We start from the raw sequence: 54,128 nt of genomic DNA on the forward strand, positions 1-54,128 counted from the left end.
TGGGAGCAGCGGCTCGGCCGCCTGTTCGGCACGCTGCAGACCGGTGACGTGCTCGTGGTGGCGAACGAGCGAGCTCTCGGGCGCAACGCCGACGAGGTCACGCGCACGATCCGAACTCTGCAGCGGCGCAACCTCGTCGTCAAGGTGCTGAACCACGGCGCGCGACACCTGGAGGATGCGCGCGGCTGACGCATGGCGCCGGCGGCCACGACCGGGTGAGGTGCCGTCTGAGTTCAGGCCCCACTCGGGTGTGCCCGGTGACATCCGGCCGGGAACGGAGGAAGCTGGGCCGCATGGGCGAGGTGACGATCTCATTCGAAATGACGCTCGACGGGGTGTTCGATCAGATGGAGCACTGGTTCGACCTCGACGATCCGGAGCTGGTGCGCCACTCCGACGAGCTCGTGTTCGGTGCCGACGCAGTGCTGGTCGGGCGCAGAGCCTACGAGTTCTTCCGCGAGTACTGGCCCGCGCAGACCGATGACCGCGGCTTCGCTGCGCACTACAACTCGCTGCCGAAGTACGTCGCCTCGAGGACGCTGAAGGGTCCGCTCGACTGGAACGCGACGCTCATCGAGGGCGATGTGGTCGAGACGGTGCGGCGCCTGCGCGATCAGTACGCGTCGATCATCTCGCACGGCTACGGTCGGCTGGCCGCCACGCTCGTCGATGCGGGGCTGGTCGACGAGGTGCACGCCGGCATCCACCCGTTCCTGGTGGGCAATGCGGAGGACCGGCTGCGCACGCCGCACCCGGTCGGCCTGCGACTGCTCGAGGCGCAGACGTACGACTCGGGCATCATCGCCGCCAGATACGCGCCGGTGTAGTGGGCTTGCTCGGTCCCTGGACAGATATGCCGCACGACCTTTCTCCCGGTGTACGACTCTTCGGAAGGGTCGTCCTGCGGACAAAGGGTCGTACGGCCAACCCGCCGAGCGCAATCACGCGCTCACCGACGGCAACAAGCGCCTGGTGTGGTTGGTGACGGCCGCGTTCCTCGAGCTCAACGGCGTCGATCTGGTGGTCGACGATGTCGATGGGGCTGATCGGTTCCTTCGCTTGGTGGCGTCGGGCGAGGTCGAACCGGCAGACATATCCGATTGGATCCGAGGACGGATGCATCCACTCGCGTAGCACGCACAGCGGACGCGACCCTCATTCGTCCCATGAAGTCTCGGCCGGAATCCGATACTTGAAACCGACGTGCGAGCCGTGAAACCCGAGGCGTTCGTAGAAGCGGTGGGCGTCGGTGCGGTCGACATCGGAGGTGAGCTGCACGAGCGGCGAGCCGAGTGTCGGCGCTGCGACATCCGTGACCCAGTTCATCATGGCGCCGCCGATACCCGACGAGCGTGATTCGCTGCGCACCCGCACCGCCTCCACCTGGAGGCGTGTGGCACCGCGGCGCGCCATGCCGGGGATGTGCGTGAGCTGAAACGTGCCGACGAGCCGGCCCGCCGGGTCGGCCGCCACCAGCAGGTCGTTGCTCGCATCCCCGATGATCTGCTCGAGCGCGTCGAGGTAGGCGAGCCGGTCGTTCGGCGCCGCGACGTCGCCACGGGCGGCGCTGACCGGGTCGTCGGCCAGCAGCGCCATGAGTTGGTCGAGGTCATCGGATGTCGCGCGCCGGAGAACGATCTGGGATGACCGGGTGGCGAGGGTGGCGGGCAGGTCGAGATCGCGGAGCATCCCACAAGTGTCGCAGTGAGCGAACAGGAGTTCGCCGACGTCGGCTGATCAGGCGGTCCAGGGGTCGAGCAGCGGCACGCCGAACGATGTGAAGTCGCGCAGGTTGTGTGTGACGACCGTGAGGGGCTGCGGGCTTGCGCAACTCGCTGACCCGCGTTCGTGTCGAGCAGCCAGCGGCAGCGGCGCCACCGTGACGTCACAACCCCGCGACATCCGGTGTCTGCATGTCGACGGGTCATCCGGAACCGAACCCCGGACCGTCGACGATCGCAGGAGGACACGATGACCACCCAGACCCGAATCCCGCCGACCGAGCTCACCGGACTCTTCGGCGCGGTCGTGAAGGTCGCCGCCCGCAAGATGATCGGCCGCGTGCCCGACTCGATCGGCGTGCTCGCGCACCACCCCGCCCTGATGCGGGCGTCGATGGGCATCGGCCGCAAGATCGAGGCGCTGCACGAACTCGACCGCGATCTCGCCTCGTACGCCGTAATGGCCACGGCGGCACACGTCGGGTGCAGCTGGTGCCTCGACTTCAACTACTACAAGGCGCACAACGAGGGCCTCGACGAGGAGAAGGCGCGGCACGTGCCGAACTGGCGCGAGGCATCCGTGTTCACGCCCCTCGAACGCCACGTCATGGAGTACGCCGAGGCGATGAGCCAGACCCCGCCCGCCGTCACCGACGAGCTGTCGGCCGCGCTGCTCGACGAACTCGGCCCGGCCGCGCTCATCGAGCTCACCGCCAAGGTCGCGTTCATGAACATGAGCTCGCGCATGAACGTGGCACTCGGCATCCATTCCGAGGGCTACGCCGACGCATGCGAACTGCCACCGCTCCTGACGCGGTCGGCCGAGAGGACGGATGCCGCAGGCGCGACGGGCGGGGCGGGCGCGGTGGTCTCGACGGTCTCGACGGTCTCGGCGGATGCCGCGGCCGACGTCGTAGGCTCGGCGTCATGACCGACGATCCGTTCGTCACCCATCGCGGCCTGCTCTTCACGGTCGCGTACGAGATGCTCGGCTCCGCGGCCGACGCGGAGGACGTGCTGCAGGAGTCCTGGCTGCGGTGGGATCAGGTCGACCGCGGTGGGGTGCGCGATCCGCGCGCGTACCTCGTGCGGATCGTGACCCGGCAGGCGCTCAACCACCTGCGCGCGTCGGCGCGGCGGCGCGAGTCGTACGTGGGGGAGTGGCTGCCCGAGCCGCTGCTCACGAGTCCGGATGTCGCCGACGACGTCGAGCTCGCCGAAAGCGTCTCGATCGCGATGCTGACCGTGCTCGAGACGCTCGGCCCGACCGAGCGTGCGGTGTTCGTGCTGCGGGAGGTGTTCGACGTGCCGTACGACGAGATCGCCGAGGCGGTCGACAAGTCGCCGGCGGCGGTGCGGCAGATCGCCCACCGCGCGAAGGACCACGTCGCGGCCCGGCGCCCGCGCGTCACGGTCGACCGCGCCGAGCAGGAGGCGGTCGTCGCGAGATTTCTCGCCGCGGTCAACACGGGCGACCTGCAGGGGCTGATGGACGTGCTCGCACCCGATGTGGTCTCCGTCGCCGACGGCGGCGGACTCGTGCGCGGTGCTGCTAGGCGGCCGATCGTCGGTGCCGACAAGATCGCCCGCGCCCTGCTCGGCGGCCTCGCGAAGCTCGGGCTGCCGTTCGAGGCGGTGCCGGTGTGGGTGAACGGGCATCCTGCGATCCGCGGCGAGATCGACGGAGAGCTGGCCGGTGCGATCTCGTTCGAGATCGAGGGCGGGCGAATCACGCGGATCTTCTCTATCGCCAACCCGCAGAAGCTCGGCCGGCTCGACGAGGCGGCTCAATTGATGCGATAGCGACTCCTGAATGGGTAGCTCGAGAGGTACTCGCGGGTATGTCGGACTCCACCACGATCGAGGTGCCGCGGGCCCTGCGTGATCGGCTCGTGCTGCATGCTGAACGCGATCATCTCGCGCTCGCGCAGTTGATCGAGCAGGCACTCGATGAGAATGAGGACCGCGAGTTCTGGGCGCGGGTGCAGCGTGAGCACGCCGGACTCTCCAGCGCTGACCGCGATGCATTTGTCGGCGGCCGAACGTGCCGCGACGATCTCCCGATGCGGGCGGCGACCTGCTCAGTGCTCGTGACGAATGGTGAACCGCGGCGAGATCTGCCTCGCCGACCTCGGTGATCCGATCGGAAACGAGCACGCGCTCAGCCGCCCGGTGATGACCATCAGCGCGCCGCACCCGTCACCCCACCTGCTCGGCCAAGGCGACGATGATGCCCGCCGGCCCGCGGAGGTAGCAGAGCCGGTACACGTTCTCGTAGTTCGCGACCTCGCGGAGCAGCTCGCCGCCGTGCGGGCGCAGGCGCGCAATGGTGTCGTCGATGTCGTCGACGGCGAACATCACGCGGTGCAGGCCCAGTGTGTTCGGCGGCGGGATCGCCGGCGTCGGGGCGGATGCCTCGGGCGCGAGGTACTTCGTCAGTTCGAGCCGGCCGTGGCCGTCGGGCGTGCGCATCATCGCGATCTCGCTGCGCACGCCGTCGAGGCCGACGGTCTGGTCGGCGACGTCGCCCTCGATCTGCGCGCGGCCCTCGAGGTCCATGCCGAGCTCGGCGAAGAACGCGACGGCCGCGTCGAGGTCGTCGACGACGATGGCGACGTTGTCCATGCGTTGAATGGTCATGTGGTCGAGCGTAGGCACGACCACCGACACTCTCGCGAGCGAGCACAATTGGGGCATGGTCGAGATCTCCGACGACGACTTCGAGGCAATGGTCACCGACGTGTTCGATGCGCTCCCCGACGACATGGTCCGCGGGCTCGAGAACGTCGGGATCGTCGTCGAGAATCAGCCGGTGGGGGAGCGACCGCGGCTGTTCGGGTTGTACCGCGGGCATCCGCTCACCGCGCGAGGGGTCTACGGCTTCGGCGAGCTTCCCGATCGCATCACGCTGTACAAGAACAACCTGCAGGAGCACAGCGCCGACCTCGACGCGTTGCGCTCCCGCGTGCACCTCACGCTCGTGCACGAGATCGGCCACTATTTCGGGCTCGACGACGCGCGGCTCCGCGAGCTCGGCTGGGCGTGAGTCGGCCGTCGCCGTCGAGCGGCACCGAGCGGTGACGACGGATGCCGCGGCCGCGTGCTGTGGCGGCGTTCCGGATCGATCGCGCGCATCCGTCGTATGAATGCCGCCTCACTTGAGGCGGATCTCACACGAGCCGCGCGGAGCATGACTGCGGCAACTTCGATCCACCGATCGGGCGCCGAGCCCATCGCAGAGGGGAATCGCTGAAGCCCGGCCTCGTAGCTCGCGTCGCTACATCATCGCCTGCAGCAGCTGCGTGGCCCGCTGGTTGTCGCTCGTCGCAAGAACGACGCGGTTCCTGGTGGCCACGTAGGCGAGGGAGATGTTGATCCCGGCCTCGGCGAGCGCGCGCGCCATCGCCCCGAACGTGCCCGGCGTGTCGATCTCGGGGTCTGGCAACGCAGGACTGACGAGCACGTCGGTCTCGGCCTCGACCGTGATGCCCGCGCCCTCGAGCGCCGCCTTGGCGCCCGCGACGTCTTCCACGAGCACATGCACGGCACCCCTTCCGCCCTCCATGATCGCGCAGAAACCCTCGATGTTGACGCCCGCGTTGCCGAGCGCCTCGCCGAGCCGTGCCCCTTCGCCGGGCTGGTCCTGGAGTGTGACCAAGAGATCCTTCGCCATGACGGCACCTCCTTCTCGGATGCCTCAGGTCTACGCCCGCGCTCGCGGCGAGTCAACGAGAGTTTGCTGGATCAGGCCGGGTCGATCCGGAGCACCGGCGCCGACTCGCCGACAGTGAGGTCGTCGATGACGCGGATGCCGCGCGCGAGGTCATCCACGGCGCCGATCACGGTGCCGAACCGCTCGCGATCGCTGCACACCGCCGTCACGCTCACGAAGTGCGAGCCGAGATCCCACGTGTACGTGGCGAACGGCGGGCGACCACCGGGCGGTAGCGGCATGGCGAGCTTCTCGCCGACGCCGAGGTAGGTGCCGCGGAACTCCTCGGTGTCGTCGTACTCGATCGGCATCGATGCCCGGGCGACGCGCAACTGCGGTGTCGCGGCCTGCACCTGCGCCATCGCTACGACCAACTCGGGGTCGTCCTTCCAGACCCACACGAGCACCCGGCCGCCCGCCTTGCGCATCAGGAACGGAACCGCCTGACTCATCGCCCAGGCGGTGAAGCCGCCCGCCCCGGACGGCGCCGCATCGGGCCCCTTGGCCTGGGCCAGCAGCATCCCGATCGCCGCCTTGCGGTGGCGTCGACCGCGGAATCCGAGGGAGTCCGTGACGGGTACCCACTTGGATCGATCGGGTTCTGCGTGGAGTCGGGGCACGCCCCAAGCCTACGAGTCGGGCCATCGCTCGAGGAGTCGAGCTCACCGTGCCTCGACAGCCAGCGGGGTAGTCGCTGTAGGGCTGTTGTTCGCCGATCGGCTCGCCGGTCTCGACGCGGACCTGGTCGTAGCCGTTGCCGTTACACGGCTCACCGAGCTCGGCGGCGAGGGCTCGAGGAGACATTCATCGTGGGGCACGATCGCGGGCCCGCGACACCCGACGAAGGTCAGGTGCTCGCCTGTCTTTCGGCCGTGATGGCGCGCCACGGCGGATCGGTACCTTCCTGGGATCCGAACTCTCTGGAGGATGCATCGGCGTCATCAATTCCGTCTCCGACGCGAGCGATCAGCCGCAACGCGCGGCCGCACACGGCCGGAACTCAGCTCGAGGTGAGCCGATGAGCTCGGTTCCGAGGGTCGCCCTAGCGACGGTGTCGGCGCACCTCGCAAATGTCGAACCGGGTTTTCGCCTCGCCGCAGACCTCGGGTACGACGGCGTCGAGGTGATGGTGGGCTACGAGCGAGCGAGCCGTGACGCTGCGCGCCTCAACACACTCGCGCATCGCCACGGCACGGAAAATACTCGCGATCCACGCCTCGTTCGCGCTGATAGACAAGGGTGCCTACGACAACCACATCTGGCAGGCCGTCCCGACCGTGCCCGGCCGCTCCTACGTCGTGTCGGCCGACGTGATGGTGGGCGTCACCGACGGGTTCGTCCCGAGCGCGGTCTTCCTCACCGCGAAGGGCATGAACCCCGACGGCTCCGGCCCGTTCCACGTCGACGCGAAGACCGTGGTGTCGGTCCGCGCGACCGATGAGGCAGGCAACGTGAGCGAGGTCCGATCGTTCACGCGCAAGGATCTCGGCTGATCACGCACGGGCCGGTCGGGTTTCCGACCGGCCCGTGCCGCACGAAGGATCCGGTGGGGGCGATGAGGACCCTGCCGCGTCGGTCGCGCGACGACGTGCCTCGTCGAGCACGTCGACCGCCTGCTTGACCTGTTCGGGCGTGCCCGTGCGCTCCGCTACGGTCCTGTCAACCCTCTGTGATCGGCTCTGTGGTCGATCTACCGTCGAGGGAAACACCCATCACGATCAGGGCCTTCACGGGCCTTGCGAAGGGAGGAACGATGAGTTCGACATGGGACGCATGGAGCTACCGCACGACAGCCGCGCGTGACGCGCAGAACAAGGACATCGCCGGATACGAGGTGCACGCTACCGACGGCCACATCGGCAAGGTCGATAAGGCGACCTACGACGTCGGCGCGAGCCAGATCGTCGTCGACACCGGCCCGTGGATCTTCGGCCGCAAGGTCCTGCTGCCGGCGGGGACGATCGACCGAGTCGATGACGCCGAGGAGAAGGTGTACGTAGACCTGACCAAGGATCAGATCAAGGACTCACCCGAGCTCGACGAGGGAACCACCTGGGATGACGCCGACTATCGAGAGCGCGTCGGCGGCTACTACAGCGGGTTCTACGGCTACTGAGATCCAACCCACTCACCCGTCGTCCCGGAGCACGCCTCCTGGGCGGCGGGTTCGCAATGTCCGGCGCTTCGTGCAGGTAGTCGATCTCTTCGAGGCTCGTGGCGGCGAAGTCCTCGACGAGCGAGGGCGCGTCGACGTGCTTCGCGACGAACCGCACGCGGCTGAGCCATCCGGCGACGCAGCGCCGCGCCGCCAGGTCGACATCGACGATCGCCTCGATGCCCGGTCGCTGCACCTTGACGACGGCCTCGTCGAGTCCGGTGTCGGCAGCGTCGATCGGTGCGAGCCGGGTGCGGTGGGCTTGGCCGAAGGATGCCGCCGTCAGCGGCGCTGCGTCGAACCTCGCGTATGCGCGCTCGAGCGGCAGCCCGAGCTCCGCCTCGGCGAGGCGCCGGATCGCGTCGAACGGCACCGGCGGCACCTCGTCTTGGAGGCCGGCGGGCTCGCGGGTGATCTCGGGCGGCAGCACGTCGAGGCGCGACGAGAGGTACGGGCCGACCTTGATCATGAGGCCGCCGAGGTCGATCGCGAGCGCGTGGAAACGGTGGGCGATGCGGGTCAGCCGCGCCGCTCGCCCGCGTGCCGCGACCTTCGCGAGGCCGATGCGCGGCAGCACGAGTTCGAACCACCAGATCTGCACGATGTGTCGCGCGGCGAACCGCAGGATCCGCCGGTGGCGGGCGCGCGTGCTGCTCGGCGTTTCGCCGTCGTCCATGCGTGTCATCGTATGCGCAGTGGCAACGGTCGAGGCACCGCCAGGCGCTTGCGGGTGCACCGTCGGCGTCACGCAGTCCACGGTTCGAGGAGGAGCGGCACGTCGAGCGGCGCGAAGTCTCGCACATAGCGCGTGACGACGCTGAATTCGTGCACCATCGCGGTCGCTGCAAGGTCAAAGGCGCGGCCGTCGCGGTTACGATTCCGCGTACAAGTTCGCGTGCTTCAGAGTCCGAATCCGGCGGTGGCAGGCCGGCAGCTGGGATGGCCCGCCGGTGGTCGCGAACTGCTGCGCAGAGGCCAGAGGCCCCCGCATTCGACGGCGAAGTATGAACCGGCGGGTCAGGCGGCGCGCATCGCCTCGATGAGTGCATGCATTGCGCGAACGGCCCGCACGGTCGCTGCGGCTGATGGAGTCGTACCCGTAGCCGGCCTTCGTCTTCATGCGGAGCAGCGCTTCGAGCTGTTTCGCGGCCGAACTGTCGGCGCGGTGCAGGTGGGCGATGGCGCTCGTGTGGTTCTCGCCCTGTACGTACGAGCCGATGCGCTTCATGCAGATCACGTCGGATACCGCGATACCGGCATGAACGCAGAGGGTGACGATGGCATCGACGAGTTCCGCGTCGTCGTCATCGAAGGCTCGGACGATTCCGACGGCGTGGGCGAACTGTTCTGCTTTCGAGCGCCGCCCACGTTCGGTCGCGGGCGTTCGCTCAACCTGCCGCACGTCGCCGCCGTTCGAGGAGGCCGATGCGGGCTCTGAACTCGGAGAGCGAACCTTGCAGCATCACGCCGTCTCGTGCGACCTCTGCGAGCACGGGATGTGCGTCTGAACCTTGTTCGAGTTCCGTCAGATCGTAGGTGAGAATGCGCGTGTCGTTACCGGTGAGTCTCGAGGTTCGAGCGGCGATGACGGCAGCCTCGTCGTCGAAGAGATCTGGGTCAGCCGATCCGGATCGCACGAAGAAGAGGTCGATGTCGCTGTCGGGGGTCATCTCGTCTCGTGCGGCGGAGCCGAACACCACGGCGAACTCAGGCCGAGAGGTGAAGCCCTGTTCGACAGCATCGCGCAACGCGTCGAGCACTCGAGATTTCGCTGAAGCCATCTCCGTGATCGCGTTCGCGAGCACGTGCTCGGCGTTGAAGCGAAACACGGTGCGAGAACCGATTGTTGTCTCGAGAACAGTGCCCTGTTGTACCAGGCGTCGGATCGCGTGGCGCACCCCGGTGTAGGACTTGCTCGTCATCCGGGCCAGCATCGCGACGTCCATCTGACCTGCGGGGTCGCGCGCAAGCACCGCCAGTACCTCGCCCTCGACGCCGCCGCTGACCGCGGCGATTGGATGCTGAAGCTGCATGGAACCCTCCCGATGCGGACTTTGCTAAATATCGCAACGCTATGCTGTCGATAGCAATCTATCGCTAAATAGAGCAACGAGCGACCTGACGAGTCACGTTCTCAAGAACGCGGGGATCTCACGAGCAGTTGTGTACGCACGCGAGGCCTGACGGAATACGAAAAGCCGTGAGCTCACCTGCCGCTGGGTGAGCCCGTTCCGTCGCCGAGGGTCCGTACGCGGCGCGTCGTGCGCTGCCAGACCACCTCAGGCGCGGCGATGTGCGGTCGCCGGCGAAACGGATCGTGGTCGCGATCGAGGGTTCCGGCTCTTTCGGCGCAAAGTTGGGCCAGGAAGCTGCAGGAGACGGGCCCAGCCGTGTTCGAGGTGCGGCCGCCCGGCCGCGGCTCGCGTGCTCGGGACGGCAAAACCGACCAGTTCGACGCGATCGCCGCCCCCCGGTCGATCCTGCACGCCGACCCGAGCCACCTCGCCACGCCCAGAGCGGCGGGGATGCGTGCGGCGCTTCACGTGGCTTACGACCGCGCGGCGGGCAATGAAGAAGAACTAGCGAACGCCAGCATCATCCAACTTGCGCAATAGGATCGAGGCGACGGATAGATGGTCGAGACAGAGATCGGGTGAATCCGTGAGCTCGGTCTCATGACCGCGCGGATTCCGAATCCCCGACTGTGCACCCGCGAAGATATAACGGTAGCCGAACTGCTCGTCCTTGTCGGAGTCGGTCGCCATTCCGTTCAGGTGGACAACCGGGGCTTGCTCATTGAAGGCTGCCATCATCAGTTTGTTGCCGGTGAGGCCTCGTAGTTGACTGATTCGCTTCACCTCCTTCTCGACGAACTTGAACGCCTCGAATGTCGCCTCGGGATAGTAGCCGTCGTCGTAAAGGCCTCGAACCTTCGAGGGCAGATCGGGGTGTATGTTGCGTGTCTCGAAGGGATGGAGTTCACCCGGAGTTTCCGGTGTCGCCTCGCTATACGTGTGGGCCCTACGAACGACCTGCTCGAACCAGCCCAGGTCACGCACGATCGATGAGGTTCTTCCGGATGCTGGCGAAGATCGCGTCATAAACGTCGGCGGTGGCAGCGGCGGGAAGATTCACCTCGACACGAACAGTGAGGCCTACGGCGTTGTCAGCGGTCGATGCATCCTGAGGTATGGGCGGCGCTACAAGTGCTTCAGTGGACTTCGCGCTCTGATCCCCCTCGCTTGCCGCTGCACTCGGCTTCGGCTTCGGCTTCGGCTTCGGCTTCGGCTTCGGAGAACCGACGGGCTTGCTGGCCGCGGGCTTCACCGGCTCCCCATGGCCAGCCAGCGCAGCCAGAGTCAGGAAAGTGGAGGCCTGCCGACCGCCGATCAGTTCCGAGGTCTTATCCTTGACGCGGAACCAGGTCGTGAGTACTTCTTTACTTTCGTCCCAAGCACTCGCGCCGTGCTCGGCAAAGAGGTCAGCGTAGGCCGCACTGATGAGGGTCTCGAGACCAGTCTTGAACTCGTCCTCACCGTGGAAGAACAGGTCTGTTGCGCCATCGACTTTCTTGCCTTCGTCATCGATCAATCCAAGGAACCGGAAGATGTTAATGATGTAGGACTCGTTTGCGGGCGCAATGCTAAAGCGCTTTAGCGTCGAGGCGTCTACTACGGGCGGAAACGCCTTCCGGAACTGCTCGAATGCTTTCACGAGTGCACCCTGGCCCGAGGTGTACGGGTACGTTGCCATCCCTCAACTCCCAAACAAGAAAGGGGCGCCCAGCCGGGCGCCGTGCTCGAATGATGGCTGATACCGCTTGCCGGATCGTGGCGACACGCTGAGCGAGGAATGTACAGCGGGTATGGCGACACGATTGTCGCGGACGAATCGGACAGTCCCGGGGAATACCCACGCCCCCACCGCGTTGAACTTGAGCGTACCCAACTCAAGTTCCCCAGGAGGACTAGGTGCCCGAAGACTTCAACCCCGAAGCCGGTGCGAACTCGTTCGACGAGTTCCTGTCCCGGTACCTTGCGGGAGAGCAGGCGCGTCAGGCTCGGTCGATCGACCTCAGCCGGTTCCTGACCGCCCGCACGCAAGGCATTCTGCAGCAGGCAGGACGCTTCGCGCTTGAGCGCGGCCAGACCGAGCTCGACGCGCTGCACATCCTGCGCGTCATCGTCGAAGACGAAGCGGTCACGCAGGCCATTCAGCGCATCGGGGTCGACCCCGAGCGCATCATCACGGCGACCGAGGCGCGGCTGCCTGCGGCATCCGAGACCCGCTTCGACGAGCTTAGCGAGCGAGCGAATGCCGCCGTAATCACGCCGAGTGCGTCGCGCGCACTGTTCCACAGCTACCAGGTCGCGCGCTCGAGCGGGGCGACCTACATCGACCCCGAGCACCTCTTCTTCGCGCTCGTGCTGGGGCAGGATGCGCCTGCCGGGCAGGTGCTGGCACGCGCCGGCGTCACCGCCGAGGCGCTGACGCAGGGGTTGAGCGACGGTTCCCTTCGACAGGCTCAGGGAACGGGTGACGAGGGCTCCCTTCGACAGACTCAGGGAGCGGATGCGGCATCCGCAACCCCCATGCTCGACAAGTTCGGCACCGATCTCACGCAACTCGCGCGAGATGGCGAGCTCGACCCGGTGATCGGACGCGTCGACGAGATCGAGCAGACCATCGAGATCCTGAGCCGCCGCACCAAGAACAACCCGGTGCTGGTCGGCGAGGCCGGCGTCGGCAAGACCGCGATCGTCGAGGGGCTCGCCCGAGCGATCGTCGAGGAGAACGTTCCCGAGCAGCTGCGAAACAAGCGGGTCATCTCGCTCGACCTGCCCGGCATGCTCGCCGGCACCCGCTACCGCGGCGACTTCGAGGAGCGCCTCACCAAGACCATGGACGAGATCGCCGCACACAAGGGCGAGCTCATCATCTTCGTCGACGAGGTGCACACCGTCGTCGGCGCGGGCGGCGGCGGCGACGGCGGCATGGACGCGGGCAACATCCTGAAGCCGCGCCTCGCACGCGGCGAGCTGCACCTCGTGGGCGCGACCACGCTCAACGAGTACCGCAAGATCGAGAAGGACCCCGCGCTCGAGCGCCGGTTCCAGCCGGTGAAGGTCGGCGAGCCGTCGATCGAGGATGCCGTGCAGATTCTGCACGGTCTGAAGCCGGCGTATGAGGAGCACCACGATGTCAAGTACACGGATGCCGCGTTGCGGGCGTCGGTGGAGCTCAGCGCGCGCTACCTCACCGACCGGGTGCTGCCCGACAAGGCCATCGACCTCATCGACCAGGCCGGAGCGCGGCTGCGCCTGCGCCTCGGTGTGAAGGTCGACGTGTCGGCGCTCATCGAGCGGCTCGCGTCGCTGGAGGCCGATAAGAACGCGGCCGTGCAGGCCGAGCACTATGAGGAGGCGTCGCGGATTCGGGACGAGATCGCGAAGATGCAGGCGAGGCTCGACGACGCTTCGGTCGCTGAGCCTGCCGAAGCGACTGGTGCCGAGCAGGCGAGTTCCCTTCGACAGGCTCAGGGAACGACTGTCGATGAAGCGCAGATCGCCGCGGTGATCTCGCGGGCCACCGGCATTCCGGTGAACCGCCTCACCGAGAGTGAGCGCGAGCGCCTCGGCGACCTCGAGGGCGAGTTGCACGCGCGCGTCATCGGACAGGACGACGCGGTCACCGCGGTCGCGAAGGCCGTGCGCCGCAGCCGCACCGGCATGGGCGACGCGCGCCGGCCGATCGGCAGCTTCCTGCTCCTCGGGCCGACGGGTGTCGGCAAGACCGAGCTGGCGCGGGCGCTCGCTGCGAGCCTGTTCCCTTCGACACTTCGACAAGCTCAGGGCACCGCAGGCTCAGGGAACGAAGGGGTGATTCGTTTCGACATGTCGGAGTTCGGCGAGCGTCACACGGTCAGCCGGCTCGTCGGCGCCCCTCCCGGCTATGTCGGTTACGACGAGGCCGGGCAGCTCACCGAGCGCGTGCGGCGCAACCCGTATTCGATAGTGCTGTTCGACGAGATCGAGAAGGCGCACCCCGACGTGTTCAACCTGCTGCTGCAGGTGCTCGACGACGGACGCCTCACCGACGGCCAGGGTCGCACGGTCGACTTCCGCAACACGGTGGTCGTGATGACCTCGAACCTCGGTTCGGAGTTCCTCGCGTCGCGGTCGGGTGCGCTCGGCTTCGTCGCGGGGTCGGATGCCTCGGGGTTTGCGTCATCCGACGACGTTCGCGCGCGCGTGATGGGCAAGGTGCGCGAGGCCATGCGGCCCGAGTTCCTGAACCGCATCGACGAGATCGTGCTGTTCCAGAAGCTCGACCAGCCGCAGCTCGAGCTGATCGTGCGGCTGATGCTCGGGGCATCCGCCGCTCGCCTTGCGGCGCGTGAGGTCACGTTCGAGGTGACGGATGGCGCGGTGACGTTGCTCGCGGAGCGCGGTTACGAGCCCGGGTACGGTGCCCGCCCGCTGCGTCGCGTGATCCAGCGCGAGATCGACGATCGCATCAGCGACCTGTTCGTCAGCGGTTCGCTCGGCGACGGCGAAGGTGTGCGAGTGGATGCCGCGGACGGCGAGTTCATCGTGGCATCCGTGCCGCGCGCGGCCGTGCAGGCGCCCGCCGCCGCGTAGTCGTCGGTTGAGTAGGCGCCAGCGCCGTATCGAGGCCACGAATGCCCGGTCCCATCAACGGGGCCGGGCATTCGTATTTCCCCGTCAATGCGTTTGCGTGCGGATGCCGCCCAGCTGAGGCATCCATCGCCTGGTTCGCATCACGCTGCCGCGGTCAGCTTGCGAACGTGGGGGACTCCGGCAGCCCGTTCGGCGGCGAGATCGTGCGCAAGCTGCATCGCGAGCCAAGCACGTGCCGTTCCGGCGCCGGCCTCCTCGAGTCGTACGGCGAGGTTGGGGGTGACGCGTGCATGCTCGTGAAGGACGCGACTGAGCGTCACACGCGAGATGCCGAGTCGCGAGGCGGCCTCACCGACACTCAGACCGAGCTCGGCGAGAACGTCCTCGCGGATGATCATGCCCGGGTGCACCGGGTTCGCCATTGCCATGGTGTTCTCCTTCAGTGGTAGTCCCTATAGTCGACCAGGTCGACGTCGCCGTCGACGAACCGGAAGATCACGCGCCAATTACCGTTCACCCAGATCGACCAGTGCCCGTCGAGATCGCCCTTCAATGGGTGCGTGCGAAACGATGGGATCGCCAGATCTTCGGGTGATTGTGCGACATCGAGGATCGACAAGATGCGTCGGAGTTTGTCAGCGTGAGCAGGCTGCACACCCTTCTTCGATCCAGTTGAATACAGTGCCTCCAGTCCTTTGTGCCGGAAACTGATGATCACGAACTCCAATGTAGCGTGTAACGTTACGCTTTACAAGGTGCTAGTCGGTTGCGTGGCATCCGTGCCGCGCGCGACCGTGGAGCTGCCCGATGCCGCGTAGGCCGCCACCCCACCCCTCACGCGAATCCCGGGTTCCTGCGGCTCAACCCGCATGAACCCGGGATTCGGCAACGGGGCCGGGCGTTCGTGCGCGCGAGTGGACGGCGCGGCCGGACCAACCCCCCAAGTCGAGCCGCTCGCCGCGGAACCGCCGGCGCATCAACCGGTCGTGTGAGACCAGCACCACCGCACCGCTGAACCCCTCGAGCGCCCGTTCAAGATCCTCGACGAGGTCGGGCGAGAAGTGGTTCGTCGGCTCGTCGAGCAGCAGCAACTCGTGGGACTCGCTCACCAGGAGGGCGAGTTCCAGCCGCCGCCGCTGACCGTACGAGAGCCCCGCGACCGGCACGCCGAGATCGCGCAGGTGGAACAGGCCGAGCCCCATGAGCCGTTCTTCGGCCGCCTCGGCGTCCTCCCGGATGCCGGCCGCATACGCCTCGAGCAGGCTGCGTCGGCTCGGGGCGACCTCGCTGTGCTGGCGCAGGTGGCCGATGCTCCGGGTCGCGGTGACCGTGCCGGCATCCGCGCGCTGTTCGCCGGCGATCACGCGCAACAGGCTCGACTTGCCGACCCCGTTCGGGCCGGTGACGAGCAGGCGATCACCTGCGGTCAGCTGCAGGTCGTCGACGGATGCTGCGGCGACGCGTACTCCGCGAAGTGTGAGAAGCGGAGCATCCGTCGCTCTCGAGGCATCCGTCGTGCGACCCGCGGGCGCCTCCCGCTGACTGACCGACGTCGTTCGCCCGAGCGCCGGTGCGAACGAGAGTGGCTTCGGCGGCGGTACGACGGGCGCGGCGAGCAAGCGTGCCACCCGTTCCTTGGCGTTGCGGATGCGCGCCATCGCCCCATGGTCGCGGCCGCGCGCACGAAAAGCGCCCGCGCCCATACCTGCCTTGTCGAGCTTGCGGGGAATGGCGTCGAGTCGCCCGGCGTTCACCGCGGCGAGTTCGCGACTGCGAGCGAGCGCGGCCTTCCACGTCTCGTAGGCGAGCCGATGCCGTTCACGCTCGTTCGCCTTCGCGACAAGATAGCCCGCATAGCCGTCGCCATAGCGCGAAACGGATGCTCCATCGACCTCCCAGATCACGTCGGTGAGTGCTTGGAGGAACGCGCGATCGTGCGTCACCGCGACAACCGTACCGTGATGCGAGCGCAGCCGATCGACGAGCCACTGCCACGCGACGTCGTCGAGGTCGTTGCTCGGCTCGTCGAGCAACAGCAGCTCGGGGTTCGACGCCAGCGTGGCGGCGAGCGCGATGCGCGAACGCTCGCCACCCGACAGGCACGACCAGGCGCGGGAGCGCTCGATACCGGCCACCCCGAGCACATCGAGCGCCGCGTCGAGACGAGCGGGCGCGCCGTAGCCGTCGCACGCGTCGAAGCGATCGGTCAGCGCCGCATAGTCGGCGAGCGCTGCATCGAGGGCAGCACCGTCGAGGCGCTCGAGACCGCGCTCGGCCTCGTGCATCGCGCGCTCGAGGGTGCGCAACTCGGCCGAACAGGCGTCGATGGCCTGACTGACGGTCGCGCCGTCGGGAAGCTCGAGCACCTGGCCGAGCGCGCCGATGCCGCCCGCGGCGGCCACGGTCACGTCGCCGGCGTCGGGCGACAGCTCGCCGCTCAGCAGTCGCAGCAGCGTGGACTTTCCCGATCCGTTGTCGCCGATGACGCCGATGCGTTCGCCGGGGCGAGCCGCGAGGTCGATGCGGTCGAGCACGATGCGATCGCCGAATCGCTTCGTCGCGGAATGTATGGAGAGTTGGTTTGGATACATGTGAAGCTCCGTTCCCGACGCCTCGCTACGTCCACCGGGTCGCAGAGCGCAATCGCCGTGCGGGGAATGCGGAGGATACGACGGTGCGTCGACAGCTCAGGCGCCGTGATAGTCAGTGGTCGGACCGCTGAAACCAGCGCAGAGTGGCCGTGGAGCATTGCTCGACACGGCTCGCCACTAGGAGTAGATCAGAGTGCCCATCGCCGTCACAGTAGCAGGCCTCGAGAACGATGTGCAATCAACGCGACGCGTGCGTCTTCGACCACGACGGCCACTGATCGAGTTGCACGCCGGGTACCGGAGTAGCGGAGTACGGCGCCTTCCCGGGTGCGAAACTGCCGCCGACCGCTGCCGCGTGACCGTCCTCCCCAACGCCTCATCGCGAGGACCACGTGGTGGGCGACGACCGTCCCCATTTCAGTATGCCCTCGACGCCGGCGTACCCCGTGCCGTGCACGAACAATGCCACGAACGCGCTGACGAGCAGACCGACGCCGGCGACCCAGCTGACATTCCAGAATGTGGTCACGATCCCGGCGAACGCGGCGCCCATCGCGAGCGACCGCGCGATGGTCACCGTGCGCGACCTCGCGGCGCGGTGGCGAAAGAGCTCCTGCCAGTTCAGCGCGATGAGGGCAGCGAGCATCGGGATGGCGACGGCGAAGAGGATGACGCTCGCAAGGCCGAGCGGCGACGGCGCGGCATCCGTGACGAACGGCTGCACGAGCACGATGCAGATACCGACGAGCGCGCCGTTCATCAGGTTGTTCTGTCGCAGCCATTCGTCCGCCAAACCGGGCTCGCGACGAAGCTCCTGCTCGACGTACTCGTCTTCCCGCATCAACCGCCTCCGTTCGGACACTACCGGGAGATTCTCCCAGCGAAGGAGTCCGCCGGCCGCCGCGCGGCGCGCCATTCGCACCACGCGAATCCCGGGTTTCTGCGATTTCGCCCGCACGAACCCGGGACTCGGCAACGAGGGCAGGGCGTTCGCGTGGAGGCATTCAGGCTGTGGCGCCCGGAGCTGTGAAGCTCCCGCTCGTCGTTGCCGCGTGCCCGTCCTCACCATCGGGATGGTGGAAGCGGACTTCCCCAGATCGATCGCAGGGGCAGGATCCTCACGCCCGAGGTGACGTCGAAGCGGCAGTCGATCGTCGCCAGATCGGACTCTGCGAGCATCGCCGCGGATGGATCGGCTTCCGGCGCGTCCTCGATCCGGAAGAGGTCGCGGATATCGCTGACGACCTCGAGGCTGTGCCGTCGAGTTGCTTCGCTGATCCGACCCGAATGGGGCCCGGCCCCGAGGCCATGCGCCCCGAGTTCCTGAACCGCATCCACGAGATGGTGCTGTTCCAGCAGCTCGACCAGCCGCAGCTCGAGCAGATTGTGCGGCTCATGCTCGGGGCATCCGCAGCGCCTCGCGGCCGCCGCGTAGACCGCCGCCACCCACAGCCCCCGCACCTCCCACGCGAGTCCCGGCTCTCTGCGGGTCAATCCGCAGAAATCCGGGGCTCGGAGGCGCCCGGCCACACGGCGACCCGGCCTCGACGCGCCGAGTCCCGGGTTTCCGCGGTCCCACGCGCACGAATCCGGGACTCGAGAACACGGGCCGGGCGTTCGCACGGCGTCCGTCGACGTGTGGCAGCCGGAACAGCTCGGTGCGGGACCAGCGGAGCGCAGAGTGTCGCAGCTAGCGTGGCGGGGTGACCAGCAGCGGACTCAGCCATGTGACCTTCATCGTGCGCGACCTCGATCGCATGGAGCGGATCCTCACGAACGTGCTCGGCGCCGTTCGCGTCTACGACAGCGGCAGCTGCACATTCTCGCTCTCCGAGGAACGATTCTTTCTGATCGGCGACAGTGAGGCGGCGACCTGGGTGGCGATCATGCTCGGCGACGGCGGACTGCCGCGCAGCTACAACCACGTCGCATTCCAGGTGGAACGGGCCGACCTGCCCGGCCTGCGCACGACCATCGCGGAGCTCGGCCTCGACATCCGCCCGCCGCGCTCGCGGGTCGACGGCGAAGGCGACTCCATCTACTTCGACGACGACGACGGCCACCTGTTCGAGTTGCACGCCGGTTCCCTGCGCGAGCGTCTCGCGGCATACACCCCGACGGCCGCTGCGTAGGAAGCACTGGAGCAGCGCTTCCACCATGCGGCCCGGCCCTCACACGGTCGCCGATCAGGACACACGCCGATCAGGACACTCGCCGATCAGGACACTCGCCGATCAGGACACACGCCGATCACGGCACGTGCCGGTCGAGCCACTCCTCGAGGGCGGGTAGGGAGAGGTACGCGATCGTCGCATGCGTCGCGAACGGAACGGTCACCTTCGACACGTCATCGCCGTGCGCCCTTGCAGCGCTGACGAATGCGTCGGTGGCGTCGGGGGTGATCAGCGCGTCGTCGGCGCCCTGCGCGACGAAGACGGGCGCTCCGATCGGCGAACCGCCGGCGGAGTTCTTGGCGAGCAGTGTCGCCCAGGGCTCGGTCGTGGTGGGGTCGTGGGCGAAGAAGTCCCCGATGAGCGGATCGGCCATCTGGTGCAGGCGATCGAGGTTGTCGAGCAGGCACAGACGGTTCATGTCGGGCACCGTCGCGACGGCCGTGGGTGTCAGGATGTCGCCGAGTTCGGCGCCTGCCACGGTGGGGCCGTAGACCGACGCGAACGCCGGGAAGGCGTACGACCCGATCGTGACGCCCGACACGTCGTCGGCGTGCGCCGTCATGAGCGCGGTGAGGTCTGCCGCCGGCGCCGCCGCGGCCACCGCCAGCACGTCGAACTCGGGCGCGTACTCGGGCGTCTCCTGAGCCGCGAAGAGCACCGCCTGTCCGCCCTGCGAATGGCCCCAGAGCACCAACCGATCCGAGGCCTGCGCTTCGGGGATCGCCTGTGCCGCCCGCACCGCGTCGAGCACCGTGTGCGCGGCCGTCGTGCCGACGAGGTACGAGTCGGGGCCGTCGGTGCCCATGCCCGCGTAGTCGGTCGCGACGACGGTGTACCCGCGATCGAGCATCATCCGCAGCCCCTCGATGCCGATGAAGGGGTCGAACCCCCTCGACGGCGCGCAACTCGGGTCGGTGCCGGTCGTGGGATGTCCCCACGCGAGCACGGTGCGTCCCCCCGCCGGCGCCGAACCGAGCGGCGTCACGACGATGCCGGTGACGACGATGGGCGTGCCGTCGAGGTCGGTCGAGCGGTACATGATGCGCCACGCCTTCGACAACGCGGGTACCCCCACGAGTTCGGCGCTTCGCACGATCGTTCCGGGCGCCCCGTCTTCGGCGCCGTGGGGCTGTTCGTAGAATTCGGCGAGGGTCGGCTGCTCCGAGGCGTCGCCGGCGATGCGCGCGATCTCGAGGCCGACGATGGGCACGGCGATGAGCGCGAGCACGAGCGCGGCGATGCCGACGACCCGGCGTCCGCGCCGTTGCGTGCGGCCGGTCGATCGTCGACCTCGGGCAATCCTCACCGTGCGTCCCCTCTCGTGCGCCACCGGTGTGTCGGCGCGACCTGACCAGTCTGGCGTGCCGTGCACGGTCGCGGCATCCGTGTCATCCGGATCGAGCAGGAATCGAGAAGCACACGCCGAATCGCCTGAATAACGTCGGAGACATGAACACCACCGACGCCATCACCATCACGTCCATCGACTCCATCACGCTCGACGCGGCCGACCCCGAGGCCGCCGCGCAGTTCTACGCCGACGCCTTCGGTCTCATCTCGCAGGTGCGAGTGCGGGCATCGGATGCCCCGACCAGCGGCTTCCGCGGATTCACCATGTCGCTCGTCGTCCCCCAGCCCGCAAACGTGCGGGCCCTGTTCGACTCGGCCGTCGCCGCCGGCGCGACCGTGCTGAAGCCCGTCGAGAAGTCCCTGTGGGGGTTGGGCGGCGTCGTCCAGGCACCTGATGGGGCGATCTGGAACCTCGCGACCTCGGCGAAGAAGGACACCGGTCCGGCCACTCGGGAGTTCGACCACATCGTGGTCCTGCTCGGCGCGGAGGACGTGTCGGCGAGCAAGCGGTTCTACACCGGCCGCGGCCTCGCGGTCGCGAAGAGCTTCGGCAGCTACGTCGACTTCGCCACGCCGTCGAGCCCGATCGGACTGGGGCTCTACAAGCGGCGGGCGCTCGCCAAGTCCGCGGGCGTGGCGCCCGAGGGAACGGGTTCGCACCGCATCCGGATCAACAGCGACGGCGGGTCGTTCACCGACCCCGACGGGTTCGCGTGGGGCACGAGCTCCGAGTGAAGCGGGGTGCTACGCCGCGGTGTCGGCGTGCCGGTGCACGACCCGCCACTCGCCGTCCTCACGGCGGTACACCTGCGTGGCGCGCAGCGTGAAGGTGCGCGGCTCGCCGTCGATCGAGGTCGAGATGCGCTCGTAGCCCACGGTGTAGGCCATGTCGCCCACGACGTCGAACGAGATCAGCTCGAGCGCGTAGTCGGCGCATTCCGAGAAGCTCGCCGCCACCACCTCGAACGCCTCCACCAGGGCTTCTCGGCCGACCGCATTCCGCCAGGCGCCGAGCACGCTCACGGGCTCGAGGCGGGACCAGATCGCCCGGCGCGGGCCATCATCGCCGTCGAGCATGGCTCGCTCGGCCTCGACGAGGGTGCTGCCGACCCAGGCCAGGAAATCATCTCGGTCACTCATGGGTTCAGGATGCCCCGGCTGGGCGCCGCGCACAATCGCCACGGCCGTTGGATTCGGCGCGGCATCCGTCGGTATCGAAGTTCCGGATGCTCCGCCAGGCGAAGGAGGTGGGACCATCGATGATGGACGGAGGCATCGATGAGACACCGTTTGTCAAGCGAGGCCAGGGGAGTGGGCGACGACCGGCGCCGACGGTTCCGGGTCGATCGCGTCAGCGAACACCTGCACTTCGTGCACACGGAGCACGTGAACTGGGTCGTGTACGCCGGCACCGACGGTGTCACGCTCATCGATTCGGGCTATGCGGGTCAACGCGACCTCCTCGCGTCGTCGCTCGACGCGGTCGGATGCCGGCCCGAGAACGTCGACGCGGTGCTCATCACCCACGGCCACGCCGACCACCTCGGCGGTGCGGCGTGGCTCGCCGACCGGTACGGCACGGCGGTGCACGCGCACCCCGAGGAGGTGGCGAACGTGCGCCGAACGGTGATGCAGCAGGTCGGGAGGGGCGCCGTGCTGCGCAACGCCTGGCGTCCTGGGGTGGTTCGATGGGCCGCCGCCATCGCGCCCATGCTCGAGCGTCACCCCGATCTCGGCGTTCCGAGCGCGAGCCCGCTCCCCGAGCGCGGCGGTCACGTCGCGGTACCCGGAAACCCCCGAGCGCTGCTCATCGAGGGCCACACCTCGGGGCACACGGCGTACGACTTCGAGGACGAGGGCGTGCTGGTCGTCGGCGATGCCATCGTCACCCGGCATCGCACCTCATCGGCTGCGGGTCCGCACCTGCTGCCGTCGATCTTCCACCACGACCCCGAGCATGCACGGGCGTCGCTCGCGCGACTGGAGGCCGTGCGGGCGCGGGCGGTGCTGCCGGGTCACGGCGAAGCGTGGATCGGCCCGGTCGACGCGATGGTGCGGGCGGCGCTCGAGGCGGGGTCGCCCTGGTGAATCCGTCGTGACGCCCGTCGCCCGTTCACCTCGTCGGCGGGGTGTGCGAAGCTGGCGGCATGCCCGAGTCGCCCGAGGTCGAAGCGCTCATCGAGGAACTCGACGCGCGGTTGGCGGGCCGGGCCATCACCGACGTCGACGTCGTCGAGTTCCGGGTGACGAAGACGCGCGCCCGGCCGCTGCCGGCGCTCGTCGGCGAACGGGTGACCGGGGCGACGCGCCACGGCAAGCTCGTCGACCTCGCGCTCGGGGGCTCGCACCTCGTGGTGTCGCTCGGGCGGCACGGCTGGGCGCGCTGGCGTGACGTGGAGTCGACCGCCAGCGATGCGGTCGGCGATGCCGGTTCCGCGGTCGAGACGGATGCCGCAGCCGATGCAGCGCTCCCGCCCACGCTCGTCGCCCTCGAGTTCGACGACGGGAGCACGCTCGAGTTCACGGATGCCGGTGACTGGGTGTCGCTCGGTGGCTGGGTGGTCGACGATCCGGCAGACGTGCCGGCCGTCGCCAAGCTCGGACCCGACCCGGCCGATCCGGGATTCTCGCGTGCCGATTTCGACCGCGCCGTCGTCGGCCGCCGCAAGCAGGTCAAGGCCGTGCTGCAGGAGCAGGAGTCGCTCGCCGGCATCGGCAACGCGTACTCCGACGAGATCCTCCACGCGGCCGAGGTCTCACCCGTCGCCCACGCCGCGGCCCTGACCGAGGCGGAACTCGATCGTCTCTTCGCTGCGACGATCGACGTCATCAGGTCGGCGATCGAGGCCCGGAGCGGAGTGCCCGTCGATCAGCTCAAGGCGGCGAAGGTGGCGGACATGCGGGTGCACGGCAGAGCGGGGGAGTCGTGCCCGGTGTGCGGTGACACGATCCGCGACTTCTCGTTCGCGAGCACGACGGCCCAGTACTGCCCGACGTGCCAGACGGGCGGCGCCGAGCTTCCCCTGCGGTCGGCGTAGGGCGCTGACGCGACATGCCGGCCACGGCCCGGGCCGAGCGCCGGCGAAGCCCCGTCACGCCCGGCCGAACCCAAGGCATCAGGCCGCGTGGAAGGCCGGGGCGACGCGCACCCGGCTGAGCGCGTCGGGCGCGGCGGTGAAGCGGCCCTTCACGCCCTCGGCGGTGACGTACTGCACGCGGATGCCACGACCGATCGACGAGACGTTCGTCACCTCGTAGGTGCGGCCGTAGGCGTTCACCAGCGTGTCACCCACCTCCAAGCGGCGGGTCTGTCGCAGTTCGATGACCTCCATGGTGAGAGTCTCTCAGCACCCTGCGACATCGAACCTGCGCCCGCGTCCCGGCGGGGGATGGCGCACGAGGGCGCGACATCCGTAGGCTGAATGAACCGACGGGCGGGCGGGGAGCGGCCATGCTGGAATGGTTCTACAGGACGAGCGTCTGGATCACGCTGCCCGTGTTCGTCGGCGGGTTCGTGGCGGTCTCCTGCCTGATCGTGCTCGCACTCCGTCCGGTCGTGCACCGGCTCGCCAGCGGCGGCAAGGAGTGGGACCGCGCGCTCGCCCACGTGACCGGCTCGTTCGGCGTGTTCTTCGGCATCCTGCTCGCGCTCGTCGCGGTGTCGGTGTACGAGAACTTCTCCGACACGCGCGAGGCCGCGATCGAGGAGGCCGGACGGGTCGGCGCACTCTTCCGCGCCACCGCCGGCCTGCCCGACGAGGTGGCCGACCCGATGCGGGAGTTGATCGACGCGTACATGCACGAGGTGATCCAAGCCGACTTCCCTCAGCAGCAGTTGGGGATCCTGCCCGATGCCAGCGATGCGCAGGTGGACGAGTTCGAGCGACTCATGCACACCGTCGAGGCCGAGCCCGGTGACGATCAGGCGCAGTTCCAGCAGGTGCTCGCCACGTTCGACGACTTCGTCGAGTCGCGGCGGGCGCGGATCGATGCCACCTCCCTCGCCCTGCCGCCGCTGTTCTGGCTCGTCATCTGGGTCGGCGCCGCCGTGAATGCGGTGCTGATCGCGTTCATCGACGTGAAGAATCCGCGACTGCACCTGCTCATGGCGGGCCTGCTCGCGCTGTTCATCGGCCTCGTGATGTTCGTGACCGCCGACATGGACCATCCGTACGCCGGGACCATCTCGGTCGGCCCCGGGGCGTTCGAGCGGGTACTCGTGCAGATCATCGACGCGCGCGGGTAGTCGTCCGCGGGCGATCGGTGAATCTCGCCGTCGGGGTTATCGTCGACTATGGCCGGTGCGAACCCGAGCGTCGGGGCGAATGCCAGATGGCGCGTGCGCGGCCGGTCGAACCGGTCGCAGGCCGAGCTGCCCGCGTGGACCCGAGCGCTCGCCGAGGGCGACGACGCGGGGTACTTCGGGCCCGGCAGCGCCGTGTGGGCGGTGAACGGCGCGCTGCCGTCGCTCGTCGCCGGCATCCGTGCGCTGCTGCTGCAGACACTGCACCCGGGTGCGATGGCGGGCGTCCACGATTGGTCGCGGTACCACGAGGACCCGCTGGCCCGGCTCGACGGCACGGTGCGATGGGTCGCCACGACGACCTTCGGCGACCGCAGGAGTGCCGCTGCGGCATCCGCTCTCGTGTCGCGTCTGCATGAGCGCATCACCGGCACGTACACGGATGCCGCGGGCGTCGAACGCCCCTACTCGGCGAACGACGAGGAGCTGCTGCGGTGGGTGCACGACGCGTTCACCGAGGCGTTCCTCGGCGCGCACGAGATCTGGGGCGGGCCTATTCCGGGCGGCGGCGATGCGTACGTGCGCGAATGGGCGCAGGCCGGTCGCCTGATGGGCGTGACGAACCCGCCGACGTCGGTGGCCGGCCTGCGCGCCGAGATGATCGACTTCCTCGACGAGGCGAAGGTGGACGACCGCGTCGTGCAGGCGGTCCGCTTCCTGCGCAGGCCGGGGCTGCCCGGACTGACCGGGCGGGTGTACCCGATCCTGTTCGGCGGTGCGGTGGCCTCACTCCGGCCGCGCTACCGCGAGCTGCTGGGACTGAAGCGTCCGTGGTGGCCCGCCATCACGCTCACCCGGATCGCACTCGCGGTCGGCACGCGAACCCTCGGCCCCGTCTCGCCGAGCGAACGGAATGCGCGGTCCCGCATCGCCCGGCTGGACGGCAACTCGCGCTGATGCGGTGATGCGGTGATGCGCGGATGCGTTAGAATCGAAGCGTGAGAACAACGCTCGACCTCGACCCGGCGGTGCTGCGCGCCGCCCGCGCCCTCGCCGACCAACGCGGTCTCACGCTCGGCTCGGCGGTATCGGAACTCGCGCTGCGAGGGCTTCGTGCCGAAGCGACGCAGATCGACGAGGGGTTCCCGCTGCTTCCGCGGTTCGTGGCCGACCATGTTGTCACCGACGACCTCGTCGCCCTGCACCGCGACGGCGAGTGAACGACATGGCACAGCCGGTCCGCCTGCTCGACGCCAACGTCCTGATCGCCCTCGTGAGCGAACAGCACGTTCACCATGCGGCGGCGCATCGATGGCTGCGCACGATCGTGTCCTGGGCGACGACGCCGATGACCGAGGCGGCGTTCGTTCGATTGGTCTCGAATCCCGCAGTCGTCGGTGGTGAGATCGCGCCGGTCGACGCGCTGGCGTTGCTCGAGCGGGTCCGGCGCCAGCCGGGGCACGTCTTCCTGGCCGACGGCAGCTCACTGGCCACCGCCGGTATCGACCTCACCGCGCTGGTCGGCCATCGTCAGGTCACGGACTTCCACCTGGTGAACCTCGCCGCGGGCGCCGGAGCGATCCTCGCGACATTCGATGGGCGCCTGCTCGCCGCGCTGGCCGAGGATGACCGCCGGCACGTCGAGGTCATCCCGCTCTGACCCGCCGTAACGACGTGATGCGCTCGCCGTCGATGGTGCAGGCGTGGCGGCGGCGCTACCCGGTCGGCTGCAGCATCCGTCGCAGCAGTGCGCCCTGCGCCTCGGCGAGCTCGCCCATCGCCGCGGGGGCGAGTTCGCCGACGTGCGAGACGGCCCACTCGTCGAGGGTGCGCAGCAGTGCGAAGACCAGGCGGGTCTGCAGCGCGGGCGGGATGTCGCCGCGAATCGCGCCGTCGCGTCGGCCGACGACGAGCACGGCTTCGAGCCACTCCTCGGCGACGACGAAGATCGCCCGGATCGGCCCCTGCGCGTCGGTCGGCACGCCGGTCGCGTAGACCATCCGCCCGAGCGCCGTGAACGACTCGTCGGTCTGCGCGCGCTCGGTGAGCTGCCGCAGGAACGCCTCGGCGGTGCTCCAGAATCGCTCGCCGGCGAACTCCTCGGGCCGCGGGATGCTGAGCTGTGTCGCGACGTCGGTGCGCAGCTCATCGAGGACGAGGTCGAACAGCGCCGCCTTGGATGCGACGAAGTGGTAGAACGAGCTCTTGCTCATGCCGCAGGCACGGATGATGCGGTTCAGCGAGGCGTGCTCGTAGCCGGAATCGGCGAACTCGCGCGAGGCCTCGCCGATCAGCCGCCGGCGTCGTTCTTCGGGCATGCGGGTGAGGTCGCCTGCGGTCATGGGGTTCACCCTACTCGCTCTGGACCAGCCGGTCCAAACGGTGTAGCCTGATTGGACCACCCAGTCCAGCCAGTAAGGAGCGCACGATGGGTCTTCGCAACACGAGCGTCGAGTCGCAGGTCGAACGAGCCGCGGATGACCCGCTGCGGGTGCTGGTGGTCGGGGCCGGAATCGCCGGAGTCTCTCTTGCGCAGTCGCTGCGCCACGCCGGGTGGCATCCCGTCGTGATCGAGCGGGCGCGCGACGAGCGGCCGCCGGGCTACATGCTCGCGCTCATGCCGATGGTCGACCCGCTCATCGACGACCTCGGGATCCGCCCGCGCTACCTCGCCGAGAGCGTCGAGCTCGGAAGGTACGCCTTCCGGTCGCACGCCGGCCGGGCGCTGCGCACCGATTCGATGGCCGGCATCCTCGATCGATTCGGCGACTACCGCGGCATCACCCGCGGCCGGCTGCTCGAGACGCTCGCCGACGGCGGGTGCGATGTCGCCTTCGAGACCACCGTCGCTGCGATGACCGAGCATCGCGAGAGTGTCACCGTGTCGCTCGTCACCGACGGCGTCGCGCGAGAACGCGAGTTCGACCTCGTCGTCGTCGCCGACGGGATCCGCTCGAGCACTCGCGAGCTGATCCCTGGTGCGACGCCGATCGAGGTCGTCGACACCGGCTGGGCCGGCTGGGTGGTCTGGGCCGAGGCGGACGCCGACACCGACCTGGCCGAGGAGATCTGGGGCGCGGGCTTCATCCTCGGCACCTACCCGGTGAAGGGCAGGGTGGGCGTCTTCCTCGGCGGGCCGGCCGACGATCTGCAGAGCGGGCCGGCGGCATTCGTCGACACCGTGCGAGCGAAGCTGACGACCATCGCGCCGCGCGTCGATCGCGCGCTGCGCGCGGTCGCCGACGATCCCGATCCCTACTACTGGGCCCTCGACGACGGCCGCGCCGCACGCTGGACCACCGCACGCACCGTGCTGCTCGGCGATGCGGCCGCGGGCTTCCTGCCCACCGCGGGCATCGGCGCCGGCATGGCCATGGAGTCGGCATGGGTGCTCGGCCGCCTGCTGCGGCACACCCCGGCGATCGGCCTCGGCGAGGTGCTCACCCGCTACGAGGCGGCGCAACGCCCACGGGTCGAGGCCGCGCAGGACAACTCACGACAGCTGGCGCGGTACATGTTCAGCCGAAGCCGGGCCATCGCGGTCGTCAGGGAGACGACGATGCGACTCCTCAGCGTCGAGGTGGTGCTCCGGCCGATCCGACGCCTGCTGGAGGCTCAGCCCGATCCCGGCCGCATCGCATCGGGGCACGGATCGCCCGAGCGCGCGGCCGCCGCGCGTCACGCAGCGGGCTCAGCGGGCTGATGCTCGGGGCAGTTGACCCGGAGTTCGGACCTCGGCAGCGGCATCCCGAGCAGGTCGCACCGGCTGCCGCCGTCGCCGTCTCGGCGGTGGAACCGGCAGGTCAGGCAGGTGCGCGCGACGGTGATCGTGCCGTCGTGCACGAGGGCGGCGATCATCGAGAGCGCGCCCTCGAGCGTCGCGTCGCGCAGGTCGGGGTCGACCGTGTGCGCCGCCGCGACGAACGGGTCGTCGAGCGAGGCGAGTTCCCGGCCCGGCGGCGTGAGGCGCACGTGCGTGCGTCGCCGCCGGTCGACGACGCGATCGCGCCGAACGAGCCCCTTGCGCTCGAGTGCGGTGATCGCGTCGGTGGCGGTCGGCTGGGTGATGCCCAGCTCGCGGGCGAGCAACCCGACGGATGGTTCGGGTGGCTCACCCGCGGCGATCGTCGCGAGGAGCTCGAGCTGCAGGGGGCTCAGCCCGTGCCGGGTCGCGACGTCTTGGCGGTGGATCCGGCGCGCCCGGGCCAGCTGTCCGAGCGCGGCGGCCAGCTTGGCCGCCGGATCGGCCGGCCGGTCGGCGCCGAACTTCACCACGTGTCGGGAGCGTATGGGTGGGCCCACAGCGCCACCGTGAGGGTCACCGCCTTGAACCAGGCCTGGTACATGGCGTCGACGGCGGCCGCGTCGGGCTCGCCGTTCGCGAGGAACGGTCGGATCGTGACCGTGATCGGAACGATGAGCGCGATCAGGTGCGCGAGGGGCACGTAGCCCGCGGGTGAGTCGACCTCATCGGTGGCGTTCTTCTTCGAGGTGTGGTGCCGCAGGGCGACCTCGTTCTGGTAGTCGAGCCACTGCTGGTCATGGTCGCGTTCGCACACGTCGCGGATCCACAGGCCGAACCGCTCGCGCACCGCGCCCAGGTACTCGCCCGACGGTTGGCCGTCGGCCCCGGCGAACGCGGCGACGAGGTGGGCGTTGCCGCCGACGAAGCCGTACCACACGTCGAGGATCTGTTCGGTCTGCGGTACCAGGATCTCGCCGGCGCGGCGCAGTGCTTCGCGGTCGTCGTCGCTCCAGAGCACGGATGCCTCGAGCTCGGCGAGCTGGTCCATCGTGACGGGTGAGCGGTCGAGGGTGGCGTCGAAGGTGTAGCCGGGTGCGGTGGTCGTCATGATCGGCTCCGTTCAGGGGGTGTGTTCGGTCGTGCGATTCAATATAGGAGTCCTATGCTTTTCCGGCAAGAGCGCGGACCTGCCGACGCGCGGACACGCCCGCGAGCACCAACGCCACCGCCACGATGCCGGTGAGCACGAGTCCGGTGAGGCTCGGCAACACGATGCCGGCATCGCCGGTGAGCGCGGCGAGCAGCAGTCCGAGCGCGGACGTCGTCGGGAGCGCCGCGGCGACGGCCTCGATCGCCGCCGGGACCGTCGACGACAGCCCGGCGGTGAGGGCGACGAGCGCGATGACGACGGCGACCAGCCTGCCGGCGGCGCCGAACGCCGCCGCCAACCCCTGGTTCGTCACGGCGAACACCGTGCCGATCAGCACGCTCGCACTCGTGAACGCGAGCCACTGCCACGGATCGACGCGCACGGCGAACAGCACCGTGACCGCGACCACCGCCCCCTGTGCGGCGCCGAGCGCGACCGTCGGCAGCACGGCGCGCAGTGCGATCGACGCCGATGAGGTCGCGGTGAGGAGCTCGCGGGTCGGCACCGCCTGTCGCGCGAGCGCGATGACGAGCCCGCCGAGCCACAGTGCGATCACGCAGAACAGCGGCAACGACTGGAAGCCCTTCTCGATCGGGGTGGCGTCGGCGCGCACCGGCTGCGACACCACCGAGGTGAGGGTCGCGATGTCGCTGTCGGAGTAGGTGGGGATCTGCTCCACCGCCTGCGCGAGTCCGGCCGCGAGCTGGGCCGCCCCGTCGTCGACCTGCCCGGCACCGCTCGCGAGGCCCTGCGCTCCCGAGCTCAGTTGCCGGGCCCCGCTGTTCACCTGGGCGGCGCCCGCGGCGACCTGGGCCGCACCGCTCGCCGACTGGTCGATGCCCTCGACGAGCTGCGGCATCGCGTCGGCGAGCTCTTCGCTGCCGGATGCCACCTGGTCGGCGCCGCTCGCGAGTTGCCCCACCTGCTGGTCGGCGTTCTCGAGCCGCTGGAGGGCCGCCGTCGCGCGGTCGCAGAGCGGCCCCGGGAGCAGGCAGATCTCGGCGACGACGGCCGCGAACTCATCGGTCGCGCCGCCCACCGCCGACGCGAGGGCGTCGACGGCCGTGGCCACCTCGCCCGCGCCCTGCGCCAGCTGCGCCGTCTGATCGGGGAGCGGCTGCGAGGCGGCGTCGAGTTCGGCGAGGCCGCCCGCGAGCGCCTCGGCGCCGGCATCGAGGGATCCGGTGCCCGAGGCGAGCTCGCCGGCGCCGCTCGCGAGCGACTGTGCGCCGCTGTCGAGCGAGGATGCCCCGGCCGACAGGTCCGCCGCCCCCGACGCTGCCTGCCCGATCTGCTCGTTGATGGTGTTGAAGCCCGCGTACACGTTGCCGAGGTACTGGGCGATCAGCTGCTGGTTGAGCGCGGCGGTGGCCGCCGCGGTCACCGCCCCGGTGAGCGCCGGGTCGAGGAACGCCGACGCGGGCGTCGTCTCGACCTCGATCACCGCCTGCTCGGCGTCGGCGGCCGGGCCGCCGATCGACGTCGCCGTCGCGGAGAACTCCTGCGGAATGGTGACCACGGCGACGTAGCGTCCGGAAGTGAGGCCGGTCGCGGCCTCGTCGTCGTTGGTGAGCACCCAGGTGAAGTTCGGCGCGGAGGCATCCGTCGCGCTTGCGCCGGCCGAGGCATCCGACCCGCTCGCGCCGGCGGAGGCATCCGTCGCACTCGACCCGTCGATCAGCCCGGCCGCGAACTCGCGGCCGAGCGGCACCGTCTGGCCGTTCACCGTCACCGGCTCGTCGTCGTTCACGATCGCCGCGGTCACGCGGTCGAGGTGCTCGGTCGGCGCGGCCAGGGCCCACACCAGGATGCCGCCGATGAACAGCGGAACGACGAGAAGGCCGAGCACGGCGAGCCGTGAGAGCCGCTCCGCTCCGGAGGTCGCGGCGAGTACCCGCGCCCGCATGTCAGCGCACCGCCATCATCGGCGCGTCGGCGCGGGACGACCCCAGGTCGACCGCGTGCACGACGGTGCCCGTCGGCAGAACAGCGTCGGCCACCGCCGCGTCATGGCAGGCGACGGCGAACGTCAGCGGGCGTCCGCCGTCGCGGAGGGCTCGGCGCGAGGCATCCGTCAGCTCAGCTCGCAGTCGGCCGCGCACCCCGCCCTCGGCCAGGCCGTCGACCACGTCGAGCATCACGATGCCGGCCCCGCTGCGGATCGCCTCCTGCGTCGCGGGCAGCGCCTCCCGTGAGCCCGAGACCCGCGCGTACGCGGTCTGCGAGCGCGCGGCGGCGGCCCGCGGCGGCACCGCGAAGCCCGCGACCTTGAGACGCCCGGCGGCCACGGGCATCCGCCCACCGAGGGCGAGCAGCACCGCACTGCGGTCGGCGGCCGTGCCGCCCCGCACGACGAGCGCCTCGCCCGCGCCGACCATCGCGTCGACGGCACCCACCGCGTCGCGCGCTCCGGCGACGCGCACGCCCTCGGCCGCGAGCGCGAACCGCGCGCCCGGCTCGGGCCAGTCGGCGAGCGCGAACTCCTCGGCGAGCCCCTCGCCCTCCACGTCGAAGCGGGGCAGCGCCCGGTCGAGCCAGCGCGGCATCCACCACGCCCGCTCCCCGAACAGCACCAGCACCGCGGGGATGAGGGTCATCCGCACCACGAACGCGTCGATCGCGACGCCCACCGCGAGGCCGAACGCGATCGGCTGGATCGACGCATCGCCCTCGGGCACGAACGCGGCGAAGACGGCGAACATGATGATCGCCGCAGCCGTGACCACGCGTGCCGACCCCACGAACCCCTCGTCGACGGCTCGCTCGGCGTCGCCGTGGTGCACGTAGTCCTCGCGCATGCGGCTGACGAGGAACACCTCGTAGTCCATCGCCAGGCCGAACAGCACGCCCATGAGGATGATCGGCATGAAGCTGATGACCGAGCCGACGTCGGCGACGTTGAGGGCCTCGGCGAAGACGCCGTCGACGAACACGAGGCTCGTCAGCCCGAACGCCGCCGCCACCGAGAGCGCATAGCCGAGCGCCGCGGTGGTCGGCACGACGACCGAGCGGAACACCATCGCGAGCAGCACGAGCGAGAGTCCCACGACGAGCAGGCCGAACGGCACGAGCGCGCCCGCGAGCCGGTCGGAGATGTCGATGCCGGCAGCTGTGTACCCGGTCACCGACAGGTCGACGCCGTACTCCTCCTCGAACGCGTCGTGCAGCGACCGCAGCTCCGCGACGAGCTCCTTCGTCTGCTCGGAGTCGGGTGCGCCCTCGGGGATCACCTGCACGATGCCGGTGTCGCCCGTCTCGTTCGGTGTCGCGAGAGGGACGGATGCCACGCCGGCAACGGTCGCGATCTCGTCGCCGAGGTCGTTCATGAGGCCGACCGGGTCGGTGCTCTGGATGATGGAGCCGGTGACGATGAGCGGGCCGTTGAAGCCCGGGCCGAAGTGCTCTGCGATGAGGTCGTACGTGATGCGTGCGGGTGCGTCCTCCTCGAGCGAGCCCGCGTCGGGGAGCGCGAGCCGGAGGCCTGCCGCAGGGACGGCCGCGAGTCCCAGCAGCGCCACCACGGCGACGACCGTCACGACCGGCCAGCGGGTGACGGTGCGCACCCAGCCGAGGAAGAACCCGCGACGGGGCGGCGCGGGAGCCTCGTCGTCGTCGATGAGGAGCTCCTCGAGCGCGGCATCGTCGGCTGCGGCCGGGTCGTCGGCTGGGGCATCCGCACGCTCGACGACACCCGGGTCAGGCTCGTGGGCTGCGGCATCCGCTCGATGCTGGGCGACCGGTCGCGAGGCCGGCCGGAAGCGCTTCGCGACGATCCGCCATCCGGCGAAGCCGAGCAGGGCGGGCGTCAGCGTCAGGGAGATGAGCACCGCGATCGCGACCGCGAGCGCCGCGGCGACGCCCATGGTCGTCAGGAACGGGATGCCGGCCACGCCGAGTCCGACGAGGGCGATGATCACCGTGGTCGCCGCGAAGACGACCGCCGACCCGGATGTCGCTACCGCGCGCGCCGCGGACTCCTCGGGTTCGACGCCCTCCTTCAGCTGGTCCTGGTGCCGGGAGATGATGAACAGCGCATAGTCGATGCCGACCGCGAGGCCCAGCATCAGCGCGAGCAGCGGCGTGGTCGACGTGATGGTGACGAACCAGGTGCCGGCGAACACGATGGCGAGCGAGGCGCCGACGCCGAGCAGCGCCGTGACGAGCGGCAGGCCGGCGGCGATGAACGACGCGAAGGTGATGAGCAGCACCACGTAGGCGACGGCGATGCCGAGCAGCTCCGTGATGCTGATGCCCGCCGCAGTCTGCGCGAACAACTGCCCGCCTACGGCGACCTGCGCGCCCGGGGGCAGCTCGGCCTCGAGGGCGTCGCCCGCGGATTGGAGGGCGTCCGCGGTGGACGGCAGCACGGCGGTGGTGCCGACCGACAGCTGGATCGGCACGAGTGCCGCCGAGCCGTCGGCGCTGAGGTTCGCGGTCGACGTGTACGGCGACGTGGCCGATGAGACCTGCGGGATCGTCGCGATCTGGGCGAGGGCGTCTTCGACCGCGGCCTCGAACGCGGGATCGGTGACCTCGCCGCCATCGGGCGCGACCGCGATGAGCTGGGCCGACGTGCCGCTCACCTGCGGGAAGGTGCGCGCGAGCGCGTCCAGCGCCTCCTGCGACTCGGTGCCGGGGATGGTGTACGTGTTGTCGGTGCCGACGCTCAGCAGCGCGCCGGCGGTGAACAGCACCGCGAGCACCGCCAGCCAGAGCGCGAGCATCCGCCCGCGAGCCCGGAAGGCCCACCGGCCCAGGCCGTACAGGGCGGATGACATACGCGCATCATTCGGTTGCGGTCTCGGCGACGCGACCGTCGGCGGGACCGGTGCCCCTCAGACTAGGACCGCGCTCGGAAGGCCCGCAACCGAACGGCCCGGCGCCGGCGGTGGCGCGTGGTCGGGGACGGCCTCTGAACTCAGGATTCGCTCCAGTCGCCAGGAGCAGTCCGGGCACCCGCTCGAACTCACGCACGTTGTTCGTGACGACGGTGAGTCCCGCGGAGCGCGCGTGCCCGGCGATGAGCACGTCGTAGCCGGCGATCGGGCGGCCGATCTGCGCGAGATCCGCGCGGATCTCGCCGGCGTGAACCGCGGCGGTGGCGGTGAAGTCGAGCAGTTCGACGAGAGCCAGGAACTCCTCGGATGTCGACGGTGCTCACGTCATCGGGCAGGGCGACGTCTTTCGGCAGGCGCATGGCCTGCGTGCGGTTGTTCCGGAAGACGGTCGTACGGACCATGTCGCTCACCTCCACATATACATGGAGGTTATCCCGAATCGCCCGGTCGTCAGGTGCGCCCGCGGCCGACCGACCAGCCGAGTATCGCCATCTTCAGTGCCAGCAGGAAGCCGCCGAGCGTCAGCGGCGTGAGCTGCTTGTCGGGCTCGACGAGGGAGTCGCGCCAGACCTTCTCGGCCGGATACCCGATGGTCATGATGGCGCCGAGCACGCCGAGCAGCCGTGCGAAGAAGACGGGTGGACGAGGGGTCACGAGGAGGACGAGGGTCGCGATGCCCTGGGCGATGAGCATCGGCGTCGGTGCGGAGAGCGCCGTGCCGTCGGACCAGTGGCGCTGCTCGATCTGTGTCTTCGGACGCTTCTCGATGAACGGCACGTCGGCGACTCGGCCCTCGCGAAGCGCCTTCCGCAGCCCCGCGATGCCGAGGAGCAGCTGCACGAACGAGACCAGGCCGAGGATGCGCATGGCGCCATGCTGGCACGCGGCTCGGATGGCGACAAGGGCCCGGCGGGTGCCGGCCGCCCGCTCAGTGGTAGCGCCCGCTGTACGCGTTCAGCGCCGGCTGCCCGCCGAGGTGGGCGTAGAGCACGTTCGAGTCCTTCGGGATGTCGCCGCTCGACACGAGGTCGATGAGCCCGGCCATCGACTTGCCCTCGTAGACCGGGTCGAGGATGACACCCTCGAGGCGCCCCGTGAGCCGCATCGCCTCGTCCGTCGAGGCGACCGGGATTCCGTAGAAGTCGCCGGCCCACCCCTCGAGCACGGTGATCTCGTCGTCGCGCAGGTCGCGTCCGAGCTCGATCAGCGCCGCCGTGTCGCGGGCGATCCGGGCGACCTGGTCGCGGGTCTCGTCGAGCTTCGCCGACGCGTCGATGCCGATGACGCGGCGCGGCCTGCCGCCGAAGTTCTGCTCGAGGTCGGCGAAGCCGGCGATCATGCCGGCGTGCGTCGACCCGGTGACCGCGCAGACCACGATCGTGTCGAAGAACACGCCGAGCTCGGCCTCCTGCGCGGCGACCTCGTGCGCCCAGTTCGCGAAGCCGAGACCGCCGAGCGGGTGATCGGATGCCCCGGCCGGGATCGCGTACGGAGTGCCGCCGGCTTCCTCGACATCCGCGATCGCCCGCTTCCACGATTCCTTGAAGCCGATGCCGAACCCGGCGGGCGACAGTCGCACGTCGGCGCCCATCAGCCGCGACAGCAGGATGTTGCCGACCCGGTCGTTCACGGCATCCGGCCACTCGACCCAGTGCTCCTGCACGAGCACCGCCTTCATCCCGAGGTGCGCAGCGACGGCCGCGACCTGCCGCGTGTGGTTCGACTGCACGCCGCCGATCGACACGAGCGTGTCGGCGCCCTTCGCGAGCGCATCGGGCACGAGGTACTCGAGCTTGCGCGTCTTGTTGCCGCCGAACGCGAGGCCGCTCGCGACATCCTCCCGCTTCATCCAGACGCGGGCGCCACCGAGGTGGTCGCTCAGCCGGTTCACCGGATGCACCGGGCTCGGCCCGAACGTCAGTTGGTGGCGGGGGAAGTCGGCGAGTGCCATGGTGCTCCTTTGTCGGTTCGGGGGGTGCTTCGTCACGTGACGGATGTCTCGGCTACGACGCATCGGCCACGGATGCCGCGGGGTCGGATGCCGCGGGGTCGGATGCCGCGGGGTCGGATGCCGCGGGATCCCCGGTGTCGTCGAGGTGGAGGAGCCGACCGAGGGTCGACCAGTTCTCTCGGGCGGCGACCCCGGCCTCGTCGGCGTGTCCGGCTGCGCAGAGCTCGATGATGCGCTCGTGGTCGGCGACCGACCCGCGGCCGGCGAGCGAGCCGAACCGCGCGCGCTCGAGGCGGCGGAGAAGCGGCGTGACCTGCTCGAGCAGCGGGGGAAGCAGGGGATTCTCGCTTGCCCGCACCGCGATGTCGTGGAACTCGTCGTCGGCGCGCACGGCGGCGTCGACGTCGCGGGCGCGAAGGGCTGCTTCGAAGCGGGTGTTGGCGTCGCGCATCGCGTCGAGGTCGGCCTCGGTGAGCTGCGGCACCGCGTCGCGCACGGCGAGCTCGTGGAGCGACGCGGCGATGCGCTGCGCCGCGAGCGCTGATCGCGTGTCGAGCGGGGCGACCGTGGTCTGCTTCGCCCGGCGAGTGTGCACGAGCCCAGCCGTCTCGAGCCGGGCGATCGCCTCGCGGATCGGCGTGCGGCTCACGCCGAGCGACTGCTCGAGCTCGGGATCGCGCAGGCGCTCGCCGGGGGCGAGCTCGCCGCTGACGATCGCGTCGCGCAACTCGCGGTAGGCGTAGTCGCGCAGCGAGCTGGGGCGCTCCGAAGCGCGCGAGCTGGTCAGCGGCATGCAATATATTACAGCCCGGAGCGGCAGAGAAGTCAACCGCAGCGGATGCGGCTACGCGCGATCAGGGCGTGATCGAGTCGACGAAGGCATGGGCTTCGTCGGCGATCGAGCGCCAGCGCTCCGCGTCATCCGTGAACGGCACCTTCGCCCACTCCCGCATCGGACGCCCCCGCATCACGATGTTGTCGAGACCGAGCTCGCCGATGCGGTCTTCCGGCAGCTTCACGACGAGGCTCCCGTCGTTCGCGGCGAAGGCGAAGAGCTTGCCGCGCACCGCAAGGCCGTCCGAGTTGAACATCCTGCCGAATGCGACATCCGGCCTCGCGAGGAAGGCCGGTGCGATCTCGTCGAGCCGTTCGCGTCCCGCCTCCCGATCACCCATGCGGTCGACGCTACGACCACGCAGGACCGCGGGCAAGGGCGACGGATGCCGCGTTCCCGCGATTCGCGCGTACCGCCCGGGGTCTCCTCCGCATCACAGTGCCTCCACCGCGCGGCGCACCCCGTTCGCAGGACCAGAGCGGAGTCAGTGCTCCAGGACGGGGTGAATCGCGGCTGGTCCTGTGCTCGTGGTACGCCGACGCCGAGCGCGGGTCGAGTTGGGGCGGCGTGCGGGTGACCGGCTGCCGATGTCGGCGGGCAGTGCGAGACTGACCACGTGCTGCTCGATGAGCTCGTGAGCACGGCCGAGGCCGTCGCATCGACGCGGTCGCGGCTGGCGAAGGTCGACGCGCTCGCGGGCCTGCTCGCGCGGCTCGCGCCCGACGAGATCGCGCCCGCAGTCGGGTTCCTCGTGGGCAAGCCGCGGCAGGGGCGCGTCGGGGTCGGATGGCGCGGGGTCGCCGCCGCGATGGGCGAGCCCGCCGCCGAGCCGACGCTCACGGTGGGCGAGCTCGACGCGATGCTCGATCGGCTCGCCGCGACATCCGGTGCCGGGTCGGTGACCGATCGTGGCCGCGAGCTTCGCGGCCTCGCCGCACGGGCCACCGAACGCGAGCAGGGGTTCATCGGGCGCGTGCTGCTCGGCGACATGCGCACCGGGGCGCTCGAGGGAGTGCTCACCGACGCGATCGCCCGCGCCGCCGACCGACCCGGCAACGTCGTTCGACGCGCCGCGATGCTGTCGGGCGACCTCGGCGAGACCGCACGGCTCGCGCTCGCCGGAACCGAAGCCGAGCTCGAGGCGGTCGGGCTCGTCGTCGGCCGGGCGGTGCTGCCCATGCTCGCCGCGACGGCGCCGAGCGCGGCGGCCGCGCTCGAGACGACGGGCGAGGCATCCGTGGAGTACAAGCTCGACGGCGCGCGAATCCAGGTGCATCGCCGCGGCGACGAGGTGCGCGTCTTCACCCGCAACCTCGCCGACATCACGCACCGATTGCCCGAGGTCGTCGAGGTGGTGCGACGCATGCCGGTTCGCGACGTGATCCTCGACGGTGAGACGCTCTCGCTCGACGAAGACGGCGCGCCGCGCCCGTTCCAGGAGACGATGTCGCGGTTCGGTGCGGATGCCGCGCGTGAGACGCTGCTGCACCCGTGGTTCTTCGACGTGCTGCACGTCGACGGGCGCGACCTGCTCGACGAGCCCCTCACGACCCGGCTCGACGAGCTCGACCGCATTGCCGGCGGGCACCGGATCCCCGGCGAGGTCACCGGCGACCCCGAGGTCGCCGAGCGGGTGTCGCGTGACGCGCTCGCCGTTGGGCAGGAGGGCGTCGTCGTCAAGGCGGTCGGGTCGCCGTACGCCGCCGGCCGGCGCGGTTCGAGCTGGATCAAGGTGAAGCCCGTGCACACGTACGACCTCGTCGTGCTCGCGTGCGAGTGGGGCTCGGGGCGGCGTGAGGGCTGGCTGTCGAACCTGCACCTCGGCGCGCTCGATCCGACCGGCGAGTTCGGCGAGCCCGGGGAGTACGTGATGGTGGGCAAGACCTTCAAGGGGCTCACCGACGCGCTGCTCCGCTGGCAGACCGAGCACTTCCCGCAGATCGAGGTGCGGCGCACCGAGAACACGGTCTGGGTCGAACCGATCACGGTCGTCGAGATCGCGATCGACGGCGTGCAGCGATCGAGCCGCTATCCGGGCGGCATCGCCCTGCGGTTCGCCCGAGTCAAGCGCTACCGCGACGACAAGCGACCCGAAGACGCCGACACGATCCAGGCGCTGCGCGGCCTGCTGCGCGGGTAACTGTCGGTCTGTGCGGCCGAACCGACAAGAGTGCTACAATGTAGAACATGAGTGAGGTCGGGATCCGCGCACTGAAGCAGAACGCGTCAGCCGTCGTTTCAGCTGTGGAGAAGGGCCAGGTTGTCACCATCACCGACCGCGGCCGTCCCGTCGCGCAGCTTTCGCCCCTTTCCACCGGGCGGCTTGCGAGACTGCTCGCGTCGGGTCGAGCGAGGGCGCCGCGTCGTGAACTGCGCGACCTTCCCATGCCGGCCCCCATGGCAGCGGGTGGCGACACGCTCAGCGCCGCGCTGCGCGACGCACGCGACGACGAGCGGTACTGAGGTGGCGCACTACCTCGACACGTCGGCGCTCGTGAAACTCGTGCTCGCCGAACCTGAATCGGCCTCGCTGCGCGAGTGGCTCCTGCAAGGCGAGCGCGAACCGGTGACCAGCGACCTCGCCCGCACCGAACTCCTGCGAGCGGTTCGACGAACGGCGCCCGAGCGCGCGGTCGCGGCGCACGAGGTCCTCGAGACGATGATCGTGCTGACCCTCGCGACCGAGACCTTCGAGTCGGCGGGCCGCCTCGAGCCTGCGACATTGCGAGCACTCGACGCGTTGCACCTCGCCGCGGCACTCGAACTCGGCGACGACCTCGAGGGTCTCGTCGTGTACGACGAACGGCTTGCCGAGGCGGCGAACGCCTACGGAATCCGAACACTCTCACCGACCTGAGCGGCGGTCGTCGTTCGCTGGGCGTGACGCGCCGACTCCGCCGGCGTGCCCGGGTCGGCCTCGGCCGTCCCCGGTCAGGCCGTGATGTCGATGCCCGTGACCGGTTCGCCCGCGCGCTCGTAGACGAGCGAGACGGCGCCCTTCGGGAAGGCGGTGGGCGGCTCGGCGAGCCGGAACGCGGCCGGGATCGTGCGGTCGCCGAACAGGCGCTTGCCCGCGCCGAACGTCACCGGGTACACCCAGAGATTGAGCCGATCGACGAGGTCCTCTGCGAGGAGCGTCTGCACGAGGTCGCCGCTGCCGATGACGTGGATCTCGTCGAATCGGTCGCGCAGCGCGCGAACCTCGGCCGCGACATCCGTGATCACCGTCGTTCCCTCCCATGAGGGGTCGGTCAGCGTATGCGACGCGACGAACTTGGGCACCTGGTTGAACTTCGCGGCGATCTCGGGGACTTCGTCGACGCCGGCGGCGGGCCAGTACGCGGCGAAGATGTCGTAGGTCTTGTGGCCGAGGAGCAGGGCCTGCAGGCGGTCGATGCCGGCGCCGATCGACGCACCCGACTCGTCGTCGAAGTACGGCGCCTGCCAGCCGCCGAACTCGAACCCGTCTTCGCGGTCCTCGTCGCGCCCGCCCGGGGCCTGGTACACCCCGTCGAGGGTGATGAAGAGGTCGACGGCGATGATTCCCATGGTGTGCTCCTTCGCGTGAACGGCGACCGGATGGCGCCTCTACGTGTGCGTCGATCGGGGACGTGCGGAATCGACATCCGCTCGCCTCATCCTTTCGCTGCGACGCCCGCGAACGGAACCCCGGACGAGCGGAATGCCTGCTCGGTCGTGGGCGCCCGGGCGGGCAGTGGCGTTCTGCTCACCCGAACTGGGGCTGATCGCATCGCGTCGATCGGCGTACCCTGCGGAGGGTCATCGGCCCGGCGCCGATCGGGCCGCCGAAAGAGGGGATTCGGCCATGTCGCTGCGCCCGAACAGACTCGCACTCCTGCTCACCGCCGCTGCGGCGGTCGCCGCCGTCACCGCTCCCGTGTCGGCTGCCGCTTCCGGGAACGCTTCGACGATCCGGGGCCACGTCGCAGTCGCCGGCTCGGCGGTGGAAGGGGCATCCGTCGACCTGTATCTCGCCGGCGCGACCGCCGGCGCGGCGACGCTGCTGTCCACCGAGACCACCGACAGGCTCGGCCGGTTCCGGATGAGCGTTCCGGACTCGATCGCCGACGACGCCGTGCTCTACGCGGCGGCACGCGGCGGCGCCGTCGACGAGACTCCCATTCCCGACGCCGTGGAGCTCGCGACGTCGCTCGGCGACATCCGCAGCGGGAAGGCCGAGATCAACGAGCTGACCACCGTCGCCGCGGGGTACTCCCTCGCCCAGTTCGCGGCGGACGGCATGATCGGCGGGCCCGCACCCGGCCTGCAGAACGCCGCCCTGATGCCGCGGAACCTGGTCGACCTCGACAGGGGGGTTCCGGCGCGGTTCCTGCTGCTCTCCCCGAACGGCACGTCGACCGAGACGCTCGCGACGTTCAACTCGCTCGCGAGCATCATCACCGGATGCGCCCTGGGCGCGAACGACTGCGATGCGTTCCTGGATGCCGCGACCGACGCCTGGGGCGTGCGCCCCGCCACGACGTGGCAGGCGATGACCCTGCTTCCCACGAATCCCTCGGGCGACGCGCCGGGGGTGTTCGCGCAGATCCCCGCGGATCCGGAGTTCACCCCGGTACGCACGTCGGCGCCGTCGGGATGGGTCATCGCCCTGCGGTTCTACGGCAACGGGCGCCAGTTCAACGGACCGGGCAACGTCGCGTTCGACGCGCAGGGCAAGGTGTGGGCGAACAACAACACCAACTGGTCGCGCCTGCCCTCGAGGATCTGCCCGGGTACCGACATGTTCCACCTCGACCCGTACGCGCCGCGGCAACCGATGGAGACGTTCACGGGCGGCGGGCTCAACGGCGCCGGCTTCGGCATCGCGATCGACACCCGCGATCGGGTGTGGGTCGGCAACTTCGGGTTCACCGGCTCCGAATGCAAGGAAGGGCCGCCGACGTCGAACAGCGTGTCGGCGTTCCAGCCCGACGGGGAGCCCATCTCGGGCGACGACGGGTTCACCGACGGGCCGCTGAGCTGGCCGCAGGGGGTCAAGTCGGATGTCGCGGGCAACATGTGGATCGCCAACTGCGGCAACGACTCCGTCGTCGTCTATCCCGACGGCGACAACACCCGGTCATTCGTGGCAGGCAGCGACGTTCCCGGGGCATCCCATGTGCCCAAGGCCTTCGACGTCGCGCAGAACACGGAGGGGTCGGTCTTCGTCACCGCGAATGCAGGGAACCAGGTGTACGGGTTCGCGTCCGACGGGTCGCCGCTGCCGGGCTCGCCGTTCGGCGACTCCTCCACGATCCGCAGGCCGCTCGGAGCGGCGAGCGACAGCCTCGGCAACGTCTGGGTGTCCAACTCGGGCGTCGTCGACATCCCCTGCAGCACCGGGTCGACGCTCGAGGCGCCCGCTCCGGGTGCGAACCTGGACGGCACCGTCGCCCGCGTGGACGCCGACGGGTCGACCGAGAGCTTCGGGGGCGCCGGGCTCACGGTGCCCTGGGGCATCGCGGTCGACGGCGACGACAACCTCTGGGTCGCGAACTTCGCCGACCAGCGGTTGTCGCACCTGTGCGGCGCCCGGGCGAGCACCTGCCCGGCAGGCACGATCGGTCACCCGATCTCGCCCGACGAGGGCTACGGCTTCGACGGCCTGCAGCGGAACACCGGCGTGCAGGTCGACCCCTCGGGAAACGTGTGGCTCGCCAACAACTGGGTCGCTGACCCGAGGCCGATCGATCCGTTCGGCGACGGGCTCGTGGTCTACCTGGGCATGGCCGAGCCGGTGCAGGCGCCGCTGGTCGGCCCGCCCGTGCGGCCCTGAGCAACCGGGCTCAACTGGCCGCAGCGCCGGCGAAATCCTCCACGAGACCGGGAGGGCAGGCCGCGGATGCCGCGTCCGCACCTGCGACCGCGGCGAGCCGGTCGAGCGCGGCGAGCGTGGCAACCCGGTCGCCGCCTGCCCAGCGCGCCTGGACGAGCGCGGTCAGGGTCATGGCCTGATGGCCCCGGTCGCCGGCCGCCTCCGCGACGGACAGGGCCTCCTCGATGATGCCGACGCGCGCGTCAGGTCGGACGCGCCCGGCCTGCAGCATCAGGCTCCGCGTGACGCACCGGAGATCGCCCAGACGCCGGAACGTGGCGGGGAGGGTCGCGATGTTGTCGGCCTCCGACGGCGCGTCGGGATGCAGTTTCGCCCGCACGAGGTACGCATGGGCGAGCTCGTGCTCGTTTCCGACGGAGAGGGCGTACTCGATGCACTCCGACACGAGCTGCTCGGCGCGTTCGGGTTCGAGGCCCCACTCCGCGGACGCGAACGCCAGCATGAAGCGGGCGTTGTTCACGTGCATGGCGTCGCCGGCGAGGGCGTAGCCGCGCATGGCCGCCTCGAACTCCACCATCGCCCGCTCGGACTGCGGCGGCGACGGATGACAGAATGCGATGCCGCGCATCTGGCGCACGGCTGCGCGCTCCCAGTCGTCGCCGAGCGAAGCGGCGATGCGTTCGGCTTCGTCGAGGTGCACGAGCGCGGATGCATCGCGGTCGCCGTAGGCGTCGGCCATGCCGGCGAGGTGGTGGGCGGCGAGCCGCGCACGGTCGCCGCCGCCGCCGTCGCCGTCGTCGCCGTCGACGATCGCGAGGGCGCGGTCGGCGAGGTCGCCCAGGAGTTCGACGTCGAGGTACGCGAGGGCGTCGCCGAGGAGCAGCAGTTGCTGCGGCGTCGCCGACGCCAGCACACGTTCGTCGCGAGCGGCCATCGCGATGGCGCGCACGCTGTCGACATCCGACCCGTACTGCTCGACGCCGATCGAGAGGTCCGCGGCGAGCGCGAGGGCCGACGGATGCTGCGCGGCCAGCGCCCAGCGCAGAGCGGCATTGACCTCGGGGCAGAGGGTCTCCGAGAGGTGCAGGGCCTCGGCGCTGTCGTCGGTGCGGGCGCGGAGGACGAAATCGTCAGTCACCTTCTGGACGTAGACGGCGTGCTGCTCGAGCACCTCGCGGATGACGGAGGGGTCGGTGCGGGCGTGAACGAACTCGCGCATCACGGCGAGCAGACGGAACCGCCGCGGCGAACCCCCGGTCGGCACGAGCATGGAGTGATCGAGCAGGCGCAGCACCACGCCCTCGGCGCCGGCGTGTGTGACCGCCGCGGCGAGGTCGATGTCGAACGTGCGGGGGAGCGCGGCGAGACGGCAGAGCATCGCGCGTTCCTCGTCGGTGAGGAGGTCCCACGTCCACTCGAAGGCCGTCTCCAACGTGCGGTGGCGGCCCGCGGGCACGGCCCGGTCGAGCGTCGCGAAGTCGCGGTCGAGCCGCTCGGCGAGCTCGCCCAGCGACAGGTGCCGAGCGACGGCGGCGGCGAGCTCGATGGCGAGCGGGAGCCCGTCGAGGCGCTCGCACACGTGCGCGGCGAGCCCGAGGTCGGTGGGCGACGGCAGCACGGCCGAGAGCCGTATCGGCGCTGCGGCCGCGCGACCGGCGGCGCCGAGTCGATCGAGGAACATGGCGACGGCCGCGGCATCCGTGCCCCCGACCGCGAGCGGCGCAAGCGGGTACACCGTCTCGGCGGCGTCACCGATCGGCGTGCGCGAGGTCGTGAGCACGCGGAGTTCGATCGCGGTCGCCTGCGCTCGCGCAACGATCTCGCCGACCGCGCTGCCGACCCGGTCGATATTGTCGAGCACGAGCAGGTACGGGTGGGACGCGAGTGCCATCACGACCGACGTCGCGACATCCGCGCCCGGCCCCGCCTCGAGGTCGAGCGCCCGGGCGATCCGCGCGATGACGTCGCCCGGCTCGGCGTGCTCGAGCTCGACGATGACGGGCACCCGATCGTTCCGGCTCGCGAACTCGAGGGCGAGACGGGTCTTGCCCACGCCGCCGGGCCCCACGATCGTCACCCAGTGATGCTCGTCGAGCAGATCGGCGAGGGCCGCGAGTTCGGTGTCACGACCGACGAATGCGTTCCGCGGGAGGCGAACGGATGCCGCATGCTCACGCCGCTCGCCCGCGGCGGCCATGAGCTCCGCGCGGCTTGCGGCGCCGAGCTTGCGCTTGAGGCTCGCGATGTGGCTCTCCACGGTGCGCACCGAGATGAACAACTCCGCGGCGATCTCGGGATTGCTCAGGCGGCGCTCGACGGCGGCCAGGACCGCGCCCTCGCGAGCGGTCAGCGTGTCTGTACGGGTGTCTGTACGGGCCGACACGGCGTTCAGTTTAGGACTTCGCGCCGTGCGCCGCACCGGCTCGCCCGTTCGGGGGGTTCAGGTGGTGGGGCGCAGAAGGCGGAGGCGGCGGGGGAGGAGGGCACGGATGCCGCGACGCGGGCGCGCGGCATCCGTCACTTCCTCGGCAGCGTCCGCGAGCTCGGCGACCCGCTCGGCGACGACTCGGCGCCGCTCGAGCTGCTGCGGCATCGACTGCTCCTCCAGCCGGCGCTGTTCGAACGCGAGGTAGTGGGTGCCGAGGTCCATGTCAGCGTCCCTGCGACGAGGACGAGTCGTCGTCGGCGACCACGTCGTCGGCGACCACGTCCGAGCAGGCGCCTTCCGGCGCGTGCTGACGGATGTAGGCGGGCTCGTAGCACATCGAGTTCGACGGAACGTAGCGCTGTGCGGATCCGGAGCCGGCTCCGGAACCGGATGCCACGCCCTGGCCGCACCCGGCCAGGACGGCCACCACGATGGCGGTGGGGACGATGAGGAATGCACGGAGGTTCATGATCTGGGTCCTTCTGTGATGAGCGGATGCCCCGTCAGCGAACCCGGGCCGTGAAGAGCAGGTATTCCCACTCCATCGCGGCGCCGGGCCGATCGAGGCCGTTGGATCTGGCGAGCTCGGCGAGTGCCTCGTCGAGGGCTCGCACCTGCTCGGGGTCGCCCGAGATGCGGTTGTACACCGCGATCGTCGGCCCGTAGCGGTGCTTGAAGTAGTCGCGGAACGCCTCGGCGCTGTCGAACCGGTCGACGGTCACGGACTGGCGCGTGGCCGCGACATGCGTGACCCGCTCGCCGAAGAGGTCGCGCACGTGCTGCTCGTCGCCCCAGAGGGGGGCGGGCTGCGCGCCCTCGGGCAGCGGCGGCGCGTACGGCTTCATGGCCTTGAACATCTGGCCGATGAAGCCGCCCGGCGTCCAGCTGATGAGCGCGATGCGTCCGCCCGGGGCGGTGACGCGAATGAGCTCGTCGGCGGCGCGCTCGTGGTGCGGCGCGAACATGACGCCGACGGTCGAGAGCGTCACGTCGAACTCGTCGTCGGCGAAGGGCAGCGCCTCGGCGTCGGCCTCGCGCCACTCGAGTTCGGCGCCCGCCTCGGTGGCGAGTCGTCGCCCGACGTCGAACAGCTCGGGGGCGAGGTCGCTCGCGACGACCGTGGCGCCGCGGAGGGCTGCCGGAATGGCGGCGTTGCCGCTGCCGGCCCCGACGTCGAGCACGCGCTCGCCGGGCCTGATGTCGGCGGCCGCGACGACGCGCGGGCCGAGCTCCCAGATGAGGTCGGTTGCGAGGGTCGGGTAGTCGCCCGAGGCCCACATCGCGCGGTGCCTGGTCTTCAGCTCGCGGTCGGCGTCGGCCTGGGCCGTCGTGGCCGGTGCGGCCGTGGTGGTGGCCGGTGCGGCCTGGGTGTCGGTCATCGTTCGTCTCCTTGACGGGTCGGATGAATTCGGATGTCCACCAGCGTGCGCCGTCCCGTTCATGACGGCATCCGTGCCCTGCACGGAGATTTCCTCAGTATTCGCCCGGAGGGGGTGTCCTAGGCTGAAGCGCATGCTCATCGCCCTCATCCGCCACGGACAGACCGACTGGAATCTCGCCGGACGCATGCAGGGGCGCAGCGACATCCCGCTCAACGCGGTCGGTCGCGAGCAGGCGCGCGCCGCGGCATCCGCGCTGATGAGCGCTGAAACCGAGCCGTGGGACGCGATCGTGAGCTCCCCGCTCGGCCGCGCCCGTGAGACCGCGGAGATCATCGCGACGACCGTCGGCGTGCCGCCAGGCGCCACCTACGACGAACTCATCGAACAGGACTTCGGTGCCGCAGAGGGCACCCTCGTCGCCGACCTCGACACGAGGTGGCCCGACCGCGACTTCGCCGACAAGGAACCCGACGACGAGGTGGGCCGCCGCGGCATCCGCGGCCTCGAGCGCATCGCACGCGACCATCGCGGGGCGCGCGTGCTCGCGGTGGCCCACGGCACGCTCATCCGGCACACGCTCGCCGCCATCACCGGCCACGAGGTGCGGCTCTACCCGAAGCTCGAGAACGCCTCGTCGTAGTTCGTGCGGCGCACGGATGCCGCGTGGGGCGTGCTCACCGTCGGCGGCGCCGACTTCGCCGAGCTGCTGCCTTCGCTCGAGGAGCGCGCCGTCGCGTGATACTCGGCCTGTCTCACGCCTGATCCGACAAGCGGACGTACAATTCGAAAATGGAGGCACCGGCCAGTACCACACTGGTCGTCGTCGGTGACGAGGCGACGTCGGCCATCCACGCGCTCGAGCGGTTCGCGAACGTGCGCGCCGCGACCTTCGACGAGGCATCCGACGACGACGTGGCCCGTTGGTCGGCAGCGGCCGACGCGCCGTACGTCGTGCACGACCGTGACCCGCTCGCACACGTCGCGGCCGCCTGGGTCGAGTTCTTCGACGACCAGTCGACCTTCGGGGTGCTCGAACTCGAGATCGAACGCGCCGTCGAGGCCGCCGAGCGGCACGCCATGAACGTTCCCGACTACTACGTCGTGCTGCATCCCGAAGTGCTGCCCATCACCTGGAGGCACTGGTGGCTCGGTGTGCTCGCGAGCGCGTCGCCGACCCGGGTCATCCCGTGGCCCGACGCCGACGACTCGCTCGCCCGGCTGCTGCGCCGGCTGCCGACCGGCCGGGCGTGGCCCGACGTGGAGTCGTGGCTGCCCCGTGTCGTCGGCGCGGTGCCCGACCGGGTGGGGCTGCCGGGCTCGGCCTGAGGGGCGTCGAGCTCGGGTCGCGGGAGGAGCGGATGCCGCGGGCTCGCGCCCGCGACATCCGTTCACGTCGGCGGCAGCGCCCGTGCCCGGATCCGCAGCACGACGAACTCGGACGGCCTGATCGGGGCGAACCCCACCAAGACGGTCAGCTCGCCGGCGTCCAACTCCCGCTGCGTCGTGGTGTCGCGATCGCAGCGCACGAAGTACGCGTCGGACGCCGAGTGACCGTGGAAGGCTCCCGCGCGGAACAGGTCGTGCAGGAATGTCCCGACGGACTCCCGGATCTCCTGCCACAGCGGCTCGTCGTTCGGCTCGAACCGTGTCCAGGCCAGGCCTCGCTCGATGCTCTCCTCGAGGAAGAGCGCCGTGCGGCGCACCGGCACGTATCTCCACTCGCTCGCCGCGGGGTCGCCGGCCGCGAGGGTGCGCGCCCCCCACACGATGGGCCGGCGACCGGGGAACCTGCGCAGTGCGTTGACGCCGCGAGCGCCGAACTCGCGCACGTCGTCCTGATCGAGGGCGAACTCGAGGTCGTCCGCGCCGCGGAGCTCCGCCTCCTGGCCGGCTGGCGCCGCCCAGACGCCCTGCGTCTCGTCGGTTCGGGCGATCACCCCGGCCACCGCGCCGGAGGGCGGAAACGTGCCGGTCGCGCCCGCTTGGGTCGGATCCCCGCGTCGCAGGCGCGGCGCGTACAACGCGGCGTTCGGGCTGGTGGTGCCGACCGCGCGCGCCGCGCCGTCGGCGAGCGCCGCGGCGATGGCCTCCGGGGTCGTCCACGAGGACGGTGGATCGACCAGCAGCATCGCCCTCCGATGCTCGCAGTACTCGGCCGCGTCGGCGATGGTGGTGCGGGCGTCCTCCTCGTCGTCGGACGTCGCGGGCAGCACGAGCAGGTTCACGAGGTCGACGGCGTCGAGCGCCGCGAGGCCGGCCCTGACGGCCGTGCTTCCGGCATCGCTGACGCGGACGACGACCGCGCTGCGGCCGCCGTTCTCGAAGAAGTCCCGCGCAGAGCGGCCGATCGAGCCCTTCAGGCTGCCCCAGATCTCGTCCTCGTCGGTGCCCCAGCCGTCGATGACGACCGGCTCCTCGACCGGCCCGTCCGGGGCGAGGCCGACGAACGCGGCGACGTTCGTGCCGACTCCTTCGATCGGTCGTGTCATGAGCTTCTCCTCGCCTCCGAGACCACCCAAGCATGACGGCGGCGGCGCGTCCATGGCGGGTTGCGTCGCGGTGTTGCGCCACGGTTCGCCGCTCGCGGGCGCCGACGCTAGGGTCGAGGCATCCGTTGTCCGTATCCGCGGCGTCGACTCGCCCGTCGAGCCGCAGTCGATCGCGCCGGCCGCCGCCGGAGAAGGAACCATCCCGGAGATGACCGTGACCTCGTCGAAGCCGAGCCGCGCCGGCGCCGCCGCCGGCTGGTGGAAGGCGCAGCGCAAGCGGGTGCTGTGGACCACGGCCATCGCGGTGGTCGCGCTCGCCGCCGTCGTGCTCCTGGCACGCTGGCTGCGCGAGATGCCGGCCGTGCAGGCGTTCATCGAGACCTACCCGGGCATCGTGCCGCCGCCCGAGGGGGCGCCCGTCGGCATCCCCGCGTGGCTCGGCTGGCAGCACTTCCTGAACGCGTTCTTCCTGGTGCTGCTCGTGAAGACGGGCCTCGAACTGCGGTCGAAGCGGCGGCCGCCCGGGTTCTGGACGCGCGACAACACCCGTTGGCCGCGCACGAAGCGGGCTCCACGGCGCATGGGCATCTTCCTGTGGCTGCACCTCTGGGTCGAGGCGCTCTGGGTGCTCGTGGGCCTCAGCTACGTCGTGCTGCTCTTCGCGACCGGCCAGTGGCTGCGCATCGTGCCCATCGACTGGGCCGTCGTGCCGAACTCGATCTCGGCCGCGCTGCAGTACGCCTCGCTCGAGTGGCCCACCGAGGACTCGTGGGTCGTCTACAACTCGTTGCAGCAGCTCGCGTACTTCACGATCGTCTTCATCGCGTCGCCGATCGCGATCGTCACCGGCATCCGGCTCTCATCGGTCTGGCCGCTCGACGGGCCGCTCGTGCGCGCCTTCCCCGAGAAGCTCGCCCGCGCCCTGCACTACCCGGTGATGCTCTTCTTCCTCGCCTTCACGTTCGTGCACGTCGTGCTCGTGCTCACCACGGGCGCGCTCCGCAAGCTCAACCAGATGTACGCCGCGCGCGACACCGACGACTGGATCGGGTTCGCCGTGTTCGCGGCATCCGTCGTCGTCATGGTGGCGGCCTGGGTGCTCGCGAAGCCGGCCCTGCTGAAGCGGATCGCAGCAGGGTCGGGCCGCGTGCAGGGGTGACGCGGGCGCGCTCGCGCGCTACCGTGCGAGGGTGACCACCCTCCTCATCGACGACGACGAGCTCGACGAGCTCGAGCGGGAGCTCGTCGCGCGCGTGCGTGGGCGCGTGCTCGAGATCGGCGCGGGCGACGGCGAGAACTTCGGCGCGTTCGACCCCGGCGTCGCGTGGATCGGGCTCGAGCCCGATGCGAAGCGCCGCGCCGAGCTCGCGACCCGGGCGCGCGAGTGGCGGCACGCGTCGGCGCCGCTCGATGCGCGGGCCGAGTCGATTCCACTTCCGGATGCCTCGGTCGACGCGGTCGTGGGCACCTACGTGCTCTGCTCGGTCGCCGATCCCGCAGTCGCGCTCGCCGAGGTACGCCGGGTGCTCGTTCCCGGCGGCCGCGTGATCTTCGTCGACCACGTCCTGGCCCCGCCGCGCACCCTGAAGCGGGCGGTGCAACGCGTCGCCACGCCGATCGCGAAGCGGGTCTGCCACGGATGCCACTGGGATCGCGACACCGAACGGGCGCTTGCCGATGCGGGGTTCGTCGGCAGCGACATCCGTCGACTGCGTGTGCGGTCGATGCCGTTCGGACCGGTGCCGATGCTGCTCTTCGACGGGCGCGCGCCGGGCGGCGACGTCTAGTGCTCGGTCTTCCGAAGCCGCTGCTCTCGGCGGGCCGTCTTGGTCGCGTCGCGAATGATGGTCTCGATCACCCGAGGATCGGTCAGATCGCGGGTGTCGACCTCAGCCGCGGGGGAGTCGACGCGAGCACGACCGAAGACGAACCCTTCAGCAGGAGTGCTCATAACGCGATGATACGCCGGGACGTCGGCAGATCGACAGCCTCGCCGGGCGGATCGATGTACGCCGTCGCGAACCCGATGGCCAGGAGGCCGGCGACCAGCTTGATCGTCTGGACATCCGTGTCAGTGAACGTCACGGGCTTGGTCGGGGGTGCGTCGACCGTGAGCATGCCGTAGACGAACGGCTGGCTCCTGATCACGACGGCGACGTACGCGCCATACGGCGCGTCGGTCTCGACACCGCCGTCCTCAGGTGGCAGAGACCGAGCACTGTTGACGACGCGGGGCTTTCCGCCCTCGAGAACCCACTTCAGGACGGCCCGCGCCGCGGGCTGCAGTTCACCGTCGAGGGAGTCGGGATAGTCGCCGGCGCTCGTGGAGAGGGGGATCAGCTTGGTGTTGGAGGGGTCGAGCACGAAGACGTTCGCGCGAGCGTGAGGGATGTGGTGAAGCAGGAGCACCGCGAGGCGGACCGTCGCCTGGTCGCAGAGCGTCTTGATCGCGCTGAGCCGGGCGACCGATTCCAGCGCCGGCATCTCTGCGAGAAGGAGGGCGATCGGAAGAAGACTGTCCTTGACAGCGATGCGCAGATTGTTGATCTCATGATCAGTGGCATCGAGATCCTGCGCGTCGCGGTACGCCCGCCACACCTGGAATCCGACCAGGCACAGGCCGACGACGGTCGCCAGAATCCACCACAGGCCGGTGAGCAGCGGCTGCACGCCCTGCAGCCCGAACAGGCCCGCGACGATCACCCCACCGAGTGCCACGACACCGACATTCACCGTGATGCGTGCCGCTCTTCGGCGGTCCACCCAGCCGAACCGATCTCTGTTCACCGGTCCCCCTCACCAGTCTGCGCCCTTTCTGCTCAGATGAGCAGTCCTCACTTGTGTGGACAGTCGGACCGATACCGCGCGGGAGATCGCGCCAGCGACCGCGTTGAGTGAGGTTCGTGCGTGAGTGAGCCTGGATGCCACCTCACGCGTACGAACCTCACTCAATCGCGGGGTCGCGGGCCCACGGTAGTGGGTGCCGGCGCGACGCGGCGACCGGAAGCCGCCGCCGCGTCGAGCGCGGACCGTGCGAGCAACGTCGACCCGGCCACGGCGGCCGGCATCGTGACGATCGCGCCGAACGGCACCATGAAGCACAGCTGCGTCGCGACGCCGAACCCGAGCAGCTGGGCGCGATGGCCGCGCAGCACGGCGCGACGAGCATGCGAGCGGATGCCGCGAGCCTCGAACGGGCGCGAGCTCAGCTCCATGGCGAGCAGCCGCCCCGACAGGACCACGCCGAGGGTCGGCGCGAGCACCGCCCCGACGACCGGCACGAATCCCGTGAGCGCCACGCCGATCGCGGTGACGAGGCCCAGTGCGATGAGCGCGGCCGAGTCGCGCACCGACCGCCAGAACCCGGTGCCCTGCTCGGGCACCTCGCCGCCGAGCTCGAGCTCCATCGCGCGCCAGATACGCTCGTAGAACGGGTCGCCGACCGCGAGGGTGAGCGCGGTGAAGGTCACCGCCGCGAGCACGATCGCGGCGGCGAACACGATCGCGCCGATCGTGCCCCGAAGGAGCGCCGGCCACGGGTCGACCCAGGCGTCGGCGAACGGCGTGAGCCAGTCGGTGAGTCCGGGAAGGCTGAAAACCAGCGCGACGAGGGCCGCCAGCACGACGAAGAACACGATGGCTGCCGGGATGAGTCCGAGGAACATCACGCCGGGCCGCCTCGCCCAGAACCCGAAGCCGCGCAGCAGCATCCCGACCCCGGAGAAGAAGCGGCCCACCACGTGCACCACTCTAGGCGGGGCATCCGTGCCGGTCGCCGGGGTTGACGACCGGCCGCGCCGGGAGACGCGGCCTACGCGCCGAGCGAGTCCAGCGCCCCGGCGAGGTCACGGGCGAGATCGTCGATGTGCTCGAGCCCGACCGACAACCGCACGAGCCCCTCGGGGATCGTCGGCTGCTCGGCCGGCCATCGGCGACGGCGCTCGAACGTCGACTCGACCCCGCCGAGACTGGTGGCGTGCACCCAGAGGGAGGTGCGCTGCACGAGCGCGTCGGCCGGCCCGGCGCCGCCCCGCACCACGATCGAGACGATCGCGCCGAAGCCGGGGTACCGCACCTCCTCGAGCGCCGGGTGGCCTTCGAGGCGACGCACGAGCTCCTGCGCGTTGGCCTGCGCGCGCTCGAGGCGCACGGGCAGCGTGCGCAGCCCGCGCAGCGCGAGGAAGACCTCCATCGGCCCCGGGATCGCGCCGAACAGCGAACGGTGCTTCACGAGCGCCGCCGCGAGCTCGTCGGATACCGCGATCGCCGCGCCCATGACCACGTCGCTGTGGCCCGCGATGTACTTGGTCGCCGAGTGCACGACGACGTCGGCGCCGTGCTCGAGCGGATGCTGCAGCAGCGGCGTCGCGAAGGTGTTGTCCACCGCGACGAGCGCTCCGCGTTCGTGCGCGGCGCCCGCGATCGCCGGGATGTCGGCGATCTCGAGCGCAGGGTTGGTGGGCGATTCGAACCACAGCATCGCGGCATCCGTGCAGGCATCCGCCACCGCCGCCGTGTCGGTGATGTCGACGAACACCGCCTTGATGCGCCCCTTCGCCTGGAGCTCCTCCAGCTGCCCGACCGTGCCCGTGTACGAATGCCGCGGGGCGACGACGGTGCCGCCCGGCGGGACGAGGTCGAGCACGGCGGCGATGGCGGCGATGCCCGAGGCGAACGCCACGCATCGTCCGCCCTCGAGCGCGCCGAGCGCGTCTTCGAACGCGGTCCACGACGGGTTTCCGTACCGGCCGTAGGCGACCGGGCCGCCGGCCACGTAGGTCGACGTGAGGTGCACGGGTACGTTCATCGGCGCATCGGGACCGTGCGGCGGGCGTCCGGCGACGATCGCGAGGGTGTCGGGGTGGAGCGCCGGCGCATCGGACTCGGCCGCATCGTGCACGTTCGTACCTCCGGGAGTCGGGCGAG

62 protein-coding genes and 1 pseudogene (2 of these 63 running past the window's edge) are annotated in these 54,128 nt (G+C 70.1%); 25 read left to right on the forward strand and 38 right to left on the reverse strand.

Annotated elements, in window-relative coordinates; all coding sequences use genetic code 11:
* Both ACFWN7_RS11300 and ACFWN7_RS11305 read left to right on the forward strand, forming a co-directional pair.
* On the forward strand, positions 1-189 hold the 3' end of the coding sequence (locus tag ACFWN7_RS11300) for a recombinase family protein (protein WP_376938909.1). It extends 312 nt beyond the left edge of the window; 189 of the gene's 501 nt are visible here — the last part of the coding sequence; the start codon falls outside the window, past its left edge; it ends in the stop codon at positions 187-189.
* Positions 190-302: 113 nt separating this feature from the next.
* Positions 303-827: a dihydrofolate reductase family protein gene (locus tag ACFWN7_RS11305; RefSeq protein WP_376938910.1), complete on the forward strand. Its 525-nt coding sequence runs from the start codon at positions 303-305 to the stop codon at positions 825-827.
* 328 nt (positions 828-1,155) lie between these two features.
* Here ACFWN7_RS11305 and ACFWN7_RS11310 read toward each other — a convergent pair whose 3' ends face one another.
* On the reverse strand, positions 1,156-1,689 hold the full coding sequence (locus ACFWN7_RS11310) for a GNAT family N-acetyltransferase (protein ID WP_376938911.1): 534 nt from the start codon (positions 1,687-1,689) through the stop codon (positions 1,156-1,158).
* A gap of 282 nt (positions 1,690-1,971) precedes the next feature.
* On the opposite strand from ACFWN7_RS11310, the gene ACFWN7_RS11315 reads away from it, so the two are divergent.
* Complete coding sequence (locus tag ACFWN7_RS11315; RefSeq protein WP_376938912.1) at positions 1,972-2,652, forward strand: carboxymuconolactone decarboxylase family protein; 681 nt, start codon at positions 1,972-1,974, stop codon at positions 2,650-2,652.
* Positions 2,649-3,524: an RNA polymerase sigma-70 factor gene (locus ACFWN7_RS11320; protein ID WP_376938913.1), complete on the forward strand. Its 876-nt coding sequence runs from the start codon at positions 2,649-2,651 to the stop codon at positions 3,522-3,524. The genes ACFWN7_RS11315 and ACFWN7_RS11320 overlap by 4 nt, the downstream gene beginning before the upstream one ends.
* Here ACFWN7_RS11320 and ACFWN7_RS11325 read toward each other — a convergent pair.
* Positions 3,509-3,718, reverse strand: a complete 210-nt coding sequence (locus ACFWN7_RS11325) for a hypothetical protein (RefSeq protein WP_376938914.1) — start codon at positions 3,716-3,718, stop codon at positions 3,509-3,511. The genes ACFWN7_RS11320 and ACFWN7_RS11325 overlap by 16 nt on opposite strands.
* Positions 3,719-3,920: 202 nt before the next feature.
* Positions 3,921-4,361, reverse strand: a complete 441-nt coding sequence (locus tag ACFWN7_RS11330) for a VOC family protein (protein ID WP_376938915.1) — start codon at positions 4,359-4,361, stop codon at positions 3,921-3,923.
* 55 nt (positions 4,362-4,416) lie between these two features.
* Here ACFWN7_RS11330 and ACFWN7_RS11335 point away from each other — a divergent pair, with 55 nt between their 5' ends.
* Entirely contained in the window at positions 4,417-4,767 is a 351-nt protein-coding gene (locus tag ACFWN7_RS11335) for a metallopeptidase family protein (RefSeq protein ID WP_376938916.1), read from the forward strand.
* A 231-nt stretch (positions 4,768-4,998) separates the two neighbouring features.
* Here the strand turns inward: ACFWN7_RS11335 and ACFWN7_RS11340 are convergent, their stop codons facing one another.
* Together ACFWN7_RS11340 and ACFWN7_RS11345 are read right to left on the reverse strand one after the other, a co-directional pair.
* On the reverse strand, positions 4,999-5,394 hold the full coding sequence (locus ACFWN7_RS11340; protein ID WP_376938917.1) for a hypothetical protein: 396 nt from the start codon (positions 5,392-5,394) through the stop codon (positions 4,999-5,001).
* 71 nt (positions 5,395-5,465) lie between these two features.
* Complete coding sequence (locus ACFWN7_RS11345; protein WP_376938918.1) at positions 5,466-6,053, reverse strand: hypothetical protein; 588 nt, start codon at positions 6,051-6,053, stop codon at positions 5,466-5,468.
* Between the two features lie 531 nt (positions 6,054-6,584).
* Between ACFWN7_RS11345 and ACFWN7_RS11350 the strand changes: the two genes are divergently transcribed.
* Together ACFWN7_RS11350 and ACFWN7_RS11355 are read left to right on the forward strand one after the other, a co-directional pair.
* A complete protein-coding gene (locus tag ACFWN7_RS11350) occupies positions 6,585-6,926 on the forward strand; it encodes a hypothetical protein (protein WP_376938919.1) in 342 nt (113 codons plus the stop codon).
* A gap of 260 nt (positions 6,927-7,186) precedes the next feature.
* Positions 7,187-7,549, forward strand: a complete 363-nt coding sequence (locus ACFWN7_RS11355) for a PRC-barrel domain-containing protein (RefSeq protein WP_376938920.1) — start codon at positions 7,187-7,189, stop codon at positions 7,547-7,549.
* A 64-nt stretch (positions 7,550-7,613) separates the two neighbouring features.
* On the opposite strand, the pseudogene ACFWN7_RS11360 reads toward ACFWN7_RS11355, so the two are convergent.
* From ACFWN7_RS11360 to ACFWN7_RS11380, 5 genes and pseudogenes are all read right to left on the reverse strand, one after another.
* Positions 7,614-8,264 (reverse strand): annotated as a pseudogene (locus tag ACFWN7_RS11360) (AarF/UbiB family protein); the annotation flags it as partial.
* 195 nt (positions 8,265-8,459) lie between these two features.
* Entirely contained in the window at positions 8,460-8,990 is a 531-nt protein-coding gene (locus tag ACFWN7_RS11365) for a hypothetical protein (RefSeq protein WP_376938921.1), read from the reverse strand.
* Positions 8,977-9,621 (reverse strand): nucleotidyltransferase domain-containing protein, encoded by a 645-nt coding sequence (locus ACFWN7_RS11370; protein ID WP_376938922.1) that lies wholly within the window; start codon positions 9,619-9,621, stop codon positions 8,977-8,979. Before ACFWN7_RS11370 ends, ACFWN7_RS11365 begins: the two co-directional genes overlap by 14 nt.
* A 546-nt stretch (positions 9,622-10,167) precedes the next feature.
* A complete protein-coding gene (locus ACFWN7_RS11375; protein ID WP_376938923.1) occupies positions 10,168-10,647 on the reverse strand; it encodes a TIGR02391 family protein in 480 nt (159 codons plus the stop codon).
* A complete protein-coding gene (locus tag ACFWN7_RS11380) occupies positions 10,640-11,341 on the reverse strand; it encodes a DUF5343 domain-containing protein (RefSeq protein WP_376938924.1) in 702 nt (233 codons plus the stop codon). Before ACFWN7_RS11380 ends, ACFWN7_RS11375 begins: the two co-directional genes overlap by 8 nt.
* 218 nt (positions 11,342-11,559) lie before the next feature.
* Between ACFWN7_RS11380 and ACFWN7_RS11385 the strand changes: the two genes are divergently transcribed.
* On the forward strand, positions 11,560-14,229 hold the full coding sequence (locus tag ACFWN7_RS11385; RefSeq protein ID WP_376938925.1) for an ATP-dependent Clp protease ATP-binding subunit: 2,670 nt from the start codon (positions 11,560-11,562) through the stop codon (positions 14,227-14,229).
* 140 nt (positions 14,230-14,369) lie between these two features.
* Here the strand turns inward: ACFWN7_RS11385 and ACFWN7_RS11390 are convergent, their stop codons facing one another.
* From ACFWN7_RS11390 to ACFWN7_RS11410, 5 genes are all read right to left on the reverse strand, one after another.
* On the reverse strand, positions 14,370-14,657 hold the full coding sequence (locus ACFWN7_RS11390) for a HigA family addiction module antitoxin (protein ID WP_376938926.1): 288 nt from the start codon (positions 14,655-14,657) through the stop codon (positions 14,370-14,372).
* An 11-nt stretch (positions 14,658-14,668) separates the two neighbouring features.
* Positions 14,669-14,947, reverse strand: coding sequence for a type II toxin-antitoxin system RelE/ParE family toxin (locus ACFWN7_RS11395; RefSeq protein WP_376938927.1), 279 nt, complete (start codon positions 14,945-14,947; stop codon positions 14,669-14,671).
* A gap of 142 nt (positions 14,948-15,089) precedes the next feature.
* Positions 15,090-16,820, reverse strand: coding sequence for an ABC-F family ATP-binding cassette domain-containing protein (locus ACFWN7_RS11400; protein ID WP_376938928.1), 1,731 nt, complete (start codon positions 16,818-16,820; stop codon positions 15,090-15,092).
* 376 nt (positions 16,821-17,196) lie between these two features.
* Complete coding sequence (locus tag ACFWN7_RS11405; protein ID WP_376938929.1) at positions 17,197-17,661, reverse strand: hypothetical protein; 465 nt, start codon at positions 17,659-17,661, stop codon at positions 17,197-17,199.
* A gap of 221 nt (positions 17,662-17,882) precedes the next feature.
* On the reverse strand, positions 17,883-18,314 hold the full coding sequence (locus tag ACFWN7_RS11410; RefSeq protein WP_376938980.1) for a hypothetical protein: 432 nt from the start codon (positions 18,312-18,314) through the stop codon (positions 17,883-17,885).
* Between the two features lie 209 nt (positions 18,315-18,523).
* Between ACFWN7_RS11410 and fosX the strand changes: the two genes are divergently transcribed.
* Positions 18,524-18,952: a FosX/FosE/FosI family fosfomycin resistance hydrolase gene (gene fosX, locus ACFWN7_RS11415; RefSeq protein WP_376938930.1), complete on the forward strand. Its 429-nt coding sequence runs from the start codon at positions 18,524-18,526 to the stop codon at positions 18,950-18,952.
* 118 nt (positions 18,953-19,070) lie between these two features.
* On the opposite strand, the gene ACFWN7_RS11420 is transcribed toward fosX, so the two are convergent.
* The gene (locus ACFWN7_RS11420) at positions 19,071-20,300 is read right to left on the reverse strand and encodes an alpha/beta fold hydrolase (RefSeq protein ID WP_376938931.1); all 1,230 of its coding nucleotides are present in this window, start codon (positions 20,298-20,300) and stop codon (positions 19,071-19,073) included.
* 143 nt (positions 20,301-20,443) lie between these two features.
* Between ACFWN7_RS11420 and ACFWN7_RS11425 the strand changes: the two genes are divergently transcribed.
* On the forward strand, positions 20,444-21,079 hold the full coding sequence (locus ACFWN7_RS11425) for a glyoxalase (protein WP_376938932.1): 636 nt from the start codon (positions 20,444-20,446) through the stop codon (positions 21,077-21,079).
* A 9-nt stretch (positions 21,080-21,088) separates the two neighbouring features.
* Here ACFWN7_RS11425 and ACFWN7_RS11430 read toward each other — a convergent pair whose 3' ends face one another.
* Complete coding sequence (locus ACFWN7_RS11430; protein ID WP_376938933.1) at positions 21,089-21,484, reverse strand: YybH family protein; 396 nt, start codon at positions 21,482-21,484, stop codon at positions 21,089-21,091.
* Positions 21,485-21,622: 138 nt separating this feature from the next.
* On the opposite strand from ACFWN7_RS11430, the gene ACFWN7_RS11435 reads away from it, so the two are divergent.
* Together ACFWN7_RS11435 and ACFWN7_RS11440 are read left to right on the forward strand one after the other, a co-directional pair.
* Positions 21,623-22,432, forward strand: a complete 810-nt coding sequence (locus ACFWN7_RS11435) for an MBL fold metallo-hydrolase (RefSeq protein WP_376938934.1) — start codon at positions 21,623-21,625, stop codon at positions 22,430-22,432.
* Between the two features lie 59 nt (positions 22,433-22,491).
* The gene (locus tag ACFWN7_RS11440; protein ID WP_376938935.1) at positions 22,492-23,382 is read left to right on the forward strand and encodes an Fpg/Nei family DNA glycosylase; all 891 of its coding nucleotides are present in this window, start codon (positions 22,492-22,494) and stop codon (positions 23,380-23,382) included.
* A 78-nt stretch (positions 23,383-23,460) separates the two neighbouring features.
* Here the strand turns inward: ACFWN7_RS11440 and ACFWN7_RS11445 are convergent, their stop codons facing one another.
* On the reverse strand, positions 23,461-23,676 hold the full coding sequence (locus ACFWN7_RS11445) for a hypothetical protein (protein ID WP_376938936.1): 216 nt from the start codon (positions 23,674-23,676) through the stop codon (positions 23,461-23,463).
* A gap of 119 nt (positions 23,677-23,795) precedes the next feature.
* Here ACFWN7_RS11445 and ACFWN7_RS11450 point away from each other — a divergent pair, with 119 nt between their 5' ends.
* The 4 genes from ACFWN7_RS11450 to ACFWN7_RS11465 are packed head-to-tail and all read left to right on the forward strand — an operon-like array spanning position 23,796 to position 26,247.
* Complete coding sequence (locus ACFWN7_RS11450) at positions 23,796-24,590, forward strand: DUF4239 domain-containing protein (protein ID WP_376938937.1); 795 nt, start codon at positions 23,796-23,798, stop codon at positions 24,588-24,590.
* 48 nt (positions 24,591-24,638) lie between these two features.
* The gene (locus tag ACFWN7_RS11455) at positions 24,639-25,544 is read left to right on the forward strand and encodes an oxygenase MpaB family protein (RefSeq protein WP_376938938.1); all 906 of its coding nucleotides are present in this window, start codon (positions 24,639-24,641) and stop codon (positions 25,542-25,544) included.
* 41 nt (positions 25,545-25,585) lie between these two features.
* Complete coding sequence (locus ACFWN7_RS11460) at positions 25,586-25,807, forward strand: hypothetical protein (RefSeq protein ID WP_376938939.1); 222 nt, start codon at positions 25,586-25,588, stop codon at positions 25,805-25,807.
* A 5-nt stretch (positions 25,808-25,812) separates the two neighbouring features.
* The gene (locus tag ACFWN7_RS11465) at positions 25,813-26,247 is read left to right on the forward strand and encodes a TA system VapC family ribonuclease toxin (protein ID WP_376938940.1); all 435 of its coding nucleotides are present in this window, start codon (positions 25,813-25,815) and stop codon (positions 26,245-26,247) included.
* A 55-nt stretch (positions 26,248-26,302) separates the two neighbouring features.
* On the opposite strand, the gene ACFWN7_RS11470 is transcribed toward ACFWN7_RS11465, so the two are convergent.
* A complete protein-coding gene (locus ACFWN7_RS11470; RefSeq protein WP_376938941.1) occupies positions 26,303-26,929 on the reverse strand; it encodes a TetR/AcrR family transcriptional regulator in 627 nt (208 codons plus the stop codon).
* Between the two features lie 86 nt (positions 26,930-27,015).
* Here ACFWN7_RS11470 and ACFWN7_RS11475 point away from each other — a divergent pair, with 86 nt between their 5' ends.
* Positions 27,016-28,290, forward strand: coding sequence for an FAD-dependent oxidoreductase (locus ACFWN7_RS11475; RefSeq protein WP_376938942.1), 1,275 nt, complete (start codon positions 27,016-27,018; stop codon positions 28,288-28,290).
* Here the strand turns inward: ACFWN7_RS11475 and ACFWN7_RS11480 are convergent.
* The 9 genes from ACFWN7_RS11480 to ACFWN7_RS11520 all read right to left on the reverse strand — a co-directional run bounded on the left by ACFWN7_RS11480 (position 28,266) and on the right by ACFWN7_RS11520 (position 37,446).
* Positions 28,266-28,862, reverse strand: a complete 597-nt coding sequence (locus ACFWN7_RS11480) for a MarR family transcriptional regulator (protein WP_376938943.1) — start codon at positions 28,860-28,862, stop codon at positions 28,266-28,268. The genes ACFWN7_RS11475 and ACFWN7_RS11480 overlap by 25 nt on opposite strands.
* Positions 28,856-29,440, reverse strand: coding sequence for a protoglobin domain-containing protein (locus ACFWN7_RS11485; protein ID WP_376938944.1), 585 nt, complete (start codon positions 29,438-29,440; stop codon positions 28,856-28,858). The genes ACFWN7_RS11480 and ACFWN7_RS11485 overlap by 7 nt, the downstream gene beginning before the upstream one ends.
* A gap of 52 nt (positions 29,441-29,492) precedes the next feature.
* On the reverse strand, positions 29,493-31,388 hold the full coding sequence (locus ACFWN7_RS11490) for a hypothetical protein (protein WP_376938945.1): 1,896 nt from the start codon (positions 31,386-31,388) through the stop codon (positions 29,493-29,495).
* Position 31,389: 1 nt separating this feature from the next.
* Positions 31,390-34,260, reverse strand: coding sequence for an MMPL family transporter (locus tag ACFWN7_RS11495; RefSeq protein WP_376938946.1), 2,871 nt, complete (start codon positions 34,258-34,260; stop codon positions 31,390-31,392).
* 7 nt (positions 34,261-34,267) lie between these two features.
* Positions 34,268-34,615: a PIN domain-containing protein gene (locus tag ACFWN7_RS11500; protein ID WP_376938979.1), complete on the reverse strand. Its 348-nt coding sequence runs from the start codon at positions 34,613-34,615 to the stop codon at positions 34,268-34,270.
* A 155-nt stretch (positions 34,616-34,770) separates the two neighbouring features.
* The gene (locus ACFWN7_RS11505; protein WP_376938947.1) at positions 34,771-35,187 is read right to left on the reverse strand and encodes a hypothetical protein; all 417 of its coding nucleotides are present in this window, start codon (positions 35,185-35,187) and stop codon (positions 34,771-34,773) included.
* Positions 35,188-35,248: 61 nt separating this feature from the next.
* Positions 35,249-36,271, reverse strand: a complete 1,023-nt coding sequence (locus tag ACFWN7_RS11510) for a 1-aminocyclopropane-1-carboxylate deaminase (RefSeq protein ID WP_376938948.1) — start codon at positions 36,269-36,271, stop codon at positions 35,249-35,251.
* A gap of 52 nt (positions 36,272-36,323) precedes the next feature.
* Positions 36,324-37,064 carry a GntR family transcriptional regulator gene (locus tag ACFWN7_RS11515; RefSeq protein WP_376938949.1) on the reverse strand — a complete coding sequence of 247 codons (741 nt, stop codon included), beginning with the start codon at positions 37,062-37,064 and terminating at the stop codon, positions 36,324-36,326.
* Positions 37,065-37,125: 61 nt separating this feature from the next.
* Complete coding sequence (locus ACFWN7_RS11520; RefSeq protein WP_376938950.1) at positions 37,126-37,446, reverse strand: hypothetical protein; 321 nt, start codon at positions 37,444-37,446, stop codon at positions 37,126-37,128.
* A gap of 276 nt (positions 37,447-37,722) precedes the next feature.
* Here ACFWN7_RS11520 and ACFWN7_RS11525 point away from each other — a divergent pair, with 276 nt between their 5' ends.
* Genes ACFWN7_RS11525 through ACFWN7_RS11535 form a run of 3 tightly spaced genes read left to right on the forward strand, consistent with a single transcriptional unit; the run spans position 37,723 to position 39,963 of the window.
* Positions 37,723-39,246: an ATP-dependent DNA ligase gene (locus ACFWN7_RS11525; RefSeq protein ID WP_376938951.1), complete on the forward strand. Its 1,524-nt coding sequence runs from the start codon at positions 37,723-37,725 to the stop codon at positions 39,244-39,246.
* Between the two features lie 47 nt (positions 39,247-39,293).
* A complete protein-coding gene (locus ACFWN7_RS11530; RefSeq protein WP_376938952.1) occupies positions 39,294-39,569 on the forward strand; it encodes a type II toxin-antitoxin system Phd/YefM family antitoxin in 276 nt (91 codons plus the stop codon).
* A 1-nt stretch (position 39,570) separates the two neighbouring features.
* Positions 39,571-39,963: a type II toxin-antitoxin system VapC family toxin gene (locus tag ACFWN7_RS11535; protein ID WP_376938953.1), complete on the forward strand. Its 393-nt coding sequence runs from the start codon at positions 39,571-39,573 to the stop codon at positions 39,961-39,963.
* A 74-nt stretch (positions 39,964-40,037) separates the two neighbouring features.
* Here ACFWN7_RS11535 and ACFWN7_RS11540 read toward each other — a convergent pair whose 3' ends face one another.
* On the reverse strand, positions 40,038-40,655 hold the full coding sequence (locus ACFWN7_RS11540) for a dihydrofolate reductase family protein (protein WP_376938954.1): 618 nt from the start codon (positions 40,653-40,655) through the stop codon (positions 40,038-40,040).
* A gap of 277 nt (positions 40,656-40,932) precedes the next feature.
* On the opposite strand from ACFWN7_RS11540, the gene ACFWN7_RS11545 reads away from it, so the two are divergent.
* Positions 40,933-42,903 (forward strand): NHL repeat-containing protein, encoded by a 1,971-nt coding sequence (locus ACFWN7_RS11545; RefSeq protein ID WP_376938955.1) that lies wholly within the window; start codon positions 40,933-40,935, stop codon positions 42,901-42,903.
* 10 nt (positions 42,904-42,913) lie between these two features.
* Here ACFWN7_RS11545 and ACFWN7_RS11550 read toward each other — a convergent pair whose 3' ends face one another.
* Genes ACFWN7_RS11550 through ACFWN7_RS11565 form a run of 4 tightly spaced genes read right to left on the reverse strand, consistent with a single transcriptional unit; the run spans position 42,914 to position 46,710 of the window.
* Complete coding sequence (locus ACFWN7_RS11550) at positions 42,914-45,286, reverse strand: ATP-binding protein (RefSeq protein WP_376938956.1); 2,373 nt, start codon at positions 45,284-45,286, stop codon at positions 42,914-42,916.
* Between the two features lie 57 nt (positions 45,287-45,343).
* Positions 45,344-45,553, reverse strand: coding sequence for a hypothetical protein (locus tag ACFWN7_RS11555; protein ID WP_376938957.1), 210 nt, complete (start codon positions 45,551-45,553; stop codon positions 45,344-45,346).
* A gap of 1 nt (position 45,554) precedes the next feature.
* The gene (locus tag ACFWN7_RS11560) at positions 45,555-45,800 is read right to left on the reverse strand and encodes a hypothetical protein (RefSeq protein WP_376938958.1); all 246 of its coding nucleotides are present in this window, start codon (positions 45,798-45,800) and stop codon (positions 45,555-45,557) included.
* 34 nt (positions 45,801-45,834) lie between these two features.
* Positions 45,835-46,710 (reverse strand): class I SAM-dependent methyltransferase, encoded by an 876-nt coding sequence (locus tag ACFWN7_RS11565; protein ID WP_376938959.1) that lies wholly within the window; start codon positions 46,708-46,710, stop codon positions 45,835-45,837.
* Positions 46,711-46,843: 133 nt separating this feature from the next.
* Here ACFWN7_RS11565 and ACFWN7_RS11570 point away from each other — a divergent pair, with 133 nt between their 5' ends.
* Entirely contained in the window at positions 46,844-47,353 is a 510-nt protein-coding gene (locus ACFWN7_RS11570) for a histidine phosphatase family protein (protein ID WP_376938960.1), read from the forward strand.
* A 149-nt stretch (positions 47,354-47,502) separates the two neighbouring features.
* Positions 47,503-48,039 carry a hypothetical protein gene (locus ACFWN7_RS11575; RefSeq protein WP_376938961.1) on the forward strand — a complete coding sequence of 179 codons (537 nt, stop codon included), beginning with the start codon at positions 47,503-47,505 and terminating at the stop codon, positions 48,037-48,039.
* 62 nt (positions 48,040-48,101) lie between these two features.
* On the opposite strand, the gene ACFWN7_RS11580 is transcribed toward ACFWN7_RS11575, so the two are convergent.
* Entirely contained in the window at positions 48,102-49,202 is a 1,101-nt protein-coding gene (locus ACFWN7_RS11580; RefSeq protein WP_376938962.1) for a phage tail sheath family protein, read from the reverse strand.
* A 52-nt stretch (positions 49,203-49,254) separates the two neighbouring features.
* Between ACFWN7_RS11580 and ACFWN7_RS11585 the strand changes: the two genes are divergently transcribed.
* A complete protein-coding gene (locus ACFWN7_RS11585) occupies positions 49,255-50,361 on the forward strand; it encodes a cytochrome b/b6 domain-containing protein (protein WP_376938963.1) in 1,107 nt (368 codons plus the stop codon).
* A 31-nt stretch (positions 50,362-50,392) separates the two neighbouring features.
* Positions 50,393-50,989 carry a class I SAM-dependent methyltransferase gene (locus ACFWN7_RS11590; RefSeq protein ID WP_376938964.1) on the forward strand — a complete coding sequence of 199 codons (597 nt, stop codon included), beginning with the start codon at positions 50,393-50,395 and terminating at the stop codon, positions 50,987-50,989.
* Here ACFWN7_RS11590 and ACFWN7_RS11595 read toward each other — a convergent pair.
* The 4 genes from ACFWN7_RS11595 to ACFWN7_RS11610 form a co-directional block, all read right to left on the reverse strand.
* The gene (locus tag ACFWN7_RS11595) at positions 50,986-51,153 is read right to left on the reverse strand and encodes a hypothetical protein (protein WP_376938965.1); all 168 of its coding nucleotides are present in this window, start codon (positions 51,151-51,153) and stop codon (positions 50,986-50,988) included. The two genes, ACFWN7_RS11590 and ACFWN7_RS11595, sit on opposite strands and share 4 nt — an antisense overlap.
* Positions 51,150-51,989, reverse strand: coding sequence for a GAF domain-containing protein (locus ACFWN7_RS11600; protein ID WP_376938966.1), 840 nt, complete (start codon positions 51,987-51,989; stop codon positions 51,150-51,152). Before ACFWN7_RS11600 ends, ACFWN7_RS11595 begins: the two co-directional genes overlap by 4 nt.
* A gap of 161 nt (positions 51,990-52,150) precedes the next feature.
* Positions 52,151-52,942 (reverse strand): EI24 domain-containing protein, encoded by a 792-nt coding sequence (locus ACFWN7_RS11605; protein WP_376938967.1) that lies wholly within the window; start codon positions 52,940-52,942, stop codon positions 52,151-52,153.
* A gap of 71 nt (positions 52,943-53,013) precedes the next feature.
* Positions 53,014-54,128: the 3' portion of a trans-sulfuration enzyme family protein gene (locus ACFWN7_RS11610; RefSeq protein WP_376938968.1), read on the reverse strand. 25 nt of this gene lie beyond the right edge of the window; the window shows 1,115 of its 1,140 coding nt (coding positions 26-1,140); its start codon lies off the right edge, out of view — the gene reads right to left on this strand; the stop codon is at positions 53,014-53,016.

It is taken from the genome of Agromyces sp. NPDC058484 (assembly GCF_042720415.1).
GTDB lineage: Bacteria > Actinomycetota > Actinomycetes > Actinomycetales > Microbacteriaceae > Agromyces.

Coding starts and splice junctions, on each gene's coding strand:
- ACFWN7_RS11310 (WP_376938911.1), bottom strand. CDS start 1,689: ATGCTCCGCGATCTCGACCTGCCCGCCACCCTCGCCACCCGGTCATCC.
- ACFWN7_RS11315 (WP_376938912.1), top strand. CDS start 1,972: ATGACCACCCAGACCCGAATCCCGCCGACCGAGCTCACCGGACTCTTC.
- ACFWN7_RS11320 (WP_376938913.1), top strand. CDS start 2,649: ATGACCGACGATCCGTTCGTCACCCATCGCGGCCTGCTCTTCACGGTC.
- ACFWN7_RS11330 (WP_376938915.1), bottom strand. CDS start 4,361: ATGACCATTCAACGCATGGACAACGTCGCCATCGTCGTCGACGACCTC.
- ACFWN7_RS11335 (WP_376938916.1), top strand. CDS start 4,417: ATGGTCGAGATCTCCGACGACGACTTCGAGGCAATGGTCACCGACGTG.
- ACFWN7_RS11340 (WP_376938917.1), bottom strand. CDS start 5,394: ATGGCGAAGGATCTCTTGGTCACACTCCAGGACCAGCCCGGCGAAGGG.
- ACFWN7_RS11355 (WP_376938920.1), top strand. CDS start 7,187: ATGAGTTCGACATGGGACGCATGGAGCTACCGCACGACAGCCGCGCGT.
- ACFWN7_RS11370 (WP_376938922.1), bottom strand. CDS start 9,621: ATGCAGCTTCAGCATCCAATCGCCGCGGTCAGCGGCGGCGTCGAGGGC.
- ACFWN7_RS11380 (WP_376938924.1), bottom strand. CDS start 11,341: ATGGCAACGTACCCGTACACCTCGGGCCAGGGTGCACTCGTGAAAGCA.
- ACFWN7_RS11390 (WP_376938926.1), bottom strand. CDS start 14,657: ATGGCAATGGCGAACCCGGTGCACCCGGGCATGATCATCCGCGAGGAC.
- ACFWN7_RS11400 (WP_376938928.1), bottom strand. CDS start 16,820: ATGTATCCAAACCAACTCTCCATACATTCCGCGACGAAGCGATTCGGC.
- ACFWN7_RS11405 (WP_376938929.1), bottom strand. CDS start 17,661: ATGCGGGAAGACGAGTACGTCGAGCAGGAGCTTCGTCGCGAGCCCGGT.
- ACFWN7_RS11425 (WP_376938932.1), top strand. CDS start 20,444: ATGAACACCACCGACGCCATCACCATCACGTCCATCGACTCCATCACG.
- ACFWN7_RS11430 (WP_376938933.1), bottom strand. CDS start 21,484: ATGAGTGACCGAGATGATTTCCTGGCCTGGGTCGGCAGCACCCTCGTC.
- ACFWN7_RS11435 (WP_376938934.1), top strand. CDS start 21,623: ATGAGACACCGTTTGTCAAGCGAGGCCAGGGGAGTGGGCGACGACCGG.
- ACFWN7_RS11440 (WP_376938935.1), top strand. CDS start 22,492: ATGCCCGAGTCGCCCGAGGTCGAAGCGCTCATCGAGGAACTCGACGCG.
- ACFWN7_RS11445 (WP_376938936.1), bottom strand. CDS start 23,676: ATGGAGGTCATCGAACTGCGACAGACCCGCCGCTTGGAGGTGGGTGAC.
- ACFWN7_RS11450 (WP_376938937.1), top strand. CDS start 23,796: ATGCTGGAATGGTTCTACAGGACGAGCGTCTGGATCACGCTGCCCGTG.
- ACFWN7_RS11455 (WP_376938938.1), top strand. CDS start 24,639: ATGGCCGGTGCGAACCCGAGCGTCGGGGCGAATGCCAGATGGCGCGTG.
- ACFWN7_RS11465 (WP_376938940.1), top strand. CDS start 25,813: ATGGCACAGCCGGTCCGCCTGCTCGACGCCAACGTCCTGATCGCCCTC.
- ACFWN7_RS11470 (WP_376938941.1), bottom strand. CDS start 26,929: ATGACCGCAGGCGACCTCACCCGCATGCCCGAAGAACGACGCCGGCGG.
- ACFWN7_RS11475 (WP_376938942.1), top strand. CDS start 27,016: ATGGGTCTTCGCAACACGAGCGTCGAGTCGCAGGTCGAACGAGCCGCG.
- ACFWN7_RS11485 (WP_376938944.1), bottom strand. CDS start 29,440: ATGACGACCACCGCACCCGGCTACACCTTCGACGCCACCCTCGACCGC.
- ACFWN7_RS11490 (WP_376938945.1), bottom strand. CDS start 31,388: ATGCGGGCGCGGGTACTCGCCGCGACCTCCGGAGCGGAGCGGCTCTCA.
- ACFWN7_RS11495 (WP_376938946.1), bottom strand. CDS start 34,260: ATGTCATCCGCCCTGTACGGCCTGGGCCGGTGGGCCTTCCGGGCTCGC.
- ACFWN7_RS11505 (WP_376938947.1), bottom strand. CDS start 35,187: ATGCGCATCCTCGGCCTGGTCTCGTTCGTGCAGCTGCTCCTCGGCATC.
- ACFWN7_RS11510 (WP_376938948.1), bottom strand. CDS start 36,271: ATGGCACTCGCCGACTTCCCCCGCCACCAACTGACGTTCGGGCCGAGC.
- ACFWN7_RS11515 (WP_376938949.1), bottom strand. CDS start 37,064: ATGCCGCTGACCAGCTCGCGCGCTTCGGAGCGCCCCAGCTCGCTGCGC.
- ACFWN7_RS11520 (WP_376938950.1), bottom strand. CDS start 37,446: ATGGGTGATCGGGAGGCGGGACGCGAACGGCTCGACGAGATCGCACCG.
- ACFWN7_RS11530 (WP_376938952.1), top strand. CDS start 39,294: ATGAGTGAGGTCGGGATCCGCGCACTGAAGCAGAACGCGTCAGCCGTC.
- ACFWN7_RS11540 (WP_376938954.1), bottom strand. CDS start 40,655: ATGGGAATCATCGCCGTCGACCTCTTCATCACCCTCGACGGGGTGTAC.
- ACFWN7_RS11545 (WP_376938955.1), top strand. CDS start 40,933: ATGTCGCTGCGCCCGAACAGACTCGCACTCCTGCTCACCGCCGCTGCG.
- ACFWN7_RS11555 (WP_376938957.1), bottom strand. CDS start 45,553: ATGGACCTCGGCACCCACTACCTCGCGTTCGAACAGCGCCGGCTGGAG.
- ACFWN7_RS11560 (WP_376938958.1), bottom strand. CDS start 45,800: ATGAACCTCCGTGCATTCCTCATCGTCCCCACCGCCATCGTGGTGGCC.
- ACFWN7_RS11565 (WP_376938959.1), bottom strand. CDS start 46,710: ATGACCGACACCCAGGCCGCACCGGCCACCACCACGGCCGCACCGGCC.
- ACFWN7_RS11570 (WP_376938960.1), top strand. CDS start 46,844: ATGCTCATCGCCCTCATCCGCCACGGACAGACCGACTGGAATCTCGCC.
- ACFWN7_RS11575 (WP_376938961.1), top strand. CDS start 47,503: ATGGAGGCACCGGCCAGTACCACACTGGTCGTCGTCGGTGACGAGGCG.
- ACFWN7_RS11580 (WP_376938962.1), bottom strand. CDS start 49,202: ATGACACGACCGATCGAAGGAGTCGGCACGAACGTCGCCGCGTTCGTC.
- ACFWN7_RS11585 (WP_376938963.1), top strand. CDS start 49,255: ATGGCGGGTTGCGTCGCGGTGTTGCGCCACGGTTCGCCGCTCGCGGGC.
- ACFWN7_RS11595 (WP_376938965.1), bottom strand. CDS start 51,153: ATGAGCACTCCTGCTGAAGGGTTCGTCTTCGGTCGTGCTCGCGTCGAC.